Genomic DNA, 54,245 nt, shown 5'->3' on the forward strand with positions numbered 1-54,245 from the left:
GCCATTTGTCGCTATCTGCTCGGGGGTCTTGATCTGCACCTTGGCGCGGCGCCTTTCGGGGTGCGGTGGGGGACGGGCGGCCGTACCCCACGATCCGGCGAAAACCGGCGGCCGCGGCGCCCGCGGGCGCCGCGGCCGGCCGTGATGTGGAACGGGGTCGGTCAGCCCTCGTCGGACTTCTCGAGGGCCTCCATGGCCCGCGCGGTCACGTCGGTGACCTTGCCGAGCGCGGAGATCGTCACGACCAGGCCCTGGGCCCGGTAGTAGTCGATGATCGGCTCGGTCTGCGTGTGGTAGACCTCGAGACGGGTACGGACCGTCTCCTCGGTGTCGTCGTCGCGCTGGTACAGCTCACCGCCGCAGGCGTCGCAGACGCCTTCGGCCTCCGGCGGGTTGTACGTCACGTGGAACACGTGCGCACTGTCGTTACGGCAGATGCGGCGGCCGGCGATGCGCTTGACCACCTCGTCCTCGGGGACCTCGAGGTCCAGGACCGCGTCCAGCTTGAGGCTCTCGCTCAGGAGCATCTCGTCCAGCGCCTCGGCCTGCCCCACGTTGCGGGGGAAGCCGTCCAGCAGGAAGCCGCCTGCGGCGTCCGGCTGAGCCATGCGGTCCCGGGCCATGCCGATGGTGACTTCGTCCGGCACCAGCTGTCCCGCGTCCATGTAGGCGCGGGCCTGCTTGCCAAGGTCGGTGCCCTGGCTGATGTTGGCGCGGAAGAGGTCGCCCGTGGAGATGTGCGGAATCGATAGATTCCGGGCAAGGTACGCAGCCTGCGTTCCCTTGCCGGCACCGGGCGGCCCGACGAGGACGATTCGCATCAGCGGAGGAACCCTTCGTAATTGCGCTGCTGGAGCTGACTCTCGATCTGCTTCACGGTTTCCAGACCCACACCCACGATGATCAGGATGCTCGTCCCGCCGAACGGGAAGTTCTGGTTCGCGCCACCGAAGCCCGCCAACGCCATCGTCGGCACAAGAGCGATCAGACCCAGGTACAGCGATCCCGGCCAAGTGATCCTGTTGAGCACGTAGCTCAGGTACTCAGCAGTAGGTCGACCAGCCCGGATACCCGGGATGAAGCCACCATACTTCTTCATGTTGTCGGCGACTTCCTCGGGGTTGAACGAGATCGCCACGTAGAAGAAGGCGAAGAACACGATCAACAGGAAGTACGTCGCGATGTAGTAGGGGTGATCGCCCTTGACGAAGTGATTCTGGATCCAGGTCGCCCAGCCCGCAGTGGAATTGGAGAACTGAACGATTAGAGCAGGGATGTAGAGCAGCGAAGAAGCGAAGATGACGGGAATCACACCCGCCTGGTTCACCTTCAGCGGGATGTAGGTGGACGTACCGCCGTACGACCGGCGCCCGATCATCCGCTTCGCGTACTGCACCGGGACGCGGCGCTGGGCCTGCTCGACGAAGACGACGAGACCCACCATCACGAAGCCGATCAGGATGACCGTGATGAACTCGATCCATCCGTCAGCCAGCTTGCCGCTCTCCTTGATGGCCCACAGGGCGCCGGGGAAGCTGGCCGCGATCGAGATGAACATCAGGATCGACATGCCGTTGCCGATGCCGCGGTCCGTGATGAGCTCACCGAGCCACATGACGGCGGCGGTGCCGGCGGTCATGGTGATCACCATGACGACGGTGGTGAAGATCGACTGGTTCGGGACGATCTGGTCGGCGACCGGGCAGCCGCTGAACAGCGCGCCGCTGCGGGCGGTTGCCACCAGCCCGGTGCCCTGGAGGATGGCCAGCGCGACGGTCAGATAACGCGTGTACTGCGTGATCTTGGCCGTGCCCGACTGCCCCTCCTTCTTGAGGGCCTCGAGACGGGGGATGACGACGGTCAGCAGCTGAAGGATGATGCTGGCCGTGATGTACGGCATGATTCCGAGCGCGAAGATCGTGATCTGCAGCAGTGCACCACCGCTGAACATGTTCACCAGGCCGAAGAGGCTGTTGTTGCCCTTGCTTGCCTGATCAACACAAATCTGGACGTTCTCGTAGCTCACCCCCGGTACGGGAATGTGCGCACCGAGACGGTAGAGCACGATGATGCCGAGCGTGAAGAGCAGCTTCTTGCGCAGGTCGGGCGTCTTGAACGCCCGGGCGAACGCGGTGAGCACGGTGCCTCCTGCGACCCCCGCGCAAAAGCGTGAGGTGACGGTCTTGAGGATCGACGATTACGTAACAGCCAAAGGATCCCCGGGCGTTTGCCCAGGACGTACCACAGCAAGTGCACGCCACCTTACCGGCGGACATGCCCCCCTAGGAACGACCAACCGGGGATGCCCCATATGAGAGGCATCCCCGGTCGGATGTTCAGGCCATCGTCCTGTCCGAGTTGTCTCAGACGAGTTCGGTGACGGTGCCGCCCGCGGCGGCAATCTTCTCCTTGGCGGAGCCGGAGACGGCGTCAACCGAAACCTGCAGCGCCACGGAGATCTCGCCCTGTCCGAGGACCTTGACGAGGTGGTTGTTACGCACAGCGCCCTTGGCGACCAGGTCGGCCACCGTGACCTCTCCACCCTCGGGGTAGAGCGTCGCGAGCTTGTCCAGGTTCACGACCTGGTACTCGGTGCGGAACGGGTTCTTGAAGCCCTTGAGCTTCGGGAGACGCATGTGGAGGGGCATCTGCCCACCCTCGAAGCGCTCCGGAACCTGGTAACGAGCCTTCGTACCCTTGGTACCACGGCCTGCGGTCTTACCCTTGGACGCCTCACCACGACCCACACGGGTCTTGGCGGTCTTGGCGCCCGGGGCAGGCCGGAGGTTGTGGGCCTTCAGCGGGCTGTTCTCCGCCATGTCAGTCAACCTCCTCAACCGTCACGAGGTGGCGGACGGTCTGAGCCATTCCGCGGAACTCGGGGCGGTCCTCCTTGACCACCACGTCGTTCAGGCGCTTGAGCCCGAGCGAACGCAGTGTGTCGCGGTGGTTCTGCTTGCTGCCGATGTACGACTTCGTCTGCGTGATCTTGAGGCGAGCCATTACGCACCCGCTCCCGCACGCGCACGGAGCAGAGCCGCGGGGGCGACGTCCTCGAGGGGCAGACCGCGGCGGGCCGCGATCTCCTCGGGACGCTGCAGGCCCTGGAGGGCCGCCACGGTCGCGTGCACGATGTTGATCGGGTTCGAAGAACCGAGCGACTTCGACAGGATGTCGTGAACGCCGGCGCACTCCAGAACGGCGCGCACCGGGCCACCCGCGATCACACCGGTACCCGGGGAAGCAGGCTTGAGCAGGACGACGCCCGCAGCCTTCTCGCCCTGGATCGGGTGAGGGATGGTGCCCTGGATACGCGGGACCTTGAAGAAGCTCTTCTTGGCTTCCTCGACGCCCTTGGCGATGGCCGCGGGAACTTCCTTGGCCTTGCCGTATCCGACACCGACGGTGCCGTCACCATCGCCCACCACGACCAGCGCGGTGAAGCTGAAGCGACGACCACCCTTCACAACCTTGGCGACGCGGTTGATCGCGACGACGCGCTCGACGTACGCGGTCTTCTCGGCGGCGCTGGCGCCACCGTCACGGCCCTTCCGGTCCCGCCGCTCGCCGCCACCGGCACCGCTTCCGCGGCGCTGGGGTCCAGCCATTGGATTTACCTCTCTCTGTTACGTCCGCTGTGCGTAGGAACCGGGGCTTAGAACTTCAGCCCGGCTTCACGGGCGGCGTCAGCCAGAGCGGCAATCCGCCCGGCGTACTGGTTGCCACCGCGGTCAAAGACGACGGCCTCGACGCCTGCGGCCTTGGCACGCTCGGCGACAAGTGCGCCGACCTGCTTGGCCAGAGTGCTCTTGTCACCCTCGCCACCGCGGATGGAAGCGTCCAGGGTCGACGCCGACGCGAGCGTGTGGCCCGCGATGTCGTCGATGACCTGAGCCACCATGTGGCGGTTGGAACGCGTCACAACCAGGCGCGGCCGCTCCGGCGAACCGGAGATGTGCTTGCGGACGCGGATGTGGCGGCGCTTGAGGGCGGCACGCTTGTACGCATCGCCCTTGGCGATCTTTACACCGTATGCCATGGCTTACTTACCCGCCTTTCCGACCTTGCGGCGGATAACCTCGCCGGCGTACTTGACGCCCTTGGCCTTGTACGGGTCGGGCTTCCGCAGCTTGCGGATCTTCGCCGAGACCTCGCCGACCTTCTGCTTGTCGATGCCCTCGACACTGAACTTCGTGGGCGACTCGACCTTGAAGGTGATGCCCTCGGGGGCCTCGATGAGGATCGGGTGGCTGTAGCCCAGGGCGAACTCCAGGTTGGAGCCCTTCGCCTGGACGCGGTAACCGACACCGCTGATCTCGAGCGCCTTGCTGTATCCCGCGGTCACGCCGGTGATCATGTTCGCCACCAGCGTGCGGGACAGGCCGTGGAGGGCCTTGTTCTGACGCTCGTCGTTCGGGCGGACGACGTTGAGCACGCCGTCCTCACCCTTGGTGACCTCGATCGGCGCTGCGACGGTGTGCGAGAGGGAACCCTTGGGGCCCTTCACCGCGACCGTGCGGCCATCGATGGTGACGTCCACACCGGCGGGAACCTGGATGGGGAGCTTGCCGATTCGCGACATGAGCTGTTCCTCCGTTCCCGACTACCAGACGTAGGCGAGGACTTCCCCACCTACGCCCTTCTTGCTGGCCTGCTGGCCGGTCAGGAGACCGTGGGACGTGGAGATGATCGCCACGCCCAGGCCGCCGAGAACCTTCGGCAGGTTGGTGGACTTTGCGTATACACGCAGACCCGGCTTCGAAATGCGCTTGATGCCGGCGATCGAACGCTCGCGGTTCGGCCCGAACTTCAGCTCGAGAACGAGGCTCTTGCCGACCTCGGCGTCCTCGACCTTCCAGCCGGTGATGAAGCCCTCCTGCTGGAGGATCTCCGCGATGTGCGACTTGATCTTGCTGTGCGGCATCGCGACATCGTCGTGGTACGCCGAGTTCGCGTTGCGCAGACGCGTGAGCATGTCTGCGATGGGATCAGTCATGGTCATGAGTTGGCCTTCGGCCTCTCTCGCCGGGGTTTCCTGTATGCGCCATCCCTCTCCCCACTCAGTGGCGGGACGGGTGCGGTGCGGGGACCTACGGCGTAGTAAGTCGGTCAGGGCGGCAGGCGCCCAACCCTTCAAGCCTACGGCATGAAGAGCGGGGCTCCTGCCGACCGGATACTTACCGAGAGCTTCTGGTACTCCCTACGCCCAAGGGGCGAAGGGGAGTTACCAGGAGCTCTTGGTCACGCCCGGCAGCTCGCCACGGTGAGCCATCTCACGAAGGCACACGCGGCACAGGCCGAACTTGCGGTAGACGGAGTGGGGCCGGCCGCAGCGCTGGCAGCGGGTGTACCCGCGAACGCCGAACTTCGGCTTACGGGCGGCCTTAGCGATCAGAGCCTTCTTCGCCACGGTCAGTTCTCCTTGAACGGGAAGCCGAGGTGACGAAGCAGGGCACGACCCTCGTCGTCGTTGGTCGCCGTGGTGACCACGGTGATGTCCATGCCCCGGACCCGGTCGATCTTGTCCTGGTCGATCTCGTGGAACATGACCTGCTCCGTGAGACCGAAGGTGTAGTTGCCACGGCCGTCGAACTGCTTCGGCGACAGGCCACGGAAGTCACGGATACGCGGCAGCGCGAGCGACAGCGTACGGTCCAGGAACTCCCACATGCGGTCACCGCGGAGGGTGACGTGGCAGCCGATCGGCTGCCCCTCGCGCAGCTTGAACTGCGCGATCGACTTGCGGGCCTTGGTGACGGCGGGCTTCTGGCCGGTGATCGTGGTGAGGTCCCTGACGGCACCGTCGATCAGCTTGGAGTCGCGGGCGGCGTCGCCCACACCCATGTTGACCACGATCTTGACCAGACCGGGGATCTGCATGACGTTCTCGTACGAGAACTCCTCACGCAGCTTGCCGGCGATTTCCTCGCGGTAGCGCGTCTTGAGACGCGGCGCAGTGGTGGTCGTCATCAGATGTCCTCACCGGTCCGCTTGGCAACGCGGATCTTCTTGCCCTCGTCGTCGAAGCGGTAGCCGACGCGGGTGACGACCTTGTTGCCGTCCTTCTCCACGACCAGCTGAACGTTGCTGACGTGAATCGGGGCCTCGGTGGTGACAATGCCACCGGTCTGCGAGCCGCGAGCCGTCTGACCGGCCTTGGTGTGCTTCTTGACCCGGTTGACACCCTCGACGAGGACACGGTCCTGGGCGGGGAAGGCGACGATGACCTTGCCCTGCTTGCCCTTGTCCTTACCGGTGATGACCTGTACCAGGTCGCCCTTCTTGATCTTCATGCTTACAGCACCTCCGGCGCGAGCGAGATGATCTTCATGAACTTCTTCTCGCGCAGCTCTCGGCCCACGGGGCCGAAGATACGGGTGCCGCGGGGGTCGCCGTCGTTCTTGAGAATGACAGCGGCGTTCTCGTCGAAGCGGATGTACGAGCCATCCTGACGACGACGCTCCTTGACGGTGCGAACGATGACGGCCTTGACGACGTCACCCTTCTTCACGTTGCCACCGGGGATCGCGTCCTTGACGGTGGCGACGATGACGTCACCGATACCCGCGTAGCGGCGACCCGAGCCACCGAGAACACGGATGGTGAGAATTTCCTTCGCACCCGTGTTGTCGGCGACGCGCAGTCGCGACTCCTGCTGGATCACGTCTATCTCCTGATCGTCTGCCGGTTCCCGGCAGGGGCTTCGGTGAGGAAGCCCCTGCCGAGCCTGGCGGAACTGTCCTGAGGGGAGACCCCCTCAGGGATTACTTGGCCTTCTCGAGGATCTCGACGATGCGCCAGCGCTTGGTGGCGGACAGCGGACGCGTCTCCATGATGACAACGCGGTCGCCGACGCCTGCAGCGTTCTGCTCGTCGTGGGCCTTGAGCTTGTTGGTACGGCGGATGACCTTGCCGTACAGCGCGTGCTTGACGCGGTCCTCGACGGCGACGACGACGGTCTTGTCCATCTTGTCGCTGACGACCAGACCCTCGCGGGTCTTGCGGAAACCGCGGTCAGTGTTGGTCTCAGTCACAGTCTTCTCGCTCATCAGACGCTCTCCACCGTCTCGATGCCCAGCTCGCGCTCGCGCATCAGGGTGTAGATCCGGGCGATGTCCTTACGGACGGACTTGAGCCGACCGTGGTTCTCGAGCTGTCCCGTCGCCGCCTGGAAGCGGAGGTTGAACAGCTCTTCCTTGGCCTCGCGGAGCTTGTTGAGGAGCTCCTCGTTGCCCAGCTCGCGCAGCTCGGACGCCTTGGTACCGGCCGACATCACGACTCACCTGCCTCGCGCCGAACGATCCGGCACTTCATCGGAAGCTTGTGAGCAGCGCGGGTGAGCGCCTCACGAGCAATCTTCTCGTTCGGGTAGGACAGCTCGAACATCACCCGACCGGGCTTGACGTTCGCGATCCACCACTCGGGAGAACCCTTACCGGAACCCATGCGGGTCTCGGCGGGCTTCTTCGTCAGGGGACGGTCCGGGTAGATGTTGATCCAGACCTTGCCGCCACGCTTGATGTGGCGGGTCATCGCGATACGAGCTGCCTCGATCTGGCGGTTCGTCACGTACGCCGGGGTCAGCGCCTGGATGCCGTACTCGCCGAACGCAACCTGCGTGCCACCCTTGGACATACCGCTGCGCTTCGGGTGGTGCTGCTTGCGGTGCTTGACCCTACGGGGGATCAGCATGTCGGTCAGGCCTCCGTTCCGGTGCTCTCAGCCGGAGCAGCGGCGACGGGAGCGTCGGCCTTGGGGGCCTCCGCTGCCGGCGCGGACTGCTGCGGCTTGCGGCCGCGGCCGCCACGCTCGCCACCACGGCCACCGCGGCCGGCCGGGCGGTCGGTGCCGCCACGAGCCGGACGGTTGCCGGCGCGGGCCGCGGCGTTCTCGGCGCGAACCTCGGCGATGTTCTTGACGTCGCCCTTGTAGATCCAGACCTTCACGCCGATGCGGCCGAAGGTCGTCTTGGCCTCGAAGAAGCCGTAGTCGACGTTCGCGCGGAGCGTGTGCAGGGGCACGCGGCCCTCGCGGTAGAACTCCGAGCGGGACATCTCGGCGCCGCCGAGGCGGCCACCGCACTGGATCTTGATGCCCTTGGCGCCGGCCTTCATCGTGCTCTGCATGCTCTTGCGCATGGCACGACGGAAGGAGACGCGGGAGGAGAGCTGCTCGGCGACGGCCTGGGCCACCAGCTGAGCGTCCACCTCGGGGTTCTTGACCTCGAGGATGTTCAGCTGGACCTGCTTGCCGGTCAGCTTCTCCAGCTCGCCACGGATGCGGTCGGCCTCGGCGCCGCGGCGGCCGATGACGATGCCCGGGCGGGCGGTGTGGATGTCCACGCGGACGCGGTCACGGGTGCGCTCGATCTCCACCTTGGAGATGCCGGCCCGCTCCATGCCCTTCGTCATCATGCGACGAATGGCAACGTCTTCCTTGACGTAGTCCTTGTACAGCTTGTCGGCGTACCAACGGGACTTGAAGTCCGTGGTAATGCCGAGTCGGAACCCATGCGGGTTAACCTTCTGGCCCATTACCGGGTTCCTTCCTTGCTGCTGACGACCACGGTGATGTGGCTGGTCCGCTTACGGATCCGGTAGGCACGGCCCTGAGCACGCGGACGGAACCGCTTCAGGGTCGGGCCCTCGTCCACGTACGCCTCGCTGATGACCAGCGAAGAGGCGTCGGTGTGGTCGTAGTTGTGTGCGGCGTTGGCGATGGCGCTGTCCAGCACCTTGCCAACCGGCACGCTCGCGGCCTGCGGGGCGAAACGCAGGACCGCCTGAGCCTCCGTGGCGTCCATGCCACGGATGAGGTCCACCACTCGGCGGGCCTTCATGGGCGTGACGCGGATGTACCGCGCCTGGGCCCTGGCTTCCATGGTTGTCCCTTCGGTGTAAGTCATAGTCGTTTCCACCCCGCGGTTAGCGGCGCTTCGACTTCCGGTCGTCCTTGACGTGGCCGCGGAAGGTGCGAGTCGGCGAGAACTCGCCGAGCTTGTGGCCGACCATCGACTCGGTGACGAACACCGGGACGTGGATCTTGCCGTTGTGCACCGCGATGGTGTGACCCAGCATGGCCGGGACGATCATCGAGCGACGGGACCAGGTCTTGATGACGTTCTTGGTGCCTGCCTCGTTCTGTACGTCCACCTTCTTGATGAGGTGGCCGTCGACGAAGGGCCCCTTCTTGAGACTGCGCGGCATCTAAACCCGCTCCTAGCGCTTCTTGTTCGTCTTGCGGCGGCGGACGATGTACTTGCTCGATGCCTTCTTCGGCGAGCGAGTACGACCCTCCTTCTGACCCCACGGCGAGACCGGGTGACGTCCACCGGAGGTCTTGCCTTCACCACCACCGTGCGGGTGGTCAACCGGGTTCATCGCGACACCGCGGACGGTCGGGCGAACGCCCTTCCAGCGCATGCGGCCGGCCTTGCCCCAGTTGATGTTCGACTGCTCGGCGTTGCCGACCTCGCCGATGGTGGCGCGGCAGCGGGCGTCGACCAGCCGGATCTCGCCGGACGGCATACGAAGGTGGGCCATGGAGCCCTCCTTCGCCAGCAGCTGCACGGAGGCACCCGCGGAACGGGCGAACTTCGCACCGCCGCCGGGCCGCAGCTCGATGGCGTGGATGGTCGTACCGACCGGGATGTTCCGCAGCGCCAGGTTGTTGCCCGGCTTGATGTCTGCGGTCGGCCCGTTCTCGACGCGGTCACCCTGCGACAGACCACGGGGGGCGACGATGTAACGCTTCTCGCCGTCCGCGTAGTGCAGCAGCGCGATGCGCGCGGTGCGGTTCGGGTCGTACTCGATGTGCGCGACCTTGGCCGGCACGCCGTCCTTGTCGTGACGACGGAAGTCGATCACACGGTAGGCGCGCTTGTGGCCACCACCCTGGTGGCGAACGGTCACACGACCGGCGTTGTTACGGCCGCCCTTGCTGTGCAGGGGGCGGACCAGCGACTTCTCCGGCGTGGACCGCGTGATCTCGACAAAGTCGGCGACGCTGGAGCCACGACGGCCCGGGGTCGTCGGCTTGTACTTGCGGATACCCATTTCTCAGTCCTCGTCCGATTCCGGACGACTCGACCTCACTAGGAGGTCGGGCCGCCGAAGATGTCGATACGGTCGCCCTCGGCGAGGGTCACGATGGCGCGCTTGGTGTCAGCGCGCTTGCCGAAGCCGGTCTTGGTGCGCTTGCGCTTGCCCTGCCGGTTGATCGTGTTGACCCCGGTGACCTTGACCGAGAAGACCGCTTCCACGGCCTGCTTGATCTGGGTCTTGTTGGAGCCGGGCGCGACGATGAACGTGTACTTGTTCTCGTCGAGCAGCGCGTAGCTCTTCTCGGAAACGACCGGCTTGACGAGAACGTCGCGCGGGTCCGAGTAGGTCTTGCTCGTAATGGTCGAGCTGGTGACGGTCGCCTCACTCATCAGGCGGCACTCCCTTCGGTCTCAGCGGTCTGGGGGCCAGACACGAAGGACTCGAAAGCGGCCTGGGTGAAGACCACGTCGTCAGAGACGATCACGTCGTACGTGTTCAGCTGGCCCGGCTCCAGGATGTGCACCTGGGGCAGGTTGCGCGCGGACAGCCACGCGGCCTCGTCGGCACGCTCGACGACCAGGAGCAGGTTGCTGCGCTCCGAGATCTTGCCGAGCAGCGTCTTGGCGGCCTTGGTGGAGATCCCACCCTCGACCACGCCGGTGACGACGTGGATGCGGGAGTGACGCGCCCGGTCCGAGAGGGCACCGCGCAGGGCGGCGGCCTTCATCTTCTTCGGGGTGCGCTGGGAGTAGTCACGCGGCTGCGGGCCGTGGACGACGCCACCGCCGGCGAACTGCGGCGCGCGGGTCGAACCCTGGCGCGCGCGGCCGGTGCCCTTCTGGCGGTACGGCTTGCGCCCACCACCACGGACCTCGCCGCGGGTCTTGGTCTTGTGCGTGCCCTGACGGGCAGCTGCCAGCTGTGCGACGACGACCTGGTGGATCAGCGGAACGCTGGTCTTCGCGTCGAAGATCTCCGCGGGGAGCTCGACGGTACCGGCCTTGTCGCCTGCCGGCGAAAGGATGTCAATGGTGCTCATTACCTCAAGCCCCCTTGGCCGCGGTACGGACCAGGACGAGGCCGCCGTTCGGACCGGGGACCGCGCCCTTGATGAGGAGCAGACCCTTCTCCGCGTCAACCGCGTGGATGGTCAGGTTCTGGGTGGTGACGCGCTCGTTGCCCATCCGGCCGGCCATGCGCATGCCCTTGAAGACACGCCCAGGGGTGGCGCAGCCACCGATCGAACCGGGGGAACGGTGCTTGCGCTGGACGCCGTGTCCGGCGCCGAGGCCCTTGAAGTTGTGACGCTTCATGACACCGGCGAAGCCCTTGCCCTTGCTGTTGCCCGTGACGTCGACCTTGACGCCGGACTCGAACACCTCGGCAGTGACCTCCTGGCCCAGCGTGTACTCGCTGGCGTCAGGGGTGCGGAGCTCCACCAGGTGGCGGCGCGGGGTGACGTCGGCCTTGGCGAAGTGACCCTTGAGGGGCTTGTTCACCTTGCGCGGGTCGATCTCGCCGAAGGCGATCTGGACCGACTCGTAGCCGTCGCTGTCGTTGGTGCGGACCTGGGTGACGACACAGGGCCCGGCCTTGACGACGGTCACCGGGACGACCCGGTTGTTCTCGTCCCAGACCTGGGTCATGCCGAGCTTCTCGCCCAGGACGCCCTTAATGTTCTTTGCCATCTCGCGCGTCACCTCAGAGCTTGATCTCGATGTCGACGCCCGCCGGCAGGTCGAGACGCATGAGCGAGTCAACCGTCTTCGGCGTGGGGTCGAGGATGTCGATGAGGCGCTTGTGCGTGCGCATCTCGAAGTGCTCGCGCGAGTCCTTGTACTTGTGCGGCGACTTGATGACGCAGTACACGTTCTTCTCAGTGGGCAGCGGCACCGGGCCTGCGACCGACGCACCAGTGCGGGTCACCGTCTCGACGATCTTCTTCGCCGAGGAGTCGATGACCTCGTGGTCGTAGGCCTTGAGCCGGATGCGGATCTTCTGTCCCGCCATGGCTACTAGTAGTCCTGTCTCTCGATCACGCTCTGGCTCCCGGGAGTTCTCGTAACTCCGCCTCCGACCCACGCGGTCGGGCGTGTCGCATCCCCTCTACGTAGAAGTCCCGAAGGATTTCCCAACCAAGGGGGTGCGGGCCGAAACCGCGCTGCCGGGGGCGAAACCCCACCGGGCGCCTGGTCGGTGCCCCACTGACGCTTCCCGGAAGATTCCCGTACGTCCGGCCCTGGGGGCCGACGAGTACTGTGGGACTCGCTTCCGGTCCTCCCGGCGGGAGGCGCGCAGCATTGACACTCAACCGAGCAACCTGGCTAGTGTGCCATACGGGTCGGCGGCCTGGCCAATCGGGCCCAGGATCCTACCCCTTGCGTGGGAGCACTCAAACGCAAGCACCTTTCCGGAGCCTTCTCGGACCTCTCCCTCGTAATCGCGCGATCGTGCGATGCATCCCCGAATCGGGTGAAAAGATCGCAATCTGGCATATGCCAGGAGAATCCTCCCTCTAGGGTCCGGACCATGGTCAACTCATCGCACGAGGCGATGCACCGGATCTTCCAGGAAGACCCGGGCATCTTCACCAGGACGTTCAGGACCCTGGGCATCCCTTTCCCCGACACGGTCGCGGTGTCGGTTCTCACCACTGATCTCACCGAGACCCAGCCCCTGGAACGGCGCCTGGACACCTTGCTGCGGGTGGAGACGGCCGACGGCAGGCCCTATCTCCTGGCCGTCGAGGCGCAGGGCAGGAAGGACCCGGCCAAGCCCAGCAGCTGGACGTACTACCTCGCCCACCTCAACGCCAAGTACGGCATCGATCCCGTGCTGCTGGTCGTCTGCCAGGACGAGCCCACAGCGCGCTGGGCCGCGCGGCCCATCCGTGTCGGACCGCCGGAATGGCCGTCGCTCATCGCACGGCCGCTGGTCCTGGGCCCGCACAACGTGCCGGCCGTGACCGATCCGTCGGTGGCGGCGCGCGATCTGCCACTGGCCACCTTTTCGGCGATTACACATGGTAAGGACGTGAATGCGCCTGCCATACTCGAAGCGCTGGCCACCGCACTGAAGACAGTCGACGAAGACACCGCGCTCGTCTTCGGCGAACTCACCGAACTCGGGCTGGGCACGACCCCGGCCGCTCAGATCTGGAGGGACCTCATGGCCATCGACCTCTCATTCTTCCGCTCGGAGACCTCCCAGCGACTGCGTGCCGAAGGCCTGGCCCAGGGCATCGCGGAGGGCAAGGCCAAGGGCCTCGCGGAGGGCATCGCGGAGGGCAAGGCAGAGGGCAAGGCGGAGGGGCTGGCGGAGGCTGTGGTGAAGGTGCTCGAGCGCCGCGGGATCGCGGTCTCCGGTGCCATCCGTGACCGTGTGCACGCCTGCACCGACACCGAGACGCTCGACCGCTGGCTGCTGCGCGCGCTCACCGCCGCGACAGCCGAGGACGTGTTCACCCAAGCCCCGTAAGGGCCGGTGCTGTGCCGGGCGAGGACCACCGCCGTCCCCGCCCGGCTCCTGGCCCGCACCGGACCGGACCGGACCGGACCGCAGGCGTACCGCTCCGCCTGCGAGTGCGCCTGCGCACGTCAGCGGTACGAACGCCACGGCTTCACCGCGACGCGGTCGCGGTGGACGTCCACCGGGTGCGCTCCGGGCCGCCCGCCTGCCCGAGCCGCCCGCCTGCCCGGACCGCCTCCCGCACGGTCAGCGGCGCCGCAGGGACGGGTCGAGCAGCGCCGGCGGGGTGTCGAACTTCTCGTGCGCGGCGAGGTCCACACCGGGAGCGACGATCCCGTCCAACGCATCGAGCACGTCGGCGGAGAGCACGGTGTCGGCTGCGGCGAGCTGCGCGTGCAGGTGCTCCAGGGTGCGAGGGCCGATGATCGCGCTGGTCACGGCGGGGTGCCCGGTCACGAACGCGAGCGCCAGCTGGATCATGGTCAGGCCGGCCTCGTCGGCGACCGCGGCAACCTTCTCGACGGCGTCGAGCCTGGCCCGGTTGGCGGGGATGGAGGTGTCGAACCGTTCCGGCATGAGCGCGGATCGGCTGGTGGTGACGGGCCGGCCCTCACGGACCGCGCCGGACAGCCAGCCCGAGGCCAGCGGGCTCCAGGCGAGCACACCGAGTCCGTACTCCTCTGTCACGGGCAGCACGTCGGCTTCGATGCCGCGCTGCAGGATCGAGTAGCTGGGCTGCTCCGTGACGTACCGGCCGAGGTGGTGCTCGCGCGCGGCCCACTGGCCCTGCACGATGCGGTACGCGGGGAAGGTGGAGGAACCGAAGTAGCGGATCTTTCCCGCGCGCTGGAGATCGGTCAGTGCCGACAGGGTCTCCTCGTCGCTGGTCCGGGGGTCCCACCGGTGGATCTGGTAGAGATCGACGTGGTCGACACCGAGACGGCGCAGGCTGTTGTCCAGTTCGGTGACCAGCCAGCGGCGCGAGGCGCCCTGGTGGTTGCGCTCGCCACCCATCGGCATGCCCGCCTTCGTGGCCAGAACGATGTCGTCGCGACGGCCGGCGATGGCCTTGCCGACCATCTCCTCCGACTCGCCGGCGCTGTACATGTCGGCGGTGTCGATGAGGTTGACGCCGCCTTCGATAGCGGCGTCGACGATGGCGGTGGCCTCGGCCTGGGTGGTGCGCCCGATGGCGCCGAAGTTCATCGCGCCGAGCGCGAGGGAGCTGACCTGGACGCCGGTACGGCCCAGAGTGCGGTACTGCATGGCCTTGTTCCTCCGTTGCGGATGGGAGCGTGGTGACAACGCATGGCTTGGCCGCGGGGCCGCTGCTCTGACATCATGAGCAAGCGGAACGCTGCTCCGTTAACAATACGGAGCAGCGTTCCGCTTCGCAAGGCCAGTGCGGGACGAGCAGGGGAAGGAGTGGCGCGGTGAACGACAGTGACGAGGGCGCCGGGCAGGCCACGGGCCGGTCCAAATCCAAGCGGGCGGACGCCCGGCGCAACGAGGAGACGCTGCTCGACGCGGCCGCGGCGGTCTTCGTGGAGGTCGGCGTGGAAGCACCGGTACGCGACATCGCGGCCCGGGCCGGCGTGGGAATGGGCACGATCTACCGCCACTTTCCGACACGGGCGGATCTCATCGTCGCCGTCTACCGGCACCAGATCGAGGCCTGCGCCGAGGCCGGCCCCGCACTGCTGGCGGCCGGCCCGACTCCGCACGCCGCACTGGGGAAGTGGGTCGACCTCTTCGTCGACTTCCTGGTCACCAAGCACGGACTCGCCGCCGTCCTGCAGTCCGACAGCCCCGGCTTCGAGGCCCTCCACTCCTCGTTCCTCGACCGTCTTCTGCCGGTGTGCGCCCAACTGCTCGACGCGGCGGCCGAGTCCGGCGAGATCCGCTCCGACCTGAAGGCCTACGAGCTCATGCGGGGCGTCGGGAACCTCTGCATCGGCGCGGAGAGCGACGCGCAGTACGACGCCCGCAGACTGGTCGCACTCCTCATCGAGGGACTGCGCCGCCCCGCCTGACCGGCCCACCGGGCAGGAGCTGCGCAGTCGGATCGGGACCTGGGCGCGGAGAGGGGCGTGACCCATCTTCGACCGTCTGATCCGAGAGCGATCCGACGCGGTGGACGGACCTGCCGAGAACCGCACGCGCCGTAGACACGCCGCTGGCCCGAACCGCAGAGGTCCCCCGCCCGGGCTCGGGCGGGGGACCTCTGCGGTTCGGGCCAGCGGAGTCAGCTTCCGGCTGTGTGCGAGAGGAAGTCCGCCCAGGCGCCGGGGGTGAACCCCAGCTGCGGGCCCGGCACGTTCTTGGAGTCGCGCACGTGGACCGTACGGAGGGTGGTCGCGACCTCGACGCAGTCGGGGCCGTCGTTGCTGCTGTAGCTGCTCTTGTGCCATATCAGCGCGGAAGCGTCTCCGGCAGCGGACTTGAGGGTCATGTCTCTCCCCGCACTTTCTCGATGAAGGCCAGGGACTCACGCGGCGTGAGCGCCGGGGCACGGATCATTCCATACCGCATTTCGAGAATGTGGACCTCCCGGGGATCGGAGATCAGACGGCTGGTGAGCTGCGCTTCCGAGTAGCCCACCGTCGTACCGTCGTTGATCTTCAATACCCGGAGCTCTCCGGCCATTCCGGCGTGCTCTTCGCAGCCCGTCGGCATCACTTGGATCTCCACATGCCGCAACTGCCCGATTGTCGACAGGCGTTCGAGTTGACGTAGCAACACCATCCTGCCGCCGATCGGACGCCGGAGCGTCACCTCTTCGAGGACAAAGGTGAGCAGAGGGGCAGGTCGACGGTCGTAGATGACCTGTCTGGCCATACGTGCGGCCACGTGCCTGTCGATCTCGTCCTCGCCGTACGCCGGTCGACGCATGGCGAACAAAGCGCGTGCGTACTCCTCCGTCTGGAGCAGGCCATGCATGTTGTGATTGCTGTACGCGCCCAACTCGCCCGCCCCGGCCTCCAGCTTGGCCAGATCCCGCACCTTCTTCGGGTACCGGGCCTCCGCCACGTCCCCCTGCATCGCGGCGATCTTCCCGTCCGCCCCCAGGACCCGGTCCGCGTTGTCCAGGAACTCGGGCTTCGGGGCCCGTCTGCCGCGCTCGACGCAGGAGACCATCTCCTCGCTGTACCCGATGGCCGCGCCCAGCTCCGCCTGTCGCAGGCCGGCGGCCTCGCGCCACAGCTTGATCTGCCGGCCGACCGCCTTCATCACCGCACCGGAGTCGTCCTCCAGGCCGGCGTCCCAGCGCGGACCGTCCGCACCGTCCGTCGTGCCCTCCGCCTGTCCCGTCCCACCACTGTCCACGCCCATGCGCGCCCACCTCCGTCGTGCTCGTGTCCAACGGCACCCGGTGTCGGCACGTCACGGCGTACAGGCCGGACCACGGGGGACCACGGCCGGACAAGGGCTCCCCGTACGGGCGTCACTCCTTCCGAGAGTAGGCACGGAGCGACCACGGTGAGTGACGTGAATCCAGAAATCACCCGAACCGAACATTCCGCTCCCAGCCGGCAGTTCACCGTGCTGCTCTCCCCCACCCGCCGGGCGGCCCGGCTCGCCCGCCTGCTCACGACGGCGCATCTCGGCGACTGGGGGCTGCCCACGGAGGCGGCCGCGCACATCGTCGCCGAACTGGCCGGGAACGCCGTGTTCCACGGCCGCGTACCGGGGCGGGACTTCCGGCTGGGCCTCAGCGTCCGGGGCCCGGTGCTGCGGATCGAGGTGACCGACGCCAGGGGCGAACGGCTGCCGCCCGGCGCCGTGACCGTCCCCGGTCCGGAGGAGGAGTCGGGGCGCGGCCTGGTGATCGTCGCGGCGCTCGCCGACCGTTGGGGTGTCGTCCCCGGACCCGTACCGCGCAAGACGGTGTGGGCGGAGATCGACCTCGCACCGTGACGGCCGCACCGGGTCGTGGAGGCCCACGACCCGGTGGACCGCGTCCTGGTCCCCCACGACACCGGACCGTGTCCTACATGGTCCAAGGGTTCCGACGAACTGACGTACCTGAACGCCTTTTCGTCAATCTGCGATGGTGAGGTTGAGGCCAGAGTTTCAGGATGGGTGGTTCTTACCTAAGCCCGACGGATGGGCTGACAGTCGAGAGGTGGCCAATATTAGATCCGAACTTCCCACCGGGCCAGGCCGGAGGCCCCATGCTTCAACTATCGGTCTGGCCGCTGGAAAGCCTTAAGCGTGTTTGCCGGCAGTTCTACTTGATCGCCTTCACCCGCGCCCGCCTCGACCGAGGTCTGACCAAAAACACATCTCTTCATGGACTCGTGGACGCCAGTCTGGCACGCTCCCCTGGCCAGCGATTGCCTTCCGCGTCGGAGCTCCCGGCATACGGATGGGCTCTCGCTTTCAGAACGGCTCCGTCAGAGCGATCCGGAATCGATCGCCACCGCACCGAGGAGATGACACGTTGAGGAAGCTCCGCGCACTCTTAGTCGCCGCAGCCGCCCTTGCCCTGATGGCCATCGGGGGACCCACCGCGCATGCTGCTGACTACGACTACGCCACACCCGGGTCTCTGCCTTCCGACGCCATCTGCACGTCCGTCACGAGTGGGAACGGATGTTTCAGGAAGTATGGTGACCAATTCTGGGTCCGGAATTGGGATTCCTCCACGGTGGGCCTCGAGGTGCGGTGGCAAAACGAACTCTGGGACGGCCAGCGATGGCAGACCTACCGTTTGGGCACGTGCAGCGCATACCAACTGAACAATGGGCAGTGGGGAGTCTGCAACAAGGACTTCTACGAGAACACCAGCAAGAACTACTACGAAGGCTACGGCAGCAGGGTGCGGTGGCAGATCGTGGCGGGCACAACCTTCGGGCCCTGGTCCGCGTGGCAAACGAACAACCAGTAAAGCTCCTGAGAACGTAGGGAAATCACCTTCCCCACCCGACCCGACCCCACCTCGGCCCACGTCACTCGCGCGGGTGACATAGGGCAACTGAGCTGGATTCGGTCTGGGTTGCCGGGCGTATGCTCGGCGCGACATTCACAGACATGCGACGGCCCCCGGCTGGGAATGCGAATCCCGACCGAGGGCCTGACCACCGAGGAAGTAGGAGCTTCCCGATGGGTACCCAGCAGGTTAGCGCGCCCCCGTGCGCCCCGTCCCCCGCATCCGGGGGCGTCACGCCGTCGTCCGGCGTCATCCACAGCTACGTCCGGCACTCGGCGGGATTCACCGTCGTCGGCAACCACCTCAGCCGCCACAGGGGACTCTCCCTCGTCGCCATCGGGCTCGCCCTGCACATCCAGTCGCTGCCCGCCCGGGCGTAGATCGGCATCAAGGTGCTCACGGGCCGTTTCCCGGAGAGCGAGGCCCGCATCGCCGCCGCCCTGCGCGAACTGGAGGCCACCGGCTACCTCCGCCGCGGCCGGGTACGCCTCCCGGACGGCCGGATCGTCACCCGTACCGTCTCGTACAACCAGCCCGCCGCCGCTGCCCGGGACGCAGGAGTTCGCGCCTGAGGGCTGCGGCCGCCGTGCCGCACGGCGCCTTTCGTCCGAATGCGCCACACCTGTGGTGGGCGGCTCCGATCCCACCGAGCGTGGAGGAGGACCTGTGGGTACCCGCAGGTCCTCCGCGTACAGAGGAGCGACGATGTCGGAACGCAACACGGTGATCCGCAGCATCCACGATCTCGGTCTGGCCGCCTGGTTCGGCGGCTCGCTGATGGGTGCGGTCGGACTGAACGGCGCAGCCGCCTCGGAGGGGGCGAGCGAGACGGAGACGGACCGGATCGCCAGCGCAGGATGGGCGAAGTGGACGCCGGTGGCCGCCGCGGCCATCGGACTGCACCTGATGGGCGGCACCGGTCTGCTCGTCGCCAACGCCGCCCGGGTCAGGACCCAGCAGGGTGTCGCGGCCTCGGCGCTGGCGAAGACGCTGCTGACCGGTGCCGCCCTGGCGGCCTCCACCTACGGCCGGGTCCTGGGCAAGAAGGTGGAGCTGGCGAGTTCCGGCGCTCCGGAGGACCTCGAGAAGGCCGCCCACCACCCGGTGGACCTGCAGAAGGCCCGGCAGCAGATGGCGGTCATCCAGTGGGCGGTGCCCGCCCTGACCGGCGCCGTGGTGGTGCTCAACGCGCTGCACGGCGAGCAGCAGCGGCCCCTTCAGCAGAAGGTGGGCATGCTGCGGCGGGCGACGTCCCAGGTCAGCATGCCGAACCTCGGCCACTGCCACCGGCTGATGTGAGACGGGTCCCCGGTCGGCCGCCGAGCGGTGGGCCGGGGGCCGACCCTGGACCGGCCGTCGCCCGCCTCGGAGAAGCAGTGCGGGTAACGGCCGGCTGCCCCGCGGCCGTTATCGGCGCAGGTCCGCGCAGGCCGACGGATAGGTGTCGCAGTAGCTCTTGTACTGCCGCACGGACGTGGCTTCGAGCATGGCGTGGGCGACGGCCCTGGAGAGGGTGTCGGCCGCCGCGGAGCCGATCCGGGTGAGCGCCCCCTCGTCGGCCGGGTCGGCGTTGGACAGACCCCGGCCGGTGCCTGTGGCCACGGAGAAGATGGTGTCGCCGTCGGAGAGGGTGTGCGACGGGTGGATCGCCCGGGCGAGTCCGTCCTGGGCTGCCGCGGCCATCCGGGTCAGTGCCGCGTTCTCCATGGCCGCACTGGTGGCGACGACCGCGATCGTGGTGTGGGCGGCCGGATCCGCCCCGCCCTGCGGCGTGCCCGTGACCGGCCGGCACTCCGCGCGTGACGGCTTGCGCAGCCCGGCGAACTCGTCACCGATGCCCAGCGCGGCTCCCAGCAGCGTGCAGTCCTTCGGGTTCACCGTGCTCCCGAGCGCGTTGACCACGACGAGCGCCCCGACGACGGTCCCGTCGTCCAGCCTGACGCTTGCCGTGCCCACGCCTCCTTTGAAGGTGCCGGCCCCCGTGAGAGCTCCGGTCCCGGCGCCGACGGTGCCCTGGCGCACGGGACCGTCCTTGGCCGCCTGCATCGCCCGGTACCCCCAGGAGGCCGTCGGCCGTGCCCGTTCGCTGCCTCCCCGCCCGAGGTCCCAGATGACCGCCCCCGGCACGATGGGGAGGGAGACCCCTTCATGGTCTTCCAGCCAGTGCATCGCACCGACACCGACGTCCAGGCCCCAGGAACTGCCACCGGTCAGGACGATCCCGTCGACCCCGGGGTTGGCATTGACGGGGGCGAGGATGTCGGTCGTCCACGTGCCGGGGGAGCCGCCGCGTACGTCGACGCCGGCCAGTGGCTCGCCCGGCGTGCGGACGACGGTCGCTCCGGTGAGGTAGGGCGGGCGTGTCGACTGCACCTGACCGACACGGATGCCGGGAACATCGGTGAGGGCGTTGAGCGGACCGGGCTCCGGAGCCGTGACCGCGGTCGCGGCCCGTCCGGCAGCCGGGGACGCCTCGGCACCGCCGAGTACGAGACTTGCGCCGGCGGCCGCACAGACCAGCCCCACCGCCAGCGGACGGGCACGTCGGAACACCATATCGACCTCTTCTCAGGACCCCCGGGGAAGGAGCGGCCGCTCAGCGCGGCGGCGGCACACGGAAAGCTAGCGGCCCCGGCACGTCCGCCGACCGGCGACGCGCAGACGGACACCGAACCGGCCGGGAACCGGCATCCGCGCGGCCGAACGGCCCGGCCGGGTCGTGGAGACGCACGACCCGGTGGAGGACTCACGTCGAACGGCCGCTCACGTACGCGTGACCGTGCCGCACTGGCCGTCGTCGGTGGGCACGCGGCTGCGGTCGTACGGGTCCACCGCGGCGCCTGTGGGAGCCGTCTCCGGAGCGTCGCTCGGGAAGGACGGGTGCAGGAAGCCGTCGTACACCCGACAGGCGGTGTTGCCGGCGTACTGCTCGTACCGCGAGAACGACAGCGTGCCCGGGGTCGTCCGGAAACGCTCCGGGTCGTACAGCACGGTCGTCAGCCGCCGCCGCACGATGGTGCGCGTCACCTCGTCCTGGCTGCCCGCCTTCAGCACGGGGTACACGAAGGTGTAGTCGGCGTGCGCCTCGACGGAGCCCTCTCTCCCCGCCCCGACGGTCATCCGTCCCCTGGTCTTGACCACGTTCCCCGACAGGCGGGCGTCGTCCGGATCGATGCGGGTGAACAGCGCCAGCGGGTCGTGTTCCTCGTCCGGCCGGGTCCATGCGCCGGCCAGCATGTCCTGCACGTCCTTCTGCCGGGGATCGAGGAGCGCGAGTGCCTCGCGCGGCTTCTCGCCCCGCAGGGTGGCCGGGTCGAGGTTGGCGGCGATCAGGAACTGCCGGGTCGTGCGGAGGAACTCCTCGACCTGTGCCGTGCTTATTCCTCCGACCGCCCTGGCCTCCGGGACGGTTATCCCCTCCGCCCCGTCCGCCCAGCGGAGCGCGGGCGAACCGCGGAACGGCTCCTCGACCGTCGGCCGGTCCGGGTCGGACTCGGCGGGCGCGGCGGTGGGCGGTGCGGTCTCCGCGGGCAGCGGCCCGGCGTCGACGGAGTCGCCGCCCCCCGGCAGGTGGTCGGTCAGCAGGCTCGGACGCATGGTGACCAGGAGAATGCCGACCACCGCGACGAACCCGAGGGCGCCGGCGACACGCCGCCTCTTCCGTCCGCGCCTGTTCATCTCCTGCCACGCCGGCCCGGTGCGCCAGCCGTCCGGCTGCCACGGCTGGGCCGGCTTGCTCTTACTGCCCCAGCGGCGCCCGCCCTGCGTGCGGGCGGCCTCCTCGTCCAGGGCGCGCAGCCTCGCGGTGACCATACGGGCGCGCGCCGACGGTTCCTTCGGGGCGTCAGCCCCACCCTCCTCCAACTGCCCTACCAGCTGCGCCCATTGTTCCTCGGACACGGGCGCCGGTCCGTCACCGTGGTCGGAATGTCCTTCCGACGGCGTGCTGGTACTCACTGTTCTCCCCCACTCGCGGCCGCGTTCTCGGGCCGTCTTCATGCCGGCCGCGTCATGCCGACCGTGTGATTTCGAACAAAGTAGCGGAACACTGACGCTCGCGCGTGGGTTCCGTGGTGACCAGCCGCACCGTCCCGCACACGCCGAAGGGCCCCGCACCTCTCCTGCGAGAGGTACGGGGCCCTTCTTGGCGCTCAGTGCGGAGCAACCAGGTCAGACGATCAAGTGACTACTTGATGATCTTGGTGACCTGGCCGGCGCCCACGGTCCGGCCACCCTCACGGATGGCGAACTTCAGGCCCTCTTCCATGGCGACCGGCTGGATCAGCGCGACGTCCATGAGGGTGTTGTCACCCGGCATGACCATCTCGGTGCCCTCGGGAAGGGTCACAACGCCCGTCACGTCCGTGGTACGGAAGTAGAACTGCGGGCGGTAGTTGTTGAAGAAGGGGGTGTGACGGCCACCCTCGTCCTTCGACAGGATGTAGGCCTGGGCCTGGAACTCGGTGTGCGGCGTGACCGAACCCGGCTTGATGATGACCTGGCCGCGCTCGACGTCCTCGCGCTTGATGCCACGAAGCAGCAGACCGACGTTCTCACCGGCCTGGCCCTCGTCGAGCAGCTTGCGGAACATCTCGATGCCGGTGACCGTGGTGGTGGTCTTCTCGGTCTTGATACCGACGATGTCGACGGTCTCGTTGACCTTCAGGACACCACGCTCGATGCGGCCGGTGACGACCGTACCGCGACCGGTGATCGTGAAGACGTCCTCGATCGGCATGAGGAACGGCTTCTCGACGTCACGCTCGGGCTGCGGGATGGACTCGTCGACGGCCTTCATCAGGTCGAGAACGGTCTGGCCCCACTCGGCGTCGCCCTCAAGGGCCTTGAGCGCCGAGACCTTGACGACCGGAAGGTCGTCGCCCGGGAACTCGTACTCGGAGAGGAGCTCACGGACCTCGAGCTCGACGAGCTCCAGGATCTCCTCGTCGTCCACCATGTCGGCCTTGTTCAGCGCGACGACGATGTACGGCACGCCTACCTGGCGGGCCAGGAGCACGTGCTCCTTGGTCTGCGGCATCGGGCCGTCGGTGGCCGCGACCACGAGGATGGCGCCGTCCATCTGCGCCGCACCCGTGATCATGTTCTTGATGTAGTCCGCGTGACCCGGGCAGTCGACGTGCGCGTAGTGACGCGACTCCGTCTGGTACTCGACGTGCGCGATGGAGATGGTGATACCGCGCTGGCGCTCCTCAGGAGCCTTGTCGATCTGGTCGAAGGCCGAGGCCTCGTTCAGGTCAGGGTACGCGTCGTGCAGCACCTTGGTAATGGCGGCCGTGAGGGTCGTCTTACCGTGGTCGATGTGACCGATGGTGCCGATGTTGACGTGCGGCTTAGTCCGCTCGAACTTGGCCTTCGCCACTGGGGTCCTCCTGAGTGGTTCTGTACGCCTTGCTTCATCGGCGCCAGGTGATCTTTGCTGGAATGCCGGTGCCGGGGGCATTCGCCGCGCCGCTCGCGCGTCGCGGTGAATGCCCGACCGGGCTCCGGTGACAAGCCTAAAGCGTGAGCTCGGAAGAGTTACTCGCCCTTGGCCTTCGCGATGATCTCCTCGGCGACGTTCCGCGGAACCTCGGCGTAGGAGTCGAACTGCATCGAGTAGCTTGCGCGACCCGAGGTCTTGCTGCGGAGGTCTCCGACGTAGCCGAACATCTCCGAGAGGGGCACGAGGCCCTTCACGACGCGAGCGCCGCTGCGCTCCTCCATGGCCTGGATCTGGCCACGGCGGGAGTTGAGGTCGCCGATGACATCGCCCATGTAGTCCTCGGGCGTGGTGACCTCGACGGCCATCATCGGCTCGAGGAGCACGGGGGACGCCTTGCGGGCACCCTCCTTGAACGCCTGCGAACCGGCGATCTTGAAGGCGAGCTCCGAGGAGTCGACCTCGTGGTAACCACCGTCGAGAAGGGTGACGCGGACGCCCACCATCTCGTAGCCGGCCAGGATGCCGAACTGCATGGCTTCCTGGGCACCCGCGTCCACCGAGGGAATGTACTCACGGGGGATGCGGCCACCGGTGACCTTGTTGACGAACTCGTAGGAGGCGTCGCCACCCTCGATGGGCTCGAGGGCGATCTGCACCTTCGCGAACTGGCCGGTACCACCAGTCTGCTTCTTGTGCGTGTAGTCGATGCGCTCGACGGTCTTGCGGATCGTCTCGCGGTAGGCGACCTGGGGCTTGCCGACGTTCGCCTCGACGCGGAACTCGCGCTTCATGCGGTCGACGAGCACCTCGAGGTGAAGCTCACCCATACCACCGATGATGGTCTGGCCGGTCTCCTCGTCCGAGTGCACCTGGAAGGAGGGGTCCTCCTCCGAGAGGCGCTGGATGGCGACACCCAGCTTCTCCTGGTCACCCTTGGACTTGGGCTCGATGGCGACCTGGATGACCGGCGCCGGGAAGTCCATGGACTCCAGGATCACCGGGTTCTTGTCGTCGGACAGCGTCTCACCCGTGGTGGTCTGCTTCAGGCCCATGACGGCGACGATGTCACCGGCGCCCACCGACGCGATCTCCTCACGCTTGTTCGCGTGCATGCGGTAGATCTTGCCGATGCGCTCCTTCTTGCCCTTGACCGAGTTCAGCACCGCGGTGCCGGCCTCGAGGCGACCGGAGTAGATCCGGACGAAGGTGAGCTTGCCGAGGTGCGGGTCACTCGCGATCTTGAACGCCAGGCCGGAGAACGGCTCGTCGTCCGAAGGCTTGCGCTTGATGACCAGCTCCGGGTCCTTGACGTCGTGGCCCTCGATGGCCTCGACGTCCAGGGGGGAAGGCAGGTAGCGGACGACGGCGTCGAGCAGGGGCTGGACGCCCTTGTTCTTGAACGCGGTGCCACAGAAGACGGGGGTCACGGTGACGGAGTCGGCCGAGCCCTTCGAGGCGAGGGTGATCCGGCGGATCGCCTCGTACAGCTGGTCCTCGGAGGGCTCGTTGCCCTCGAGGTACAGCTCCATCATCTGGTCGTCGTTCTCCGCGACGGCCTCGAGGAGCTTGCCGCGCCATTCCTCGGCGGCCTCCTTGAGGTTGTCGGGGATCTCGACGATGTTGTACATCTCGCCCTTGACGGCCTCTTCGGGGTACACGAAGGCCTTCATCGTCACGAGGTCGACGACGCCACGGAAGTCGGCCTCCGCTCCGATGGGGAGCTGCATCACGATCGGGACCGCGCCGAGGCGCTGGACGATCATGTCGACGCAACGGAAGAAGTCGGCACCGGTGCGGTCGAGCTTGTTGACGAAGCAGATGCGCGGGACGCCGTAGCGGTCCGCCTGACGCCAGACGGTCTCCGACTGCGGCTCGACGCCGGCCACACCGTCGAACACGGTGACGGCACCGTCGAGGACGCGGAGCGAACGCTCCACCTCGACGGTGAAGTCGACGTGACCCGGGGTGTCGATGATGTTGATGGTGTGGTCAACATCATTGAGCGGCCAGTGACAGGTCGTCGCGGCGGACGTGATCGTGATGCCGCGCTCCTGCTCCTGCTCCATCCAGTCCATCGTGGCAGCGCCGTCGTGGACTTCACCGATCTTGTACGAGACGCCGGTGTAGAAGAGGATCCGCTCAGTGGTGGTCGTCTTGCCCGCGTCGATGTGGGCCATGATCCCGATGTTGCGGACCTTGGCCAGGTCAAGCGAAGTGGTGGCCATAAGGCTCAATCTTCTCTCGGTCTCGATGGGGTGAGCGACTACCAGCGGTAGTGCGCGAAGGCCTTGTTGGACTCGGCCATCTTGTGGGTGTCCTCGCGCTTCTTGACGGCAGCGCCAAGACCGTTGGAGGCGTCGAGCAGCTCGTTCATGAGGCGCTCGGTCATGGTCTTCTCGCGGCGGGCGCGGGAGTAACCGACGACCCAGCGCAGGGCGAGGGTGGCGGCGCGACCGGGCTTGACCTCGATCGGCACCTGGTAGGTGGCGCCACCGACACGGCGGGACTTGACCTCGAGCGAGGGCTTGACGTTCTCAAGCGCGCGCTTCAGCGTGATGACCGGGTCAGCGCCGGTCTTCTCGCGGAGGCCTTCCATGGCGCCGTACACGATCCGCTCGGCGGTGGAACGCTTGCCGTCGAGGAGGATCTTGTTGATCAGCGAGGTGACAAGAGGAGAGCTGTAGACCGGGTCGATGATGACCGGGCGCTTCGGGGCGGGGCCCTTACGAGGCATTCTTACTTCTCCTTCTTGGCGCCGTAGCGGCTGCGGGCCTGCTTGCGGTTCTTGACACCCTGGGTGTCGAGCGAACCGCGGATGATCTTGTAACGAACACCAGGCAGGTCCTTCACACGGCCACCACGCACGAGCACGATGGAGTGCTCCTGCAGGTTGTGCCCCTCACCCGGGATGTAGGCCGTGACCTCGATACCGGAGGTCAGACGCACACGCGCGACCTTACGGAGCGCCGAGTTCGGCTTCTTCGGGGTGGTCGTGAACACACGCGTGCAGACACCGCGACGCTGGGGCGAACCCTCGAGCGCGGGCGTCTTGTTCTTCTCGACCTTGTCCTGCCGGCCCTTCCGGACCAGCTGCTGGATCGTAGGCACTACTTCTCCGGTTTCTGTGTGCCGTTCGTGAAACTAACCTGGAACACGCACCGACCCACGCGGTCGGGTGTGTCGAATACTGGAAGCCCCCGCGGTAAGGCGGAAGAAACCTCGATTGCGGTGGCCACTTACGGACTCGCCGTGCGGTTGAGGACACGCACACGAGCCCAGGCACACCCCAGGCACAAGGCTTGAGCGTACCTACCTCACGGACCTGGGTCAAAACAAATGCTGACCACCAGGAGGGGGACCTCGGCCGGGGACATCGGCCGCGACATCGCCGGCCGCCGCCGTCGACGGGACGGCGTGAGCGTCCGAGGGCCTCGGCGACCGTGATCCACTCGGTCGGCGCGGGGCCGGAGTCGCGGCCGAGGGGAGGTTCGGGGCACAGGGGGCCACTCTTCACCTCGCGTCACGGAAGGCCGGGATCTGCACCGTGCTCGTCAGCCAGGTGGTGTGTTCATCACCGTTCGCCACCCGGTAGCCGTACTGCACACCGATCCTCCCCTCGCGGGGAATGTTCCGGCTCACCTCCCCGCCCATGACCTGGACTCCGCGCTTGCGCAGCGGAGCCCGCGTCAGGAAGGGAACACCGGAGACGAGGAGGGCCAAGAAGGTGACGACGAAGGCAAAAAACGCGACAGCAATCACGATAATCTCTTCCCCGTTTCTGCATTTTTGGCGAACAAAGCCGAGCAGCCCGATCGGGAAGCCCGGACGGCAGGGAGAATCCGCGATTCCCGGACGATCGTCACCCGCGAGTCGTCACGTGGAACCGAGGTTCACGCCACTGCACCGATACACCCCAGAACGAGCGACACGAACGCCACAGCCAGCAGAAAGACGAGGAGGTTACGCCTCCCCTTCACGTTTTCCGGCATATGGGAAACGAATTCGGCGCGCTTCGGATTGTGCGGATCGTAGATGATCTCCTTCGATCCGGAGGGCTGTGTGGTGAGCCCTGCCATCACGATGCTGTGCAGCCCGCCGTCTCGCCCGTCGTACCCGTAACGCACCGTTATCTTTCCGTCCTGGGGAAGTGACCTGGACGCCTCCCACCCCCATGTGCGCACACCTCTTCGCCGCAGAGGAGCCTGCCTGAGATAAGGAACTCCGAAGGAAATAAGAGCGAGAACGGCAACAGCGAAAATCACACCAAAAACGTTGAGCACCACAGACCTCCGGACTCCGGACTCGTTCATTCGCCGGTATGAGACACCACACATCGGAGTGCGCCGACCTCATGCACCGAAAGACATTTGCGACGCGTCGGGGCCGAGAAGACAACACCACTGCAGTCGCAGGAGCTGCTATGACCGGTCCACACCGAAAAGGCACCCCCCATGCTTTTCCATAGTCTCTTCTTCAAGAGATTTTCCGTCGTAGCCCTGCCCAGCATGCGCGGGTCGTAGAAGATGCGGACCGCGAACCCACCCGGCGGGAGACCATACCCTCCTCCGCCGGGTCACGTAATGCCTCTCTCTCCTTCACTGTCGCGGTAAGGGCAGTCCCGCAATTGCCGGTGGATCAGCGCGCGGCGTCAGATGCGGTGCATCGCAAGGCGGAGGAGCGTGGGCATACTGGATGTTTGCGGACGTTCCGACAACGCGGCGAGGTGCTGTAGCTGTCGTCGCGTGCCCGCCGGGAATTGCGGGACAGCCCTTGGATGACAGCGATGTTCGCGTTCCGGCTGACGCCTCCGCGCCCCCCTTCGGCCCAGGGCGGTTGCACGTTCCGGGGTCGTGCGGCTGGTCGGGTTGTGAGTGGTTGGGGCGCATAGCAGAGCAGGCACGGGCTTCGTGATCATGGGGTGTCTAAGCCAGATGATCATGAGGCGACCCGTGCCTGCTGCTGCGCCCTCTCCCATCCCTGCCGTGCTGGTGAAACTGGGGCCGCTGGATACCGGCCGGATCGCCGACCTGCGCCCCTACTTCGACTCGGTGCCCGACCCGCGCGCACGGCGGGGCCGGTGGTACTCGCTGACCGCGATCCTGCTGGTGTGTGCCTGCGCGGTCGTCTCGGGAGCGAAGAGCATCGACGAACTCGCCGAGTGGGGACAGCGTTCCTCGAACGCACTCCTGTCAGTGATCGGGATCCGCCGCCACCTGCTCAGATGGCGGCGCACTCCGTCGCCGGCCACGATCGGCCGTGTGCTGGGGGCTGTCGACGGTGACGCCCTGGACCGGGCGGTGGGCGCCTACCTGGCCGACCGGCACCGTGCCGCCATCGAACCCGCCCAGGCGCCGTCGCCCTCCGCGTCCGGGACGTCGCGCGCGATCGCTGTCGACGGCAAAGCACTCAAGGGATCAGCCCGTCTCACCGCGACGCGCCGACATCTGCTCTCCGCGGTCACTCACGGCACGGCACTGTCGTGACCCTCGCCCAGGCGGAGGTCGGCGCGAAGACGAACGAAACCACACACTTCCGGCCGCTGCCGGCACCGCTGAACCTGACCCACACCGTCGTCACCTTCGACGCCCTGCACTCGGTCAAGGCGAACATCTCCTGGCTGGTCGAGACCAAGAAGGCCCACTACATCGCCGTGATCAAGACCAATCAGCCCACCGCCACGCCCAACTCGCCGCCCTGCCCCGGCAGTCCATCGCTGTCCAGCACACCGCCTCCCGGGCCGGACACGGACGCCGGGAGTCCCGCTCGATCAAGACCTGCGGGATCGCCGACGAACTCGGCGGAATCGCCTTTCCCCATGCCCGCCTGGCTATCCGCGTCCACCACCGCCGCAAGCAGACCGGCAAGCGTGAGACCCGTGAGAGTGTCTACGCCGTCACCAGCCTCGACGCCCACCAAGCCGGGCCCGCCGACCTGGCCGCCGCGATCCGCGGGCACTGGGGAGTGGAGAACTCCTCGCACCACATCAGAGACGTCACCTTCGCCGAGGACGCCTCCACCGTCCACACCGGTACCGCACCCCGCGCCATGGCCACCCTCCGCAACCTCGCCATCGGCGCGCTGAAAACCCTCGGAGCCGACAACATCGCCAAGACCACCCGGGCGATCCGCGACGAGCCCCAACGAGCACTCCCCATCCTGGGCATCACCGACGATCCGGACACCTACGGAACTTGATCAAGCCCTGCCTTCGGCCGGCACCCCCCTCCTCCTGAGGATCCACACGTCACACAGGCTTGCGCCTTGTCGCGGATCGACACACCCTGCGCGTTGCAGACCTTCTGGACCTCGCCGACCAGGTGGGCCTTGACCGCACGCGCCGGCCGAGGATCCGCAGCACGACGTGCGGATTCCTGGGGGCCGCCGGGAGGGACACACACCATGTGGCTCATCAGGCCGGCGCGGGGGCGAGGGCTCGGGCGCGCGGGACCGTCCCTTCACTCCTGTCCGTCAGGACTCCTGTCCGTCAGGGCGGCCCTGGCGGCGCGGCCGGGGCAGGCGCGGGATGGTGGGCACCTTGGACCGGCGATTCTTGGGGGCGAACGCCGGGGGACGCGAGGGAGTCGCGGAGCGGGGGCGGGCCGAGGGGTCCGCCCGGGGGCCTTCTACCCGAAACCCTTCCGCTCCCGCCCCCTCTGCCTGGTTCGGAGGCGGAGGGGATGGGGTCGAGGATGCGGCACCCGTGGGCCCGGAGCCCGCGGGGTCGGTGGAGCGGGCTCGGCCAGGGGCCGACGGGGTGGCGCGTGCGGTCCTCGGGTCCGCAGGATCGACGGCCGTATGCGAGGAATGCGCGGGGTTCCCGGCGGCGCCCATGGGATCGTCGGGGGCGCCCATGGAGTCGCCGGCGGCGCCCGTGGGATCCGCCGGATCCACGGCGGGACCCGCTTGGTCCGTAGACGCCTCGGACGGAGATGTCCCCGCGGGGTCCGTCCCGTCGCGCCTCGCGTCGCCGGGCGTGCCGGATGTGTCTGGCGATGCGGACGTGCCAAGTGCGCCTGGAGTTGCGGGCGTACCGGGTGTGAGTCTGCGGCGGAAGGGGATGACCGCCGCCTGTCCGGGCGTCCGGTCGTCGGCGTCCGCCGCCGGAAGGCCCTCGGCCCACTCGGGCCGGTGGTACTGGGCCGCCGCGTCCCGCCAGCCCTGCCCGTACGCGGCGTACTCGCGGCGCTCCATCTCCTCGCGCGGCACGACCACGAGCTCGCTCGCCGCGTGGCTCCCCAGCAGAACACCGACAGCGGCGAGCAGCCGGGCGAGGTCGCCGGGAGGCATCTCCTCGTCCTCCCCCACGTCCGATCCCGGCCGCCGCCGATGACACGGTGCGGCCCCGGACGAGCCGTTCGCCTGCCGGGAGCCCTTGTCGCCCTCGCCCATGCGCGGCTCTTCCTGACGTCTCCTTCACCACCGTTTCCGACACAGTAGTGCGGCACTCCGTCCTCGATCGGAGCGCCGTTTCCCCACCCTGGTTAAGCGGGGCCGATGACGGCCGGCCCCAGCCCTTCGAACGGAACCGGAACAGCTTAGCGATCATGCGCACGCGCGGCCCGGCGGCGGTGGGCGGCGGAGCGGCGGCTCAGCCGGGGGCACAGGAACTCAGGGCGCGGTTACCGGCCCTACGGACACCTGGACGCCGCCAGCCCGTCCGGCCTCATCCGCGCCGGGTCCGCCGCGCGGGGAACTCCTGGCCCACCGGGTCCGCGGGCAGGAACTGCCCCGCGACCCGCAGGAACATCTCCCGCTGGTCGGCGGGGACACCGAGCGCGGTGGCGGCCTCCTCCAGCGTGATCCGCTCACTGCCTGCGTTCTGCCGGTCGAGGTCGTCCGCGGTCGGCGGCAGCGGCAGCTCGTCCTCGGTGAGCCGGCCCGAGCGGATGAGCATCTCCCGTACAGGAATGCCCAGGACGTGCGCGAGTCTGCGCATCGTCTCCAGGTCGGGCATGCTCTGCCGCTGCAGCAGCCGCGTGATGGCCGCTCGATGGACGCCCGCCTCGTCGGCGAGGCGGGATTTTCCGCCACCCCGCGGGCTGTCGATGTCGTATCCACGCCGCCGGATCACGTCCTCGATCCAGGCCGTGAACTGTTCCAGTTCACTGACGGTCACAGGTCTTCGCCTCCCTCCGAAGCGAACCTCAGGTTACCGCGCTTGCGCGCGCATAATTATGAGCTTTCGCGCGCGCAATGTGGAGATTCGCTGAAGACGTGCCCCTTTCCGTGCGTATCGCAGCCTCGGAGTAACCCTGCGTCACTGTCCGGAAGTGATCGCTCACCGGTCTTTTCGTTGCGCGCTCGCACGCAATCTGCCACTGTGCATCTCCGGTCGAACCCCTGACGCCTGTCAGGCCACCCCCTCCCGTCCCACCGCTCGCGCACCAGGAGCCTCCATGGATCCGTCGTTCCTCTCCCTCCCTTCCCACACCTGGACCACCTCGGCCGCCTGCCTGGGACTGCCCCCGGAGACGGTCTTCGCGCGGCATCCGGCCGAGGCCGCGCCCGCTCTCGGCGCCTGCGCCCGCTGCCCGGTCGTCCGGCAGTGCGAGGAGACGGTGGCGCCGGCCGACAGCTGGTTCGACGGGGTGTGCGCGGGACGGCTCTGGCGCAACGGCCGGCCCGTCGCCCTGGAGCGCGGCAGGCGCCGCCGGGTGGCGGCCTGACCGGGCATCTCCAGGGCGCCCTCCCCGGAGACGGGAAGACCGGGGCACGGTCCGCGGCGAAGCCGGACAGCAGGCACGGAAGCACGCAGGAGCACACAGAAAGAAGGCCCGCCATGGGTGACGAGCAAGAGGTTCCCGGAGCCACCGGACCAGACGCCGGGCAGTCCCCCGGGCACTCCCCCGGAACGACCCGCGACCGGACCGCCGAGGAAGCGGACGGCACCAGTCTCGCCCGGGACGGGGCGCTGTGGGCCGCCACTCTGGCCCGTCAGTTCCCGGATCTGCTGGAGGAGTTGGCGCCCTCCTCGGGCAGCCGCCCGTCCGCCGTCCGGCACGTCCCGGGCCCCGCCGAGCGGGCCGCGCGCGCCGCCCTGAGCCGCACGGAACGCGAGGAGGCGCTGCGCAACGAGCAGCGGGGGCTCGCCGTCCCCGGGCACTCGGCCACCCCCGTGCGGCTGCACGTGTCGGACGCGCTGCGCGACATCAGTGACGGCGTCGTGGAACTGGAGGAGGCGCTCCTCGGCCGGCTCGGGTCAGGCCGTCCGCGCCGCGCCCCGGTCCCCGAGAGGCTCTCCCGGATCACCGGGCTCCTGGGGCACACCGCCGCCGACCCGACGCTCGCCCGGCACGCCCGCGACGAGCTGCGCCGGATGGCCCGGCGGTGCGCCCGGGCCCTGGGCGAGACGGAGACGATGGTCCGGCTGCCGGGGCGCTGCCCCTGGTGCGACTCGGTCTCCCTGCGCGCCTTCCCCGACCGGGAGGCCGTGCTCTGTGTGAATCCGGGGTGCCGCTGCGGGGACGAGGAGTGCGACTGCGTGAGCGATCCGGCCTTCCGCCATCTCTGGGAGGGGGACGCCTGGGCGGCCGCGACAGCCGGCCACCAGGTGGTCGCGGCAGTAGCCCTCCGGGCCGGAAGCGGGGCCGATGCCCGATGACCGCCCCTCGACACCCGTACGACTCGCTCACCGGCGTCACTCTGGTGACCAGCGCCCTGGCGGCCCAGGAGGCGGGGGTGGTGCCCGCGACGATCAGGAAGTGGGTCCAGCTCGGCCATCTGCGGCCCTCCGGGCACCAGGGCAGGAGCCACCTGTACCGGCTGGAGGACGTGTTCGCCGCCGAACGCGCCACCCGCCGCGCCCCTCGGCGCCGTACGGCCACCTCCGCCTCCCCCGGCCCGGCCTCGCAGGGCTGACCGGGGCGGCTCCCGGCCCAGCGACACACACCGGCGCCCCCGGTTCCCGCACAACAGGGAACCGGGGGCGTACGCGTGGGCCCGGGCTCGGCCGCCCCCTCGTACCACTCGCAGGGCGCGCCCAGGGGCGCGGCGTGCGGGGCCGTGGACGACACGGCCGGGGCCGGTCGGTGCGCTGTCGGTGGGCACTCACCGGTGTACGGGCGCGGCGTATCTACGGGGCCTGCACGGGGGCCGGGCAGCCGGGCCGGGCGGCAGCCGGGGCCGGACCGGACCCCTCAGGCGTGGGCCCGGGCGGTGCCGAGGGGCCGCGCCCCTGCGGGTCTCGCGGCCATCGCCTCCTGCCAGCCGGTGGAGAAGCCCCGCAGTTCCGCCTCTCCGGCGATCCGGGCACCCACCTCGCCCACGACCGCGGCCAGGGTTCTGCCCACCTCTCCCGTGTAGCGGCCGGCTTCCGCCGATTCCACGGCCACCGTGACCGCGGCGGCCATGACGTCCGCGAGCCGCTCGTCCGGCTCCCCGGTCACCACGACTGCTCACCGCCGGCAACCGGCCTCCATTCGCTGTTCGTCGTCACGACCCCACACCGTCCTTACGCCTGCGTCGGTCCATCCCATGCTCGGTTCGATCGAATCTCTGTTCGAATCGGCTCGTCAGGATAGCGCAGAACTAGGTGCGACCACCTGGCATATGACGCGACGACACGCGCCCACCTCCTCGGCGCACCTCGACGCTCGAACGCTCGAACCAACCCCTCTCCGACTGAAGTTGGTTGCGCGCACGCAATTCATGGATCACTATGAGTGCAGCGGCGGAGCTGTGCCCACCTCCCTCCGAGGGCACGGTTCCGCCGCCGTCGTGTCCGGCGTGCGTACGGGCCGTACGCACGGGCGTCCGTCCTCGGCCCGTACAAAGGAGTGACACCATGCCCTCATCCGCGCCAGGGACGTTCCCGGACGTCCAGGCGATCGTGCGGGACCTGCTCAAGACGCGCCCGGAGCTGGCGGACGCGTACGTCGACGACGCACCGCCGGCCGGCTTCGACGGGACGCAGAAGGCCGTGCTGATCTCCCGCATGGGCGGTGCCTGGGTCGACGACCTGCACGTGGACCGCCCGCTGATCCAGCTGGAGGTCTACGGGCCGGAGAAGACGGTGGCCCACGCCCTCGCCAACGCCGCCCGCGCCACGCTGCTGGCCGCGACCGGCACCGTCTTCGGCACCTCGTTCGTCAGCGAGGTGGTCGAGGAGGACGGCCCGCGCTGGCTGCCCGACTACGTCTACGCGGGCGCCAACCGCTACATGTGCATCCTCCGCTTCACGGTCCGTACGGACTGACGGCCCCGCGCCGCACTCGCACGGCCGAGACGACTCCACCGGCGACCCGCCGGCGACACCAGGAACCGGCGTCCGACCGCCCACCGGGCCGCGCGACGCCCCACGAACCAGGCCCCGCCGAACCGACTCGGCGGGGCCTTCGCCGTACCCGCCCCGGATACGGCGGCCCCCGCACGGGGGCACCACCCCTGGAAAGGAAGCCACCTTCATGGCTGGTAACAACTCGTCCGAGATCCGCATCGCCGGGACGGGCCGCATCCTCGTGGCCCCGGCCGGCACCCCCGCGCCGACCACGTTCTCCAACGACCCGGCAGCCGACTGGGACAAGGCGGTGTGGCGGGACCTGGGCTACACGTCCACCGACGGCGTGACCTTCTCCAAGAAGGACAAGCTCGACCCGGTCGAGACGTGGCAGGCGGTCAGCCCGGCCCGCTTCATCTACGCGGACCGCGACCTGACGCTGAAGTTCGCCATGCTCCAGTTCAACGAGGACACCCTGCCGTTCTTCATGGGCGGTGACACGGTCTCGGCGGTGAACGCCACCGAGAACCCGGGCGTCTACTCCTACGACGTGCCGGACGGCCCGCAGTTCGACGAGCGCGCCCTCGGCCTGGAGTTCCACGACGGCCTCGAGGTCACCTACCGCTTCGTGATCCCGCGCGGCCAGGTCACCGCGTCGGACGACATCAAGCTGGCCCGCAAGGCCGCCGCCTCGCTGGGCGTCACCTTCACGGCGCTGTCCTCCGGCGAGACCCAGCCGCTGGCGACCTTCGTCATGAAGGACCCGTCGTACGCCAAGGCGTGACCCCGACGCTCCCGGCCTCCGGGGGCGCATCTCCACGGGGTGCCGGCGCTCCGGCCCGCCCGGCGTACCGGCGCCCCGTGACGTCCGCACCGGACGACCCGCACATGCCGCACGTTCGCACGTACCGAACCCGCCGCACCGCGACGCGCCCGACCGGGCAGCCGGTGCGGCGCCCTTCCCGAAACGGAGACCCCATGGCCACCTTCGACGTGTCCGCCGCCCGCGCCCAGCGCATGGAGGCCCTCGGCCGCTCCTGGTCGTTCACCATCGACGGCGACACCTTCGAGCTGCCGACCGAACTGACCCGCGTCACCGCCCGGGCGCTGCGCGGCCTGGACGACAACGACGTCGACGGCCTGCTCGAACTCCTGCTGGGCAAGAAGCAGTTCGCCCGCTTCGCGCAGCTCGACGTCACCATGCAGGACATCGCCGCCATCCTGGAGGCGTACGGCAAGGAGACCGGGCTCGGCCTGGGGGAAGACTGAGCCTCGTCGCGTTCGCCGATGAACACGCCGAGGCTCTCGAAGCGGACCTGCTCCGGCACTACGGGGTGGATCTGCTCGACTGGCACCGGGGGGAGCTCTCCTCCCGCCGGCTCGCGATCCTGATCAAGCACCTGCCGCGGGACAGCGCCACCATCCGCGACACCGACGGCGAGGCCGCCGAGTGGTCCGTCACCGACTACCTGCTGGCGGCGGTCGTGGACCATCTCGCGGCGGCCAACTGGATGTTCTCCGTCGTCAACGGCGACGGGGAGACCGACCCACCGGAACAGCCGGTACCGGTGCCGCGGCCGGGGGACGCGGAGGAGAGGGACGAGCGGGACGAGGAGGCCGGCGACACCACGTCGGCCGACGCCCCGCAGACAGTCCCGAGTCCTGCGGACCTGGCCCGGTTCTTCGGGTGACGCATCCCCGTCGGCCGCCCCGCGCGTCCGGGGCGGCCGACGGGGGGCGTGGCACGCGATCTCTTGTCCGCTACGTTCCGGCGACTGTCAGGGACGCGGGCTGTGCCACGTGCGAATGCGGCGGACACGATGCATGAACGCGGTCTCAGTTCAAAGGGAGAGTGCGTAGATCGCCGAGCCCAGAGAGGCCAATCCCAGACAGAACCACAAAGCGACGATTCCATACCGCCGCCTCTCTCGAGGTACGCCGAAGGAGCCGAGAGCAAAGAAGAAAAACAGGCCCGCAAGCATCATGAGGCCCACGGCGAGAAAGAAAAGCTTGACGTTCACGAACCCCCACTTTCAAGATTTTCCTCCGAACAATATCAGATGCGACTGGGCCGGAGCAAGCAGAAAACCGGTCCGTTCACTTCAGACGGGAGTAATTCATGGGGTCACGCACCACTGAAGAAGTGTACGACAAAGTAGTCGTTGTCGAAGGAAAGGTTGACGGAATAGCAGCAACCGCTCTCACGACCAAGCACTTCGACGAACAGGTAAAAACCCTCAAGACTGCCATCGAAAAGGGCCCCAAGAAGGAGGAGGAACAAACCTGGAAAGACATCGTTAAGGAGACTTCTCCGGTCAAGGAGTTCCTCGCCGTCTTCAAAGGCAGCGATCTCTTGGCCAAGGTGCTGCTGGCAGCCGCGGCCGCGACTGCCGCCGCCGGACTGCTGGCAGGTCTCCTGGTGAAGGCCAAGCAGATGACGATCGCGTACACCGGTCGGACCAGAACCATGGGCACTTTCGGCGCCGTGCGGCCACAAGACGAGATAAACCCCCGCTATTTCGGCCGCGGGCAGCAGGGGGGATGGCGCGGCTGGGGGATGCAGCCCGCCGAAACGCCGCTGGCACAGGGGGAGGGTGCGGGACAGGGCTCGGTACAGGCGCAGCGACCGAACCTCACCTCGGCCACACAGATCGACGAGGTCAAGACGGCCATGGTGAGGCTGAACGCCGAGATCGATACATATCGCGGAAAAGTACGTGGCCTTGCCACCCCCAGTGCGATGCGACAGATGGCTTCGGCGGCCAAGAAACTGGAGAACGCCGCCAAGAAGCACCAGACCATCGACACGCTGGCCACCTCGATCGGCGCTCTCAACAGAGAAATGCGCACGCTGGCCGGAACTGCGAGCTGACTCGGCAGGGCGAGTTCCGGCGAGGACCTCTCCGGCAGCCGACCATTAAACGATCGGAATCCGCATGGCACTGACCGCCACCCTCAAGAAGGCGTCGGACAATCTCCGTACCTTCAAGACCAGTCTCGATCAGGCAGGCCGCGCCGCGACCGGCCTGAGACAGAACGTACAGAGCAGCAGCAGCGGCATGACCGGGATGAAAAGCGCATCCCAGCAATCCGCGAAGGAAATGAAATCGCTTCAGCAGGCCGCCGACAAGACGGAGAGGTCCGTCACCAAGGCCGGCAAATCCGGGCAGACCGGCGGGACGGGCCTCGGCAAGTTCGAGGCGGGTGCCTCCAAGGCCGACAAGGGCATGAAGGGCCTCAACAAGTCGATGAAGGGCAACCTCATCGGCGTCCTGCTCGACCTGCTGGCCCCGCTGATCGCCAAGGTCGTGGACATGGCGACGCGCTCGAAGACGATGCAGAAGGTCCTCAGCACCGCGTTCTCCGTCATCAAGAGCGTGATCACCGCGGTGATGAAAGCCGTCGGCCCGATCATGCAGTCAGCGGGCAAGCTCATGAAGAGCGTGTGGAACGGGATCAAGACCGCCGTCTCCGTGGTCGTGAAGGCGGTTGCGACCGTCATCAAGACCTACTTCACCCTCTGGAAGACGATTATCACGACGGCCATGAACGCCGTGAAGAAGGTCATCACCACCGTCTGGAACGGCATCAAGTCCGTCATCTCCCCGGTGGTGAACTGGATCAAAAGCGTCGTCCCCGCCGCCTTCAGCGCCGTCAAGAGCAAGCTGTCCAGCGCCTGGAACGGCCTGAAGTCCATCGCGAGCAACGCCTTCGGGGCGATCACGGGCGCGGTCAGCGGCCCGATCAACGCGGTGATCGGGCTGATCAACTCCGCGATCGGCAAGCTCAACGGCATCAAAGTGTCCGTGCCCGGCTGGGTGCCGGTCGTCGGCGGGAAGTCCTTCGGCATCCACCTGCCGACCATCCCCCGCCTCGCCCAGGGCGGTATCGTCCAGCCGCGCAACGGCGGTGTACACACCATCGTCGCCGAAGCCGGTGAAGCGGAGGCGGTACTGCCGCTCTCCAAGCTCAGCAGGCTCCTGAGCCACACCACCCGGGCCGGCCAGGTGGGCAACGGTGCCGCCGCCACGGACGGTGGCTTCTACATCGAGCAGTACTACGAGGCATCGAGCAGCAGTGTCCAGGACACCGCCGGCGCGTTGCTGTTCCTGTCGAAGGCCCGAGGATGAGTGTCGGCGACCCGCTGGCCGGAATCGCGGCGCCCCTGCGCAGTTTCGCCGGCAACGTCTCCGGGGCACGCGGCGCCACACAACGCCTCACCACCTCACTCCGCCAGGTCAGCGCCGCGGTCGACCGGATCAGGGCCGGTGCCGTCTCGACGGGCAACGGCGTCAGAGCCATCACCTCCCCGGCCACAAAGGCCGCGGGCGGATTCCGCAGACTCGGCACCTCCGCCTCCACCGCCGCGACCCGCATCCGCGCCGGCGCCACCAAGGCCCGCGGCCCCGTCGCGATCCTGGGCACACTCGCCGCCGGCGCCGGGGCCTTCGGCTCCATGACCGACCTGTTCGGGAAGTACGCCCCGACCGTCACCAAGGCCATGACCGCCTTCGGTGTCGCCCTGACCGTCGGCTCCGTCGTCATGACCGGGATCAACACGGCCATGAAGGCGAACCCGCTCGGCTTCGTTCTCGGCATCGTCACCCCGCTCGTCGCCCTGCTCATCGACTACGCGATGAACTCAGCCACCGGCCAGAAGGTGATCCAGCAGGTCTTCGCATCCGCGCTGGACGTGTTCCGCTCCGTCTGGGCGTTCATGGCTCCCGTCATCAAGAGCTGGGCGAAGACCGTGTCCGAGGTGTTCGAAGGGGTGCGGCGGACCGTCGGCGCCGTCCTGAAGACGCTCGGCTCCGCTCTCAGGTCCGGCTTCGAGGGCGCGCGGAGCTCCGTCTCCTCGGCGACCCACGCCGTGACCTCGATCGTCAAGGGAGCCTGGAACGGCTTCAAGGGCGTCATCCAGCCGACGCTCACCTGGCTGACGAAGACGCTCCCTTCGGCCTTCACCCGGGTCCGCGACGCCATGTCGAAGTCCCTGCACGGCATGGGTACGTTCATGTCCACCGGCATCCAGACGATCGCCGGTGTCATCACCGGCCCCGTCAAGGGGTTGATCGCCTTCGCCAACTGGATCATCGACGGGCTCAACCACCTGAGCTTCAACTTCCTCGGCAAGAAGTTCGGCGTGCACCTGTCGAAGATCCCGCAGCTCGCCGAGGGCGGGGTCGTGCTCCCGGCCGCCGTGCCGGGAGCCTCCTCCGTACAGCCGCTCTCCCAGCTCGGCCGGTACCTCCCCGCGCGGGCCGGCGCCTCCGCCACCACCGGGCCCGCCTTCTTCGCCGGCCGCCCCGGGGTCCGCGTCTACCAGGAGCGCGAGGGCAGCAGCCCGATGACCGTCGCGGAAGACCTGCACTTCCTGTACCGCACCGCGGCCTGATCCCCGGTCCGTACGCGTCGGCGCCGCGCCCCGGCCACGCGTCCCGCACCGCCCCGCCGGGCTCCCGCATGCCCGCCCACCGCCCGGACGGCCCGGAACACCCGCACCGTCACCGACGGACGGCGCCCTTCCCGTACGCCCCGACCCGAAGCGAGGTGACGGCCCGACATGGCCGATACCGTCTCCACCCTCCCGAACCCCCTCTCCGACGACACCACCCCCGGCTCACTGATCACCCGCGACGGCCAGATCCAGTGGGGCGGGCTCCTCATGGGTGCCGGTACGCCCTACCCGGTCGACCGCACCGGGATCACCGGCTGGGAGGACCTGCCCGAACTGGATCTGGGCGACGTCCTCCGGCCGGACCAGCACGGTTCCTGGCCCGGTGACCGATGGGCGCAGCCCCGGCTGGTCGGGGCGACCGTCTGGCTCGCACCGCCGGCCGGGACCCGCCCGCTCGCCACCGCCACCGCCTTCCGCGCCGCCACCGGTCCCGGCGGCCGGGAGCGCTGGCTCGCCGTCCGGCTGCTGGGCGAGACCCTCGCCGTCCGGGCCAGGGTCAGCCGCCGCGTCGTACCGCAGGACCGCTCCTACGCCGTCCAGGGGTTCGCCAAGGTCAGCCTCCAGTGGACCGCCACCGACCCGCGCCGCTACGGCACCGTCCGCCACGAGGCCATCACCGGACTGCCGGTCAACGAGGCCGGGATGGCCTGGGACGACGACGCCGGATCCGGTCTGGTGTGGCCCCTGAGCTGGGGGGCGAACGGCACCGCCGGCTCGATCACGGCGGTCAACGAGGGGGGCGCGGCGGTCTGTCCCGTCGTGGAGTTCCGCGGCCCCGTGCAGCGCCCCTCGCTGACGCGGCTCTCCGACGGCCGCCAGATCCGGTACAACCTGGCGCTGGGCGCCGGGGACATCCTCACGGTCGACACCGAGGCCGGAACGGTCCTGCTCAACGGCACCGCGTCCCGCATCTACACCGCCACCCCGGACTCCTCGCCCGAGCAGCTGTTCCAGCTGGAGCCGGGGACCACCGACCTGGCCTTCCGCTCGGACGACGTCACCGCGTCCCCGGACGCCTCGGTGACCGTCCGCTGGCGCGACGGGCACTGGTGACCGGCCCCGCTCCCCGTACCGCAGTTCCCCACCACCGCAGCACCTCGCCGATCCCTCCAGGAGGACCTCATGCCCGTGCGCAGCGCATGGCTCGTCAACCGCACCGACGCCGAGTCCGGCCAGTCCCGCGCCGACACCCGGCTCGCCCCGACCGGCACCATGACCCCGACGAGCGGGCTCGCCAGCCGCAGCGGCATCATCCCGGGCTCGCCCGACGGCAAGTCCCTGATGTCCGCGTTCTACGTCTTCAGCTCCACCTCCGGCATGACCGCCACGGTCGCCCCCGGCCGTGCCGTCGTCCAGGGCGGCGAGGCGGCGGGCGCCTACCCGGTCGTCCTCACCGACTACACCACGGTGGTCTTCGCCGACGGCGACGCCAACAACCCGCGCATCGACCTGGTCGTCCTGCGAATCTACGACGCCCAGGTCGACAAGTCGGGCCGTACCGAGGCCGTCCTGGAGATCGTCCAGGGCGCGCCCGAAGGCAACCCGCAGGTCCCGCAGGTCCCGCCGGCCTCCTTGCCGCTGGCGACCGTGCGGGTCCCGGCGGGCGCCTCGGTCGGCACGGGCGGCATCGCCTGGGCGTCCGCCGTCGCCAACCTGCGTACCAGCACCGTCGCGGCCGGCGGCATCCTGCCGCTCTACGGGAACACCAACGAGAGCGGCGCCTACCCGGGCCAGTACCGCGACATCGGCACCCAGCTCCAGCGCTGGGACGGCGGCAACTGGGCCGGCTACCCCAGCCAGATCGGCGGCATCGCTCCGACGGGCCAGCTCGCCACCGGCGGGTACGTGGGCCAGTACCGCGACAACGACGGCCGCCTGGAGCGGTGGAGCGGCACCACGTGGGTGCTCGCGATGCCGAGCCCGGAGTTCTCGTACAACAACGACGGCGGCTACTGCAAGACCACCACCTGGTCGGAGGCGCTGACCGGTACCAACGGGCCGACGATCACCACCACCTTCACCGCTCCGGTGTCCGGCAAGGTCCTCGTCCACCTCGGTTTCCAGGGGCAGCCGTCGGTGGACGGCGGCTGGGGCCGGATGTCCGCCAACATCCGCAAGGACGGCGTCCTGGTCACCGGTCTCGGCGCCGACGAGGTCCGCTCGGCCATCGACACCGGCCGGGGCAACCAGTCCGTGAGCACCGTGTTCCCGGTCACCGGCCTCCAGGCCGGCGCCCAGTACACCGCCGTCTCCGCCTACTCCTCCAGTGCCACGACCAACAACCACTGGTTCGACAACCGGTTCGTCCGCGTCGACCCGATGCTCTGAGGAGGCCCGCGTGACGAGTTCGCCCCGTACGGCGTACACCCCGCTCACCCCCGTCTACCGGGCGGTCTTCTGCGACCTGCGCACCGATCAGGTGGTGGACGTGCTGCCGCTGACGGAGACCAAGTTCGACGACTACATCGGCAAGCCGGGATCGCTGTCGGCGACGGTCCCACTGCCGGACGCCGCCCTGGCCCGCCGGGCCAGGGCGGCGCTGGTACCCGGCCGCACCGCGGTGTGGCTGGAGCGCGACGGCGACATCTGGTGGGGCGGGGTCCTCTGGACCTGCACCCCGTCCAGCGACGAACGCGGGCGTCTCCAGGCGCAGTTCCAGGCCGGCACCTTCGACTCCTACCTCGACCACCGCATCCTGGCGCGGGACATCTCCTACACGGCGCTCGACCAGTTCGAGATCGCGCGGCTGCTCGTCGCGCACGCCCAGGAACAGCCCGGCGGCGACATCGGCATCCAGCTCGGCAACGAGATGTCCGGCATCGCGCGGGACTGCGCCTTCCCCTACTCCTCCCTGACCCGGGTCAGGGAGGTGCTGGACCAGCTGTCCAAGCTGGCCGACGGGTTCGAGTGGCGGGTGCACTGCTACCGGGACGCGGAGGGCCGGCGTGCCAAGCGGCTCCAGCTCGGGCATCCGCTGATCACCGCCGGCGCCTCCGACATCGTCCTGGACCACCCCGGCCAGGTCCTCACCTACAGCCTGCCGTCCGACTCGACCGTGCAGGCCGACGTGTGGGTGGCGCGCGGCGACTCACCCAACAGCGACCAGGCGCAGGAGTCCCAGCCCCTCACCGTCTCCGTCGAGTCGCCCGAGGACCTCGCGGCGGGCTGGCCCCGGCTGGAGTCCACCTCGGACCACAGCGGGGTCACCGACGAGACGACACTGCGGTCCCTGGCCGGCGCCGAACTGGCCCGCCAGCGCCTGCCGGAGGTGATCCCGGAGATCACCGTACGGCTGGACGGCCGCATCACCCCGGCGTTGCTCGGTGCCCGCATCCGGCTGCGGCTGCGGGACCTGTGGCACCAGGAGCCGCAGGACGAGCAGTACCGGGTCGTCGGCATCGCGGTGGAACCGCCCCAGCGCACCAAGGCCGAGACGGCAACCCTCTACCTGGAAGGGGTGTAGGACATGGCCACCGTCCCCACCGATCTCCTGGACCGTGTCCGGGAGATGGAACGGCGCATCCGCGGGCTGATGGCGAGTGCCAACAGCGGTCCCGCGATGAACCAGGTCGGCAGCGGTGACATCGTCGTCGGCGACCGGGGCCGCATCCGCGCCAGGACCTCGCTCGGCGAGGACCTGCTGCTGGTCGGCCGGGTCCAGCCGGACCGCGACACCGAGTCCAAGGCGTATCAACAGGGCCTGGAACTGCGGCGCGACGACGGGTCGCTGGCGCTCTCCCTGATCACCGCCGACCCGGTGAACGCTCCGGTGCAGGCGTTGCGCGTCCTCGACCACCGGGGCGACACCGTCCTGGCGACCGACGCGGCCCACGGGGGGCTGGCCCGCCCCTACCTGCCCTTCCCGACCCCGGCCCCGGTGCGCAGAACGGGCTGGGAGTCCACCGGCTCGACCGACTGGACCACGCTCTACGCCGGCCCCGGCTTCGCCCAGCACCCCAAGGTGTACTGCGCGCTGGCCGTCTCAGGGACCGTGGGGGCAGCCGTACGGCTCCTCGTCGACGGCACCCCGGTCGGCGCGGAGCAGACCCTGACCGGCACCGCCGGACAGACCGCCGACCTCACCGTGACCCTGGTCGAGGACCTCCCGGCATCCTTCGGCGACACGGTGACCTTCGAGATCCAGGCCAGGGTCGCGGCCGCGGGCGACACCGTCGCCTGCCTGCCGCGCGGCCTGTACGGCGTCCAGTCCTGACCCGCGGGAGGCGGGAGCCGGCCCACCGGCCACCGCACGGAACTCCCGTGCCGCTCCCGCCTCCCCGTACCGGCCCCCGCCGGTGCCGCGCCACACCTCCCCGTCCCGCACGCCCGCTTCCGGGACACCCGCGCCCATCACACCTGCTTCCCAGACACCGGAGTTCCCGTGCTGCCTGAATCCATCCCGACCGTCCGGCTCACCGCCCAGTACCTCTCCCTCGACGGCCGCCCGCACAGCGGGAACGTCGAGTTCCGGCCGCCGGCGCTGCTCACCCACTCCGAGGCCGACCTCTTCGTCGGCGGCCCCGTCGTCGCCTCCCTCGACTCCGAGGGCCGGATCGACGTCACGCTCCCGGCCACCGACGCCGAGGGCTGGAACCCGTACGGCTGGACGTACGCCGTCACCGAGCGGATCGCCGGGGTCGGCCGCAACCGCACCTACCGCATCGCCCTGCCGGCCGCCGTGGCGGAGATCGACCTCGCCGACATCGCCCCCGCCGACCCGGCCGGAGCCCAGTACGTGACCGTCCCGGGTCCCCCCGGGCCGCAGGGCGAACCGGGGCCGCAGGGCCCGGCGGGCCCGGTGCGCTCGGTCAACGGCCACACCGAGACCGACATCGTCCTGGCCGCCGCCGACATCGGCGCCGTGGCCACGTCCGCCGCCGGCCGGGCCGGCGGGGTCGCCCAGCTCGACGCCGTGGGCAAGGTGCCGCTCGCCCAACTGCCGGACGGCACCGGCCAGGGCGTCACCTCCCTCAACGGGAAGACCGGGGCGGTCACGCTCGCGGCGGCCGACCTGGGGGCCCTCACCCCTGCCGCCGCCGACACCCGGTACCTGGCCATCGGCGCCGCGCCGGTCACGTCCGTCAACGGGCAGACCGGCGCCATCACCCTGACCTCGAACGATCTCGGTGCGGTCCCCGCCGACCAGGCCGTCCTGCTCACCGGCGCCCAGACCATCGAGGGCGCCAAGACCTTCTCGACCGTTCCGGCCGTCTCCGCGGACCCGGCCACCGCCAACCAGCTGGTCCGCCGCTCCTACGTGGACGCCGTGGCCTCCTCCGGTACCTGGACCCCCGCCTCGGTCGGGTTCAAGGCGTGGGCGTTCGACCCGGCGGCGTCGTCCGTGACCAGCCCGCAGTACTGCATCAACGGCACCGTGTACCTCATCGGCGTACCGCTCACCACCGCGGCGACCGTCACCAACGTCGTCTTCTACGTGCCCGGTTTCGCCGGCACCGGGCTCGCCTCCACCTCCTACGCCGGTCTCTACACCAGCGCCGGTGCCCGCGTCGGGGTCACCGGCACACTCGACAAGCTGATCACCAAGACCGAGGGCACCACCTTCGTCCTGAAACTGACCACGGCGTACGCCGCGGCGGCGGGCAACTACTGGGTGGCGCTGCTGATCAACGGCCCCGACCCGAAGACGAACGGTCCCGCCTTCATGGTGGGCGCCAGCGTCGGCAACTACCCGGGCGGCAGCGCCCGGATGCCGGGCGCCTTCGTCCGGCACGCCCGGCTCGCCGCCACCGGCCTGACCTCGCTGCCCACCTCGTTCACGCCGTCGACCATCGTCGCGGACGCCAACGCCATCTGGGCCGCCGTCTCCTGACCGGCCCCCCACCCCTCCAGCCGGCCGGTGCGTGTCCCCGCGCACCGGCCGGCTCTCCGCCCTGTCCCGGAACAACCCCGAACAAGGAGCACCCATGGCAACCCCGCTCACAGCCGACACCCTCGTCGCCGCCCTGACCGCCGAAGGCGTCCACGTCGTCGAGTACGGCGACTGGCGCACCCACAACCGCAACACCCAGGGCGCCTGGGGCCCGGTCAACGGCGTGGTCGTCCACCACACCGTCACCTCCGGGACCGACGCGTCCGTCGCTCTCTGCTACGACGGCTACGCCGAACTGCCGGGCCCGCTCTGCCACGGCGTCATCGCCAAGGACGGCACCGTCCACCTCGTCGGCAACGGCCGTGCCAACCACGCCGGTCTCGGCGACGACGACGTGCTGGCCGCCGTCGTCAATGAGAGCGCACTGCCTGCCCCGGACGAGAACAACACCGACGGGAACGCCCGTTTCTACGGCTTCGAGTGCGTCAACCTCGGAGACGGCTCCGACCCGTGGCCCGAGATCCAGCTGGAGGCCGTGGCCCGGGTGTCGGCCGCGATCTGCCGGGCGCACGGATGGAACGCCGCCTCGGTCATCGGCCACCTGGAGTGGACCAATACGAAGATCGACCCCAAGGGCTTCAGCATGGCGTCCATGCGCTCACGGGTGGCCGCCCTGCTGGCCGCGGCCCCGGGCGGAAGCGCCGTGCGCTACCAGCCGTTCCCGGGCACCGCGTTCTTCACGTCGGCGCCCCGCTCCACCATCGTCTCCGCGATGGGCGGACGCCTCGTCGCCGAGGGCTGCTCCGCGTACACCGACGGCCCCGGCCCGCAGTGGAGCGAGGCCGACCGCGCCTCGTACGCCCTGTGGCAGCGGAAGCTCGGCTACACCGGCGCGGACGCCGACGGCTGGCCGGGCGCCGGCTCCTGGGCCGCGCTGAAGGTCCCGTACACCGCCTGACCCCGACCGGAGCCGCCCGATCCCTCACCGGAGGACCTCATGGCCACACCTCTCACCGCCGGCCAGTTGCTCGCCGCGTTGCACGCCGAAGGCGTCGACGTCGTCGAGTACGGGAGCTGGCGCACCCACAACCGCAACCACGTGGGCGCCTGGGGCCCGCTGAACGGCGTGATGATCCACCACACCGTCAGCAGCGGCACCGACGCCTCCGTCGCGCTCTGCTACAACGGCCACTCCGCACTGCCGGGCCCGCTCTGCCACGGCGTCATCGACAAGGCCGGCACCGTCCACCTGGTCGGCAACGGCCGGGCCAACCACGCCGGCGGCGGCGATCCCGCCGTGCTCGACCGGGTGATCGCCGAGGACTACGGCGACCGGCCGCCCGCCCCGCACGAACACGAGGGCAGCGCGGGCTCCGTCGACGGCAACGCCCGCTTCTACGGGTTCGAGTGCGTCAACCTGGGCGACGGCGAGGACCCCTGGCCGACCGCCCAGCTCGACGCGATCGAACGCGTCTCCGCGGCCATCTGCCGGGCCCACGGCTGGACCGCGCGCAGTGTCATCGGCCACCTGGAGTGGTCCGACCGGAAGGTCGACCCCCGCGGCTTCACCATGCCGTCCCTGCGGGACCGCATCGCCACCCGGCTCGCCGGCCCGGCGAGCGGTCCCTCCGCGGAGAAGCCGTCCGGCGGGAGTACCGCCCCCCGCTACCAGCCGTTCCCCGGGGCCTCCTTCTTCACCGGACGCACCAGCTCCCCCGTGATCACCGCCATGGGCCGCAGGCTCGTCGCCGAGAGCTGCTCGTCCTACGCCGTCGGGCCGGGCCCCCGCTGGACCGAGGCGGACGCCCGGTCGTACGCCGCCTGGCAGCGCAAGCTCGGCTTCCGGGGTGGCGACGCCGACGGCGTGCCGGGGCGGGCGTCCTGGAACGCCCTCAAGGTCCCGTACACGAAGTGAGGAGTCCGCAGCCATGTCCGACGCCGCCCGCCGTACCGCCCGCACCGTGGTCCAGACCGCCCTCGCCCTTGCCGTGCTTCTGCCCGCGCTTGTCGACGCGTCCGGGCTCCCGGCGACCCTGCCCCGGGTCGCCGGGGCCCTGGCCGTCGCGGGGGCGGTGACCCGCCTCATGGCCGTACCCGGGCTGCAGGCCCTTCTCCCGGGGTGGCTCCGCAGCGAACCGCCCGGGACCGACACCGCCGGAGCCGCCCATGACCGAGACTGACCCGAACAACGCCGTCGCCGTGGCCCTGGAGCTGGAACGCCTGCGCGGCAGCCTGGAGGCCGGCTTCGCCCGGGCCGACGGCCAGCTGGCGCTGCTGGTGCAGCGCAGCGACCAGACCGACAAACAGCTGGCGGACCACGAGGCCCGCCTCGACACGCTGGAACGCTCCCGCTGGCCGCTGGCGAGCATCGGCGCGCTCACCGCGACCGCCGCCCTCGTCCTCGCCGTATGGGAGACCATGCGCTGACCGCACCGGGGCGGCCCGCCAGCGGGCCGCCCCGGGCAGTTCCGGCCTCGGTCGCAGGCCGCCCTCCCGGTGGCGGCCTGCGGTGACTTCCTCGCGGTGGACACCGACACGCAGAAGGGCGCCCACCCCGTACACGGTACTCGCCGGGGTGGGCGCCCTTCTCACTCACTGCTACTGGTTGTACGGACCGTAGTCGTAGTCCTCCAGCGGAACGGCCTGGCCGGAGCCCGTGCCGAACGGCGAGTAGTCGATGTCGTCGTAGCCGACGGCCGAGTACATCGCGGCCTTGGCCTCCTCGGTCGGCTCCACCCGGATGTTGCGGTAGCGGGACAGACCCGTACCGGCCGGGATGAGCTTACCGATGATGACGTTCTCCTTGAGGCCGATGAGCGAGTCGGACTTGGCGTTGATCGCCGCGTCCGTCAGCACTCGGGTCGTCTCCTGGAAGGAGGCGGCCGACAGCCAGGATTCCGTCGCCAGCGAGGCCTTGGTGATACCCATCAGCTGCGGACGGCCGGAGGCGGGGTGACCGCCCTCGGTGACCACACGACGGTTCTCGGTCTCGAACTTCGACCGCTCGACCAGCTCGCCCGGCAGCAGCTCCGCGTCGCCGGACTCGATGATCGTCACACGGCGCAGCATCTGCCGGATGATGATCTCGATGTGCTTGTCGTGGATCGACACACCCTGCGAGTTGTAGACCTTCTGGACCTCGCCGACCAGGTGGACCTGGACCGCGCGCTGACCGAGGATCCGCAGCACGTCGTGCGGGTTGGTGGCACCGACGGTGAGCTTCTGGCCCACCTCGACCGGGTCGCCCTCGCCGACCAGGAGACGGGCACGCTTGGAGATCGGGAACGCCGTCTCCTCGCTGCCGTCGTCCGGGGTGACGACGAGCTTCTTGGTCTTCTCGGTCTCCTCGATACGGACGCGGCCCGCCGCCTCCGAGATCGGGGCGACACCCTTGGGCGTACGCGCCTCGAAGAGCTCGACGACACGCGGCAGACCCTGCGTGATGTCGTCACCGGCCACACCACCGGTGTGGAAGGTACGCATCGTCAGCTGGGTACCGGGCTCACCGATGGACTGGGCGGCGATGATGCCGACCGCCTCACCGATGTCGACCAGCTTGCCGGTGGCGAGCGAGCGTCCGTAGCAGAAGGCACAGGTGCCGACCGCGGACTCACAGGTCAGGACCGAGCGGGTCTTGACCTCCTCGACGCCGGCGCCCACCAGGGCGTCGATCAGGACGTCACCGAGGTCGACGTTGGCAGGCGCGATGACCTTGCCGTCGACGACGACGTCCTCGGCGAGCATGCGGGCGTAGACCGAGGTCTCGACGTCGTCCGTCTTGCGCAGGACTCCGTCGGCGCCCTTGACGGCGATCTTCAGCTTGAGGCCGCGGTCGGTGCCGCAGTCCTCCTCGCGGATGATCACGTCCTGCGAGACGTCCACCAGACGACGGGTCAGGTAACCCGAGTCGGCGGTACGCAGGGCGGTGTCCGCCAGACCCTTACGGGCACCGTGCGTGGAGATGAAGTACTCCAGAACGGTGAGGCCCTCACGGAAGGACGCCTTGATCGGACGCGGGATGGTCTCGTTCTTCGCGTTCGACACCAGACCACGCATACCCGCGATCTGACGCATCTGCATCATGTTTCCTCGGGCACCCGAGTCGACCATCATGAAGATGGGGTTCGTCTTCGGGAAGTTCGCGTTCATCGCCTCGGCGACTTCGTTGGTCGCCTTGGTCCAGATCGCGATGAGCTCCTGCGTGCGCTCGTCCTTGGTGATCAGACCGCGCTCGTACTGCTTCTGGACCTTCTCGTCCTGCTCCTCGTAACCCTTGACGATGGCCTTCTTGGCCTCGGGCACGACGACGTCGGAGATGGCCACGGTCACACCGGAGCGGGTCGCCCAGTGGAAACCGGCCGCCTTCAGGTTGTCGAGCGTCGCCGCCACGATCACCTTGGGGTAGCGCTCGGCCAGGTCGTTGACGATCTCGGAGAGCTGCTTCTTGCCCACCGAGTAGTCGACGAACGGGTAGTCCTCGGGCAGCAGCTCGTTGAAGAGCGCGCGGCCCAGGCTCGTACGCAGCCGGAAGGTGTCACCCGGCTGGTACTCGGGCTCGCCCTCCTCGGCGACCGGCGGCACCCAGCCACGCGGCGGGATGGTGCCCACCGGGAAGCGGATGTCGACCTTCGCCTGGAGCGACAGCTCGCGGGCGTCGAAGGCCATGATCGCCTCGGCCGTGGAGCCGAAGGAGCGGTCCGTGCCCTTGACGTTGCGGCCCTCTTCGTCCGTGGTGAGGAAGAAGAGGCCCAGCACCATGTCCTGCGTCGGCATGGTGACGGGACGCCCGTCGGCCGGCTTCAGGATGTTGTTCGAGGACAGCATCAGGATGCGGGCCTCGGCCTGCGCCTCCGCGGAGAGCGGCAGGTGCACGGCCATCTGGTCACCGTCGAAGTCCGCGTTGAACGCGGTGCAGACGAGCGGGTGGATCTGGATGGCCTTGCCCTCGACCAGCTGCGGCTCGAAGGCCTGGATGCCCAGGCGGTGCAGGGTGGGTGCACGGTTCAGCAGCACCGGGTGCTCGGCGATGACCTCTTCGAGGACGTCGTACACGACGGTGCGGCCACGCTCGACCATGCGCTTGGCCGACTTGATGTTCTGCGCGTGGTTCAGGTCCACCAGGCGCTTCATCACGAACGGCTTGAACAGCTCCAGCGCCATCGCCTTCGGCAGACCGCACTGGTGCAGCTTGAGCTGCGGACCGACGACGATCACGGAACGCGCGGAGTAGTCCACGCGCTTGCCGAGGAGGTTCTGACGGAAACGACCCTGCTTGCCCTTCAGCATGTCGCTGAGGGACTTCAGGGGACGGTTACCGGGACCGGTGACCGGGCGACCGCGGCGGCCGTTGTCGAACAGCGCGTCGACGGCCTCCTGCAGCATCCGCTTCTCGTTGTTCACGATGATCTCGGGGGCACCGAGGTCGAGGAGACGCTTGAGGCGGTTGTTGCGGTTGATCACACGGCGGTACAGGTCGTTCAGGTCGGAGGTCGCGAAGCGGCCACCGTCCAGCTGCACCATCGGACGCAGGTCCGGCGGGATGACCGGCACGCAGTCGAGCACCATGCCCTTGGGCTTGTTGCTGGTCTGCAGGAACGCGGAGACGACCTTGAGGCGCTTGAGCGCACGGGTCTTCTTCTGGCCCTTGCCGGTACGGATGATCTCGCGGAGGCGCTCGGCCTCCTCGTCGAGGTCGAAGGACTCCAGGCGCTTCTGCAGCGCGGCGGCGCCCATGCAGCCGTCGAAGTACGTGCCGAAGCGGTCACGCAGCTCGCGGTAGAGCAGCTCGTCGCCCTCGAGGTCCTGGACCTTGAGGTTCTTGAACCGGCTCCACACCTCGTCGAGACGGTCGATCTCGCGCTGCGCACGGTCGCGCAGCTGCTTCATCTCGCGCTCGGCACCTTCGCGCACCTTGCGGCGCACGTCGGCCTTGGCACCCTCGGCCTCGAGCTCGGCCAGGTCGGTCTCGAGCTTCTTGGCGCGGTTCTCGAGGTCCGAGTCGCGGCGGTTCTCGACCTGCTGACGCTCGACGGAGACGTGCGCCTCCAGCGACGGCAGGTCGCGCGTGCGGCGCTCCTCGTCGACGAACGTGATCATGTACGCGGCGAAGTAGATGACCTTCTCGAGGTCCTTCGGCGCGAGGTCCAGCAGGTAGCCCAGACGCGACGGGACGCCCTTGAAGTACCAGATGTGGGTGACGGGAGCGGCAAGCTCGATGTGGCCCATGCGCTCACGGCGCACCTTGGCGCGCGTGACCTCCACGCCACAGCGCTCACAGATGATGCCCTTGAAGCGGACACGCTTGTACTTGCCGCAGTAGCACTCCCAGTCCCGGGTCGGACCGAAGATCTTCTCGCAGAAGAGTCCGTCCTTCTCGGGCTTGAGCGTGCGGTAGTTGATGGTCTCCGGCTTCTTCACTTCGCCGTGGGACCAGGTCCGGATGTCGTCCGCGGTGGCAAGGCCGATCCGCAGCTCGTCGAAGAAGTTGACGTCGAGCACTTGTCGTCAATCCCTCTTTCGGGGGTTCGAGCCCCCTCGCGTCACGCGAGAAATCGGGGCACTTCAGCAATGGTCTGAACGGGTCCGGGGAGAGCCGGCCGGATCACGGGGATCCGGCCGGCCAACCCGTCAGACCTCTTCGACGCTGCTCGGCTCGCGCCGGGACAGGTCGATACCGAGCTCCTCCGCCGCGCGGAAGACGTCCTCGTCCGTGTCGCGCATCTCGATGGACATGCCGTCCGAGGACAGCACCTCCACGTTGAGGCAGAGCGACTGCATCTCCTTGATGAGCACCTTGAAGGACTCGGGGATGCCGGGCTCGGGGATGTTCTCGCCCTTGACGATCGCCTCGTAGACCTTCACGCGGCCGGTGACGTCGTCGGACTTGATCGTCAGCAGTTCCTGGAGGGCGTATGCGGCGCCGTAAGCCTCAAGGGCCCACACCTCCATCTCACCGAATCGCTGCCCACCGAACTGCGCCTTACCACCCAGCGGCTGCTGCGTGATCATGGAGTACGGGCCGGTCGAACGTGCGTGGAGCTTGTCGTCGACCAGGTGGTGCAGCTTGAGGATGTACATGTACCCGACCGAGACCGGGTCCGGGAACGGCTCGCCGGAGCGGCCGTCGAACAGGTTGGCCTTGCCCGAGGGCTGGACCAGCCGGTCGCCGTCGCGGTTCGGGATCGTGGCCTGGAAGAGGCCGGTGATCTCGTCCTCGCGGGCGCCGTCGAAGACGGGCGTGGCGACGTTGGTGCCGGGGGCGACCTTGTCGGCGCCGATGGCCTGCAGGCGCTGGGCCCACTCGTCACCGAGACCGGAGACGTCCCATCCGCGGCTGGCGAGCCAGCCGAGGTGGATCTCCAGGACCTGTCCCGGGTTCATTCGGGACGGGACACCCAGCGGGTTCAGGATGATGTCGACCGGGGTGCCGTCCTCCAGGAACGGCATGTCCTCGATCGGCAGGATCTTGGAGATGACGCCCTTGTTGCCGTGACGGCCGGCGAGCTTGTCACCATCGGTGATCTTGCGCTTCTGCGCGACGTAGACGCGGACCAGCTGGTTCACGCCCGGCGGCAGCTCGTCGCCCTCCTCGCGGTCGAAGACGCGGACGCCGATGACCTTGCCGATCTCGCCGTGCGGGACCTTCAGCGAGGTGTCGCGCACCTCGCGCGCCTTCTCACCGAAGATTGCGCGGAGCAGACGCTCCTCCGGGGTCAGCTCGGTCTCGCCCTTGGGCGTGACCTTGCCGACGAGGATGTCACCGGCGACGACCTCGGCACCGATGCGGATGATGCCGCGCTCGTCGAGGTCGGCGAGGACCTCTTCGGAGACGTTCGGGATGTCCCGGGTGATCTCC

At 68.7% G+C, this 54,245-nt stretch carries 65 protein-coding genes and 1 pseudogene (1 of these 66 running past the window's edge); 27 read left to right on the forward strand and 39 right to left on the reverse strand.

All coding sequences use genetic code 11. From position 1 onward, the window contains the following. Positions 1–161 precede the first annotated feature (161 nt). From ACH4VO_RS16480 to rpsJ, 23 genes are all read right to left on the reverse strand, one after another. A complete protein-coding gene (locus tag ACH4VO_RS16480) occupies positions 162–821 on the reverse strand; it encodes an adenylate kinase (RefSeq protein WP_360998243.1) in 660 nt (219 codons plus the stop codon). Beyond that, positions 821–2,140 carry a preprotein translocase subunit SecY gene (secY, locus tag ACH4VO_RS16485; protein ID WP_069171152.1) on the reverse strand — a complete coding sequence of 440 codons (1,320 nt, stop codon included), beginning with the start codon at positions 2,138–2,140 and terminating at the stop codon, positions 821–823. Before secY ends, ACH4VO_RS16480 begins: the two co-directional genes overlap by 1 nt. A 223-nt stretch (positions 2,141–2,363) precedes the next feature. Beyond that, positions 2,364–2,819, reverse strand: coding sequence for a 50S ribosomal protein L15 (gene rplO / locus ACH4VO_RS16490; RefSeq protein ID WP_014047794.1), 456 nt, complete (start codon positions 2,817–2,819; stop codon positions 2,364–2,366). A 1-nt stretch (position 2,820) separates the two neighbouring features. Further along, entirely contained in the window at positions 2,821–3,003 is a 183-nt protein-coding gene (rpmD, locus tag ACH4VO_RS16495; protein ID WP_267012760.1) for a 50S ribosomal protein L30, read from the reverse strand. Further along, the gene (gene rpsE, locus ACH4VO_RS16500; RefSeq protein WP_056796577.1) at positions 3,003–3,608 is read right to left on the reverse strand and encodes a 30S ribosomal protein S5; all 606 of its coding nucleotides are present in this window, start codon (positions 3,606–3,608) and stop codon (positions 3,003–3,005) included. The genes rpmD and rpsE overlap by 1 nt, the downstream gene beginning before the upstream one ends. A gap of 47 nt (positions 3,609–3,655) precedes the next feature. Continuing rightward, a complete protein-coding gene (gene rplR / locus ACH4VO_RS16505; RefSeq protein ID WP_069171153.1) occupies positions 3,656–4,039 on the reverse strand; it encodes a 50S ribosomal protein L18 in 384 nt (127 codons plus the stop codon). Positions 4,040–4,042: 3 nt separating this feature from the next. After that, complete coding sequence (gene rplF, locus ACH4VO_RS16510; RefSeq protein ID WP_147959075.1) at positions 4,043–4,582, reverse strand: 50S ribosomal protein L6; 540 nt, start codon at positions 4,580–4,582, stop codon at positions 4,043–4,045. A 21-nt stretch (positions 4,583–4,603) separates the two neighbouring features. Then, positions 4,604–5,002, reverse strand: a complete 399-nt coding sequence (gene rpsH, locus ACH4VO_RS16515; RefSeq protein WP_014154584.1) for a 30S ribosomal protein S8 — start codon at positions 5,000–5,002, stop codon at positions 4,604–4,606. Between the two features lie 222 nt (positions 5,003–5,224). Further along, on the reverse strand, positions 5,225–5,410 hold the full coding sequence (locus tag ACH4VO_RS16520; protein WP_003948630.1) for a type Z 30S ribosomal protein S14: 186 nt from the start codon (positions 5,408–5,410) through the stop codon (positions 5,225–5,227). Between the two features lie 2 nt (positions 5,411–5,412). Further along, a complete protein-coding gene (rplE, locus tag ACH4VO_RS16525) occupies positions 5,413–5,970 on the reverse strand; it encodes a 50S ribosomal protein L5 (protein WP_018550615.1) in 558 nt (185 codons plus the stop codon). Continuing rightward, positions 5,970–6,293: a 50S ribosomal protein L24 gene (gene rplX, locus ACH4VO_RS16530; RefSeq protein WP_014047788.1), complete on the reverse strand. Its 324-nt coding sequence runs from the start codon at positions 6,291–6,293 to the stop codon at positions 5,970–5,972. Before rplX ends, rplE begins: the two co-directional genes overlap by 1 nt. Before the next feature lie 2 nt (positions 6,294–6,295). After that, entirely contained in the window at positions 6,296–6,664 is a 369-nt protein-coding gene (gene rplN, locus ACH4VO_RS16535) for a 50S ribosomal protein L14 (RefSeq protein WP_003966950.1), read from the reverse strand. A 100-nt stretch (positions 6,665–6,764) separates the two neighbouring features. Next, positions 6,765–7,049, reverse strand: coding sequence for a 30S ribosomal protein S17 (rpsQ, locus tag ACH4VO_RS16540; RefSeq protein ID WP_069171155.1), 285 nt, complete (start codon positions 7,047–7,049; stop codon positions 6,765–6,767). Continuing rightward, complete coding sequence (gene rpmC, locus ACH4VO_RS16545; protein ID WP_014047786.1) at positions 7,049–7,273, reverse strand: 50S ribosomal protein L29; 225 nt, start codon at positions 7,271–7,273, stop codon at positions 7,049–7,051. The genes rpsQ and rpmC overlap by 1 nt, the downstream gene beginning before the upstream one ends. Continuing rightward, positions 7,273–7,692 (reverse strand): 50S ribosomal protein L16, encoded by a 420-nt coding sequence (gene rplP / locus ACH4VO_RS16550; protein ID WP_014047785.1) that lies wholly within the window; start codon positions 7,690–7,692, stop codon positions 7,273–7,275. Before rplP ends, rpmC begins: the two co-directional genes overlap by 1 nt. Positions 7,693–7,697: 5 nt before the next feature. Continuing rightward, on the reverse strand, positions 7,698–8,534 hold the full coding sequence (rpsC, locus tag ACH4VO_RS16555) for a 30S ribosomal protein S3 (RefSeq protein WP_360998247.1): 837 nt from the start codon (positions 8,532–8,534) through the stop codon (positions 7,698–7,700). Beyond that, on the reverse strand, positions 8,534–8,881 hold the full coding sequence (gene rplV, locus ACH4VO_RS16560) for a 50S ribosomal protein L22 (RefSeq protein WP_004571827.1): 348 nt from the start codon (positions 8,879–8,881) through the stop codon (positions 8,534–8,536). The genes rpsC and rplV overlap by 1 nt, the downstream gene beginning before the upstream one ends. Before the next feature lie 43 nt (positions 8,882–8,924). After that, complete coding sequence (gene rpsS / locus ACH4VO_RS16565; RefSeq protein WP_003966956.1) at positions 8,925–9,206, reverse strand: 30S ribosomal protein S19; 282 nt, start codon at positions 9,204–9,206, stop codon at positions 8,925–8,927. Between the two features lie 12 nt (positions 9,207–9,218). Beyond that, the gene (gene rplB, locus ACH4VO_RS16570; RefSeq protein WP_360998249.1) at positions 9,219–10,055 is read right to left on the reverse strand and encodes a 50S ribosomal protein L2; all 837 of its coding nucleotides are present in this window, start codon (positions 10,053–10,055) and stop codon (positions 9,219–9,221) included. Positions 10,056–10,093: 38 nt separating this feature from the next. Next, on the reverse strand, positions 10,094–10,432 hold the full coding sequence (gene rplW / locus ACH4VO_RS16575) for a 50S ribosomal protein L23 (RefSeq protein ID WP_031096361.1): 339 nt from the start codon (positions 10,430–10,432) through the stop codon (positions 10,094–10,096). Then, on the reverse strand, positions 10,432–11,082 hold the full coding sequence (gene rplD, locus ACH4VO_RS16580) for a 50S ribosomal protein L4 (RefSeq protein ID WP_069171157.1): 651 nt from the start codon (positions 11,080–11,082) through the stop codon (positions 10,432–10,434). The genes rplW and rplD overlap by 1 nt, the downstream gene beginning before the upstream one ends. A gap of 4 nt (positions 11,083–11,086) precedes the next feature. Next, entirely contained in the window at positions 11,087–11,731 is a 645-nt protein-coding gene (gene rplC, locus ACH4VO_RS16585) for a 50S ribosomal protein L3 (protein ID WP_069172055.1), read from the reverse strand. A 13-nt stretch (positions 11,732–11,744) separates the two neighbouring features. Further along, positions 11,745–12,053, reverse strand: coding sequence for a 30S ribosomal protein S10 (rpsJ, locus tag ACH4VO_RS16590; protein WP_003948644.1), 309 nt, complete (start codon positions 12,051–12,053; stop codon positions 11,745–11,747). A 519-nt stretch (positions 12,054–12,572) separates the two neighbouring features. Here rpsJ and ACH4VO_RS16595 point away from each other — a divergent pair. After that, on the forward strand, positions 12,573–13,520 hold the full coding sequence (locus tag ACH4VO_RS16595) for a hypothetical protein (protein ID WP_360998252.1): 948 nt from the start codon (positions 12,573–12,575) through the stop codon (positions 13,518–13,520). A 237-nt stretch (positions 13,521–13,757) separates the two neighbouring features. Here ACH4VO_RS16595 and ACH4VO_RS16600 read toward each other — a convergent pair whose 3' ends face one another. Next, positions 13,758–14,777: an aldo/keto reductase gene (locus ACH4VO_RS16600; protein WP_360998254.1), complete on the reverse strand. Its 1,020-nt coding sequence runs from the start codon at positions 14,775–14,777 to the stop codon at positions 13,758–13,760. 167 nt (positions 14,778–14,944) lie between these two features. Between ACH4VO_RS16600 and ACH4VO_RS16605 the strand changes: the two genes are divergently transcribed. After that, complete coding sequence (locus tag ACH4VO_RS16605; protein WP_360998256.1) at positions 14,945–15,544, forward strand: helix-turn-helix domain-containing protein; 600 nt, start codon at positions 14,945–14,947, stop codon at positions 15,542–15,544. Between the two features lie 212 nt (positions 15,545–15,756). Here ACH4VO_RS16605 and ACH4VO_RS16610 read toward each other — a convergent pair whose 3' ends face one another. Next, positions 15,757–15,963 (reverse strand): DUF397 domain-containing protein, encoded by a 207-nt coding sequence (locus ACH4VO_RS16610; protein ID WP_360997670.1) that lies wholly within the window; start codon positions 15,961–15,963, stop codon positions 15,757–15,759. Further along, complete coding sequence (locus tag ACH4VO_RS16615) at positions 15,960–16,844, reverse strand: helix-turn-helix transcriptional regulator (RefSeq protein ID WP_360997672.1); 885 nt, start codon at positions 16,842–16,844, stop codon at positions 15,960–15,962. Before ACH4VO_RS16615 ends, ACH4VO_RS16610 begins: the two co-directional genes overlap by 4 nt. Before the next feature lie 156 nt (positions 16,845–17,000). Here ACH4VO_RS16615 and ACH4VO_RS16620 point away from each other — a divergent pair, with 156 nt between their 5' ends. The 4 genes and pseudogenes from ACH4VO_RS16620 to ACH4VO_RS16635 all read left to right on the forward strand — a co-directional run bounded on the left by ACH4VO_RS16620 (position 17,001) and on the right by ACH4VO_RS16635 (position 19,743). Continuing rightward, the gene (locus ACH4VO_RS16620; protein ID WP_360997673.1) at positions 17,001–17,429 is read left to right on the forward strand and encodes an ATP-binding protein; all 429 of its coding nucleotides are present in this window, start codon (positions 17,001–17,003) and stop codon (positions 17,427–17,429) included. Between the two features lie 796 nt (positions 17,430–18,225). Next, positions 18,226–18,402: a hypothetical protein gene (locus ACH4VO_RS16625; protein ID WP_360997675.1), complete on the forward strand. Its 177-nt coding sequence runs from the start codon at positions 18,226–18,228 to the stop codon at positions 18,400–18,402. Positions 18,403–18,617: 215 nt separating this feature from the next. Beyond that, positions 18,618–18,989: pseudogene (locus ACH4VO_RS16630) on the forward strand (helix-turn-helix domain-containing protein); the annotation flags it as partial. A 160-nt stretch (positions 18,990–19,149) separates the two neighbouring features. Next, complete coding sequence (locus tag ACH4VO_RS16635) at positions 19,150–19,743, forward strand: hypothetical protein (protein ID WP_360997677.1); 594 nt, start codon at positions 19,150–19,152, stop codon at positions 19,741–19,743. Between the two features lie 108 nt (positions 19,744–19,851). Here ACH4VO_RS16635 and ACH4VO_RS16640 read toward each other — a convergent pair whose 3' ends face one another. The 8 genes from ACH4VO_RS16640 to ACH4VO_RS16675 all read right to left on the reverse strand — a co-directional run bounded on the left by ACH4VO_RS16640 (position 19,852) and on the right by ACH4VO_RS16675 (position 28,170). Continuing rightward, positions 19,852–21,000: a P1 family peptidase gene (locus ACH4VO_RS16640; RefSeq protein WP_360997678.1), complete on the reverse strand. Its 1,149-nt coding sequence runs from the start codon at positions 20,998–21,000 to the stop codon at positions 19,852–19,854. A 207-nt stretch (positions 21,001–21,207) separates the two neighbouring features. Beyond that, positions 21,208–22,443: a hypothetical protein gene (locus ACH4VO_RS16645; RefSeq protein ID WP_398440955.1), complete on the reverse strand. Its 1,236-nt coding sequence runs from the start codon at positions 22,441–22,443 to the stop codon at positions 21,208–21,210. 187 nt (positions 22,444–22,630) lie between these two features. Continuing rightward, positions 22,631–23,824, reverse strand: coding sequence for an elongation factor Tu (gene tuf / locus ACH4VO_RS16650; protein WP_360997681.1), 1,194 nt, complete (start codon positions 23,822–23,824; stop codon positions 22,631–22,633). 158 nt (positions 23,825–23,982) lie between these two features. Next, positions 23,983–26,112, reverse strand: a complete 2,130-nt coding sequence (fusA, locus tag ACH4VO_RS16655) for an elongation factor G (RefSeq protein WP_069171167.1) — start codon at positions 26,110–26,112, stop codon at positions 23,983–23,985. Positions 26,113–26,150: 38 nt separating this feature from the next. Continuing rightward, the gene (gene rpsG / locus ACH4VO_RS16660) at positions 26,151–26,621 is read right to left on the reverse strand and encodes a 30S ribosomal protein S7 (RefSeq protein ID WP_018101248.1); all 471 of its coding nucleotides are present in this window, start codon (positions 26,619–26,621) and stop codon (positions 26,151–26,153) included. A 2-nt stretch (positions 26,622–26,623) separates the two neighbouring features. Continuing rightward, entirely contained in the window at positions 26,624–26,995 is a 372-nt protein-coding gene (gene rpsL, locus ACH4VO_RS16665; RefSeq protein ID WP_003948652.1) for a 30S ribosomal protein S12, read from the reverse strand. A 402-nt stretch (positions 26,996–27,397) separates the two neighbouring features. After that, on the reverse strand, positions 27,398–27,646 hold the full coding sequence (locus ACH4VO_RS16670) for a hypothetical protein (protein WP_360997683.1): 249 nt from the start codon (positions 27,644–27,646) through the stop codon (positions 27,398–27,400). Positions 27,647–27,777: 131 nt separating this feature from the next. Next, a complete protein-coding gene (locus tag ACH4VO_RS16675) occupies positions 27,778–28,170 on the reverse strand; it encodes a hypothetical protein (protein WP_360997685.1) in 393 nt (130 codons plus the stop codon). Between the two features lie 699 nt (positions 28,171–28,869). On the opposite strand from ACH4VO_RS16675, the gene ACH4VO_RS16680 reads away from it, so the two are divergent. Together ACH4VO_RS16680 and ACH4VO_RS16685 are read left to right on the forward strand one after the other, a co-directional pair. Next, positions 28,870–29,370 carry a transposase family protein gene (locus ACH4VO_RS16680; protein WP_360997686.1) on the forward strand — a complete coding sequence of 167 codons (501 nt, stop codon included), beginning with the start codon at positions 28,870–28,872 and terminating at the stop codon, positions 29,368–29,370. Positions 29,371–29,596: 226 nt separating this feature from the next. Then, complete coding sequence (locus ACH4VO_RS16685; RefSeq protein ID WP_360997748.1) at positions 29,597–30,082, forward strand: ISAs1 family transposase; 486 nt, start codon at positions 29,597–29,599, stop codon at positions 30,080–30,082. A 1,468-nt stretch (positions 30,083–31,550) separates the two neighbouring features. Here ACH4VO_RS16685 and ACH4VO_RS16690 read toward each other — a convergent pair. After that, positions 31,551–32,003 carry a helix-turn-helix transcriptional regulator gene (locus ACH4VO_RS16690; protein ID WP_360997688.1) on the reverse strand — a complete coding sequence of 151 codons (453 nt, stop codon included), beginning with the start codon at positions 32,001–32,003 and terminating at the stop codon, positions 31,551–31,553. A gap of 280 nt (positions 32,004–32,283) precedes the next feature. Between ACH4VO_RS16690 and ACH4VO_RS16695 the strand changes: the two genes are divergently transcribed. From ACH4VO_RS16695 to ACH4VO_RS16705, 3 genes are all read left to right on the forward strand, one after another. Beyond that, positions 32,284–32,553: a WhiB family transcriptional regulator gene (locus tag ACH4VO_RS16695; protein ID WP_360997690.1), complete on the forward strand. Its 270-nt coding sequence runs from the start codon at positions 32,284–32,286 to the stop codon at positions 32,551–32,553. A 113-nt stretch (positions 32,554–32,666) separates the two neighbouring features. Further along, a complete protein-coding gene (locus tag ACH4VO_RS16700; protein WP_360997691.1) occupies positions 32,667–33,488 on the forward strand; it encodes a hypothetical protein in 822 nt (273 codons plus the stop codon). Then, positions 33,485–33,745 carry a hypothetical protein gene (locus ACH4VO_RS16705; RefSeq protein WP_360997693.1) on the forward strand — a complete coding sequence of 87 codons (261 nt, stop codon included), beginning with the start codon at positions 33,485–33,487 and terminating at the stop codon, positions 33,743–33,745. Before ACH4VO_RS16700 ends, ACH4VO_RS16705 begins: the two co-directional genes overlap by 4 nt. A 278-nt stretch (positions 33,746–34,023) precedes the next feature. Here ACH4VO_RS16705 and ACH4VO_RS16710 read toward each other — a convergent pair whose 3' ends face one another. Further along, entirely contained in the window at positions 34,024–34,272 is a 249-nt protein-coding gene (locus ACH4VO_RS16710; RefSeq protein ID WP_360997695.1) for a hypothetical protein, read from the reverse strand. 398 nt (positions 34,273–34,670) lie between these two features. Here ACH4VO_RS16710 and ACH4VO_RS16715 point away from each other — a divergent pair, with 398 nt between their 5' ends. From ACH4VO_RS16715 to ACH4VO_RS16730, 4 genes are all read left to right on the forward strand, one after another. After that, positions 34,671–35,081 carry a hypothetical protein gene (locus ACH4VO_RS16715; protein WP_360997697.1) on the forward strand — a complete coding sequence of 137 codons (411 nt, stop codon included), beginning with the start codon at positions 34,671–34,673 and terminating at the stop codon, positions 35,079–35,081. Between the two features lie 208 nt (positions 35,082–35,289). After that, the gene (locus ACH4VO_RS16720; protein WP_360997698.1) at positions 35,290–35,886 is read left to right on the forward strand and encodes a phage tail protein; all 597 of its coding nucleotides are present in this window, start codon (positions 35,290–35,292) and stop codon (positions 35,884–35,886) included. Positions 35,887–36,080: 194 nt separating this feature from the next. Beyond that, positions 36,081–36,371: a hypothetical protein gene (locus ACH4VO_RS16725; RefSeq protein WP_299532172.1), complete on the forward strand. Its 291-nt coding sequence runs from the start codon at positions 36,081–36,083 to the stop codon at positions 36,369–36,371. A gap of 65 nt (positions 36,372–36,436) precedes the next feature. After that, positions 36,437–36,793 carry a hypothetical protein gene (locus tag ACH4VO_RS16730; protein WP_360997699.1) on the forward strand — a complete coding sequence of 119 codons (357 nt, stop codon included), beginning with the start codon at positions 36,437–36,439 and terminating at the stop codon, positions 36,791–36,793. A gap of 150 nt (positions 36,794–36,943) precedes the next feature. Here the strand turns inward: ACH4VO_RS16730 and ACH4VO_RS16735 are convergent, their stop codons facing one another. Beyond that, positions 36,944–37,123 carry a hypothetical protein gene (locus tag ACH4VO_RS16735; RefSeq protein WP_360997701.1) on the reverse strand — a complete coding sequence of 60 codons (180 nt, stop codon included), beginning with the start codon at positions 37,121–37,123 and terminating at the stop codon, positions 36,944–36,946. Between the two features lie 98 nt (positions 37,124–37,221). Here ACH4VO_RS16735 and ACH4VO_RS16740 point away from each other — a divergent pair, with 98 nt between their 5' ends. From ACH4VO_RS16740 to ACH4VO_RS16795, 12 genes are all read left to right on the forward strand, one after another. Next, on the forward strand, positions 37,222–37,974 hold the full coding sequence (locus ACH4VO_RS16740; protein WP_360997703.1) for a hypothetical protein: 753 nt from the start codon (positions 37,222–37,224) through the stop codon (positions 37,972–37,974). A gap of 64 nt (positions 37,975–38,038) precedes the next feature. After that, positions 38,039–39,232 carry a phage tail protein gene (locus ACH4VO_RS16745; RefSeq protein WP_360997704.1) on the forward strand — a complete coding sequence of 398 codons (1,194 nt, stop codon included), beginning with the start codon at positions 38,039–38,041 and terminating at the stop codon, positions 39,230–39,232. Then, a complete protein-coding gene (locus ACH4VO_RS16750) occupies positions 39,229–40,497 on the forward strand; it encodes a hypothetical protein (RefSeq protein WP_360997706.1) in 1,269 nt (422 codons plus the stop codon). The genes ACH4VO_RS16745 and ACH4VO_RS16750 overlap by 4 nt, the downstream gene beginning before the upstream one ends. A gap of 168 nt (positions 40,498–40,665) precedes the next feature. Then, complete coding sequence (locus tag ACH4VO_RS16755; protein WP_360997708.1) at positions 40,666–41,613, forward strand: phage distal tail protein; 948 nt, start codon at positions 40,666–40,668, stop codon at positions 41,611–41,613. A gap of 69 nt (positions 41,614–41,682) precedes the next feature. Beyond that, positions 41,683–42,888 (forward strand): hypothetical protein, encoded by a 1,206-nt coding sequence (locus tag ACH4VO_RS16760; protein WP_360997710.1) that lies wholly within the window; start codon positions 41,683–41,685, stop codon positions 42,886–42,888. A 10-nt stretch (positions 42,889–42,898) separates the two neighbouring features. Next, positions 42,899–44,023: a hypothetical protein gene (locus tag ACH4VO_RS16765; protein WP_360997711.1), complete on the forward strand. Its 1,125-nt coding sequence runs from the start codon at positions 42,899–42,901 to the stop codon at positions 44,021–44,023. 3 nt (positions 44,024–44,026) lie between these two features. Continuing rightward, the gene (locus tag ACH4VO_RS16770) at positions 44,027–44,773 is read left to right on the forward strand and encodes a hypothetical protein (protein WP_360997713.1); all 747 of its coding nucleotides are present in this window, start codon (positions 44,027–44,029) and stop codon (positions 44,771–44,773) included. A gap of 168 nt (positions 44,774–44,941) precedes the next feature. After that, positions 44,942–46,390: a phage tail protein gene (locus ACH4VO_RS16775; protein WP_360997715.1), complete on the forward strand. Its 1,449-nt coding sequence runs from the start codon at positions 44,942–44,944 to the stop codon at positions 46,388–46,390. Between the two features lie 94 nt (positions 46,391–46,484). Continuing rightward, a complete protein-coding gene (locus ACH4VO_RS16780) occupies positions 46,485–47,348 on the forward strand; it encodes a peptidoglycan-binding protein (protein WP_360997717.1) in 864 nt (287 codons plus the stop codon). A gap of 39 nt (positions 47,349–47,387) precedes the next feature. Then, the gene (locus ACH4VO_RS16785; protein WP_360997718.1) at positions 47,388–48,305 is read left to right on the forward strand and encodes a peptidoglycan-binding protein; all 918 of its coding nucleotides are present in this window, start codon (positions 47,388–47,390) and stop codon (positions 48,303–48,305) included. Positions 48,306–48,318: 13 nt separating this feature from the next. Next, positions 48,319–48,570: a hypothetical protein gene (locus tag ACH4VO_RS16790; protein WP_360997720.1), complete on the forward strand. Its 252-nt coding sequence runs from the start codon at positions 48,319–48,321 to the stop codon at positions 48,568–48,570. Then, positions 48,557–48,817: a hypothetical protein gene (locus ACH4VO_RS16795; RefSeq protein ID WP_360997722.1), complete on the forward strand. Its 261-nt coding sequence runs from the start codon at positions 48,557–48,559 to the stop codon at positions 48,815–48,817. Before ACH4VO_RS16790 ends, ACH4VO_RS16795 begins: the two co-directional genes overlap by 14 nt. Before the next feature lie 171 nt (positions 48,818–48,988). Here the strand turns inward: ACH4VO_RS16795 and ACH4VO_RS16800 are convergent, their stop codons facing one another. Beyond that, positions 48,989–52,888, reverse strand: a complete 3,900-nt coding sequence (locus ACH4VO_RS16800) for a DNA-directed RNA polymerase subunit beta' (RefSeq protein WP_307125471.1) — start codon at positions 52,886–52,888, stop codon at positions 48,989–48,991. 129 nt (positions 52,889–53,017) lie between these two features. Next, positions 53,018–54,245: the 3' portion of a DNA-directed RNA polymerase subunit beta gene (gene rpoB, locus ACH4VO_RS16805; RefSeq protein ID WP_360997724.1), read on the reverse strand. It continues 2,258 nt past the right edge of the window; only the last 1,228 of its 3,486 coding nucleotides appear in the window; the start codon falls outside the window, past its right edge; the stop codon is at positions 53,018–53,020.

Origin of the sequence: Streptomyces sp. NPDC020780, assembly GCF_044334475.1 — a bacterium.
In the GTDB taxonomy this organism is placed as follows: domain Bacteria; phylum Actinomycetota; class Actinomycetes; order Streptomycetales; family Streptomycetaceae; genus Streptomyces.

Excerpts from the sequence above, each read along its gene's own strand:
- ACH4VO_RS16480 (WP_360998243.1), bottom strand. The coding sequence starts at position 821 with ATGCGAATCGTCCTCGTCGGGCCGCCCGGTGCCGGCAAGGGAACGCAG.
- rplO (WP_014047794.1), bottom strand. The coding sequence starts at position 2,819 with ATGGCGGAGAACAGCCCGCTGAAGGCCCACAACCTCCGGCCTGCCCCG.
- rpmD (WP_267012760.1), bottom strand. The coding sequence starts at position 3,003 with ATGGCTCGCCTCAAGATCACGCAGACGAAGTCGTACATCGGCAGCAAG.
- rpsE (WP_056796577.1), bottom strand. The coding sequence starts at position 3,608 with ATGGCTGGACCCCAGCGCCGCGGAAGCGGTGCCGGTGGCGGCGAGCGG.
- rplR (WP_069171153.1), bottom strand. The coding sequence starts at position 4,039 with ATGGCATACGGTGTAAAGATCGCCAAGGGCGATGCGTACAAGCGTGCC.
- rplF (WP_147959075.1), bottom strand. The coding sequence starts at position 4,582 with ATGTCGCGAATCGGCAAGCTCCCCATCCAGGTTCCCGCCGGTGTGGAC.
- rpsH (WP_014154584.1), bottom strand. The coding sequence starts at position 5,002 with ATGACCATGACTGATCCCATCGCAGACATGCTCACGCGTCTGCGCAAC.
- rplE (WP_018550615.1), bottom strand. The coding sequence starts at position 5,970 with ATGACGACCACCACTGCGCCGCGTCTCAAGACGCGCTACCGCGAGGAA.
- rplX (WP_014047788.1), bottom strand. The coding sequence starts at position 6,293 with ATGAAGATCAAGAAGGGCGACCTGGTACAGGTCATCACCGGTAAGGAC.
- rpsQ (WP_069171155.1), bottom strand. The coding sequence starts at position 7,049 with ATGAGCGAGAAGACTGTGACTGAGACCAACACTGACCGCGGTTTCCGC.
- rpmC (WP_014047786.1), bottom strand. The coding sequence starts at position 7,273 with ATGTCGGCCGGTACCAAGGCGTCCGAGCTGCGCGAGCTGGGCAACGAG.
- rplP (WP_014047785.1), bottom strand. The coding sequence starts at position 7,692 with ATGCTGATCCCCCGTAGGGTCAAGCACCGCAAGCAGCACCACCCGAAG.
- rpsC (WP_360998247.1), bottom strand. The coding sequence starts at position 8,534 with ATGGGCCAGAAGGTTAACCCGCATGGGTTCCGACTCGGCATTACCACG.
- rplV (WP_004571827.1), bottom strand. The coding sequence starts at position 8,881 with ATGGAAGCCAGGGCCCAGGCGCGGTACATCCGCGTCACGCCCATGAAG.
- rpsS (WP_003966956.1), bottom strand. The coding sequence starts at position 9,206 with ATGCCGCGCAGTCTCAAGAAGGGGCCCTTCGTCGACGGCCACCTCATC.
- rplB (WP_360998249.1), bottom strand. The coding sequence starts at position 10,055 with ATGGGTATCCGCAAGTACAAGCCGACGACCCCGGGCCGTCGTGGCTCC.
- rplW (WP_031096361.1), bottom strand. The coding sequence starts at position 10,432 with ATGAGTGAGGCGACCGTCACCAGCTCGACCATTACGAGCAAGACCTAC.
- rplD (WP_069171157.1), bottom strand. The coding sequence starts at position 11,082 with ATGAGCACCATTGACATCCTTTCGCCGGCAGGCGACAAGGCCGGTACC.
- rplC (WP_069172055.1), bottom strand. The coding sequence starts at position 11,731 with ATGGCAAAGAACATTAAGGGCGTCCTGGGCGAGAAGCTCGGCATGACC.
- rpsJ (WP_003948644.1), bottom strand. The coding sequence starts at position 12,053 with ATGGCGGGACAGAAGATCCGCATCCGGCTCAAGGCCTACGACCACGAG.
- ACH4VO_RS16595 (WP_360998252.1), top strand. The coding sequence starts at position 12,573 with ATGGTCAACTCATCGCACGAGGCGATGCACCGGATCTTCCAGGAAGAC.
- ACH4VO_RS16600 (WP_360998254.1), bottom strand. The coding sequence starts at position 14,777 with ATGCAGTACCGCACTCTGGGCCGTACCGGCGTCCAGGTCAGCTCCCTC.
- ACH4VO_RS16610 (WP_360997670.1), bottom strand. The coding sequence starts at position 15,963 with ATGACCCTCAAGTCCGCTGCCGGAGACGCTTCCGCGCTGATATGGCAC.
- ACH4VO_RS16615 (WP_360997672.1), bottom strand. The coding sequence starts at position 16,844 with ATGGGCGTGGACAGTGGTGGGACGGGACAGGCGGAGGGCACGACGGAC.
- ACH4VO_RS16635 (WP_360997677.1), top strand. The coding sequence starts at position 19,150 with ATGTCGGAACGCAACACGGTGATCCGCAGCATCCACGATCTCGGTCTG.
- ACH4VO_RS16640 (WP_360997678.1), bottom strand. The coding sequence starts at position 21,000 with ATGGTGTTCCGACGTGCCCGTCCGCTGGCGGTGGGGCTGGTCTGTGCG.
- ACH4VO_RS16645 (WP_398440955.1), bottom strand. The coding sequence starts at position 22,443 with ATGAAGACGGCCCGAGAACGCGGCCGCGAGTGGGGGAGAACAGTGAGT.
- fusA (WP_069171167.1), bottom strand. The coding sequence starts at position 26,112 with ATGGCCACCACTTCGCTTGACCTGGCCAAGGTCCGCAACATCGGGATC.
- rpsG (WP_018101248.1), bottom strand. The coding sequence starts at position 26,621 with ATGCCTCGTAAGGGCCCCGCCCCGAAGCGCCCGGTCATCATCGACCCG.
- ACH4VO_RS16695 (WP_360997690.1), top strand. The coding sequence starts at position 32,284 with ATGGATCCGTCGTTCCTCTCCCTCCCTTCCCACACCTGGACCACCTCG.
- ACH4VO_RS16700 (WP_360997691.1), top strand. The coding sequence starts at position 32,667 with ATGGGTGACGAGCAAGAGGTTCCCGGAGCCACCGGACCAGACGCCGGG.
- ACH4VO_RS16705 (WP_360997693.1), top strand. The coding sequence starts at position 33,485 with ATGACCGCCCCTCGACACCCGTACGACTCGCTCACCGGCGTCACTCTG.
- ACH4VO_RS16715 (WP_360997697.1), top strand. The coding sequence starts at position 34,671 with ATGCCCTCATCCGCGCCAGGGACGTTCCCGGACGTCCAGGCGATCGTG.
- ACH4VO_RS16720 (WP_360997698.1), top strand. The coding sequence starts at position 35,290 with ATGGCTGGTAACAACTCGTCCGAGATCCGCATCGCCGGGACGGGCCGC.
- ACH4VO_RS16725 (WP_299532172.1), top strand. The coding sequence starts at position 36,081 with ATGGCCACCTTCGACGTGTCCGCCGCCCGCGCCCAGCGCATGGAGGCC.
- ACH4VO_RS16740 (WP_360997703.1), top strand. The coding sequence starts at position 37,222 with ATGGGGTCACGCACCACTGAAGAAGTGTACGACAAAGTAGTCGTTGTC.
- ACH4VO_RS16745 (WP_360997704.1), top strand. The coding sequence starts at position 38,039 with ATGGCACTGACCGCCACCCTCAAGAAGGCGTCGGACAATCTCCGTACC.
- ACH4VO_RS16750 (WP_360997706.1), top strand. The coding sequence starts at position 39,229 with ATGAGTGTCGGCGACCCGCTGGCCGGAATCGCGGCGCCCCTGCGCAGT.
- ACH4VO_RS16755 (WP_360997708.1), top strand. The coding sequence starts at position 40,666 with ATGGCCGATACCGTCTCCACCCTCCCGAACCCCCTCTCCGACGACACC.
- ACH4VO_RS16760 (WP_360997710.1), top strand. The coding sequence starts at position 41,683 with ATGCCCGTGCGCAGCGCATGGCTCGTCAACCGCACCGACGCCGAGTCC.
- ACH4VO_RS16770 (WP_360997713.1), top strand. The coding sequence starts at position 44,027 with ATGGCCACCGTCCCCACCGATCTCCTGGACCGTGTCCGGGAGATGGAA.
- ACH4VO_RS16780 (WP_360997717.1), top strand. The coding sequence starts at position 46,485 with ATGGCAACCCCGCTCACAGCCGACACCCTCGTCGCCGCCCTGACCGCC.
- ACH4VO_RS16785 (WP_360997718.1), top strand. The coding sequence starts at position 47,388 with ATGGCCACACCTCTCACCGCCGGCCAGTTGCTCGCCGCGTTGCACGCC.
- ACH4VO_RS16790 (WP_360997720.1), top strand. The coding sequence starts at position 48,319 with ATGTCCGACGCCGCCCGCCGTACCGCCCGCACCGTGGTCCAGACCGCC.
- ACH4VO_RS16795 (WP_360997722.1), top strand. The coding sequence starts at position 48,557 with ATGACCGAGACTGACCCGAACAACGCCGTCGCCGTGGCCCTGGAGCTG.